The 57104-nt window shown below is 67.7% G+C and carries 50 protein-coding genes (1 of these 50 cut by a window edge); 20 read left to right on the top strand and 30 right to left on the bottom strand.

Annotated features, from left to right (window positions below; all coding sequences use genetic code 11):
* On the top strand, positions 1–901 hold the 3' portion of the coding sequence (gene glsA / locus EV137_RS34960; protein ID WP_134132384.1) for a glutaminase A. It extends 89 nt beyond the left edge of the window; only the last 901 of its 990 coding nucleotides appear in the window; the start codon falls outside the window, past its left edge; the stop codon is at positions 899–901.
* Between the two features lie 3 nt (positions 902–904).
* On the opposite strand, the gene EV137_RS34955 is transcribed toward glsA, so the two are convergent.
* Genes EV137_RS34955 through EV137_RS34945 form a run of 3 tightly spaced genes read right to left on the bottom strand, consistent with a single transcriptional unit; the run spans position 905 to position 5044 of the window.
* Positions 905–2014 (bottom strand): S1C family serine protease, encoded by a 1110-nt coding sequence (locus tag EV137_RS34955; protein WP_202871279.1) that lies wholly within the window; start codon positions 2012–2014, stop codon positions 905–907.
* Between the two features lie 24 nt (positions 2015–2038).
* Positions 2039–3982 carry a hypothetical protein gene (locus tag EV137_RS34950; RefSeq protein WP_134132382.1) on the bottom strand — a complete coding sequence of 648 codons (1944 nt, stop codon included), beginning with the start codon at positions 3980–3982 and terminating at the stop codon, positions 2039–2041.
* Positions 3983–3988: 6 nt separating this feature from the next.
* On the bottom strand, positions 3989–5044 hold the full coding sequence (locus EV137_RS34945) for a lysylphosphatidylglycerol synthase domain-containing protein (protein WP_166680099.1): 1056 nt from the start codon (positions 5042–5044) through the stop codon (positions 3989–3991).
* 111 nt (positions 5045–5155) lie between these two features.
* On the opposite strand from EV137_RS34945, the gene EV137_RS34940 reads away from it, so the two are divergent.
* A complete protein-coding gene (locus EV137_RS34940) occupies positions 5156–5383 on the top strand; it encodes a DUF8691 family protein (protein ID WP_134132378.1) in 228 nt (75 codons plus the stop codon).
* Between the two features lie 235 nt (positions 5384–5618).
* Here the strand turns inward: EV137_RS34940 and EV137_RS41880 are convergent, their stop codons facing one another.
* Both EV137_RS41880 and EV137_RS34930 read right to left on the bottom strand, forming a co-directional pair.
* Positions 5619–7076, bottom strand: a complete 1458-nt coding sequence (locus EV137_RS41880; protein WP_134132376.1) for an aminotransferase class I/II-fold pyridoxal phosphate-dependent enzyme — start codon at positions 7074–7076, stop codon at positions 5619–5621.
* Between the two features lie 65 nt (positions 7077–7141).
* Positions 7142–7342 carry a CDGSH iron-sulfur domain-containing protein gene (locus EV137_RS34930; RefSeq protein WP_134132374.1) on the bottom strand — a complete coding sequence of 67 codons (201 nt, stop codon included), beginning with the start codon at positions 7340–7342 and terminating at the stop codon, positions 7142–7144.
* Positions 7343–7401: 59 nt separating this feature from the next.
* Between EV137_RS34930 and EV137_RS34925 the strand changes: the two genes are divergently transcribed.
* The gene (locus EV137_RS34925; protein WP_134132372.1) at positions 7402–8382 is read left to right on the top strand and encodes an iron-containing redox enzyme family protein; all 981 of its coding nucleotides are present in this window, start codon (positions 7402–7404) and stop codon (positions 8380–8382) included.
* Between the two features lie 33 nt (positions 8383–8415).
* Positions 8416–9093 (top strand): lysoplasmalogenase, encoded by a 678-nt coding sequence (locus EV137_RS34920; RefSeq protein WP_134132370.1) that lies wholly within the window; start codon positions 8416–8418, stop codon positions 9091–9093.
* On the opposite strand, the gene EV137_RS34915 is transcribed toward EV137_RS34920, so the two are convergent.
* Positions 9036–9272, bottom strand: coding sequence for a hypothetical protein (locus EV137_RS34915; protein ID WP_134132369.1), 237 nt, complete (start codon positions 9270–9272; stop codon positions 9036–9038). The genes EV137_RS34920 and EV137_RS34915 overlap by 58 nt on opposite strands.
* 169 nt (positions 9273–9441) lie before the next feature.
* On the opposite strand from EV137_RS34915, the gene EV137_RS34910 reads away from it, so the two are divergent.
* Positions 9442–9666 (top strand): DUF2188 domain-containing protein, encoded by a 225-nt coding sequence (locus EV137_RS34910; RefSeq protein ID WP_134132367.1) that lies wholly within the window; start codon positions 9442–9444, stop codon positions 9664–9666.
* A gap of 9 nt (positions 9667–9675) precedes the next feature.
* Here EV137_RS34910 and EV137_RS34905 read toward each other — a convergent pair whose 3' ends face one another.
* The 3 genes from EV137_RS34905 to EV137_RS34895 all read right to left on the bottom strand — a co-directional run bounded on the left by EV137_RS34905 (position 9676) and on the right by EV137_RS34895 (position 11847).
* Positions 9676–10368: a GAF and ANTAR domain-containing protein gene (locus EV137_RS34905; protein WP_134132366.1), complete on the bottom strand. Its 693-nt coding sequence runs from the start codon at positions 10366–10368 to the stop codon at positions 9676–9678.
* A gap of 72 nt (positions 10369–10440) precedes the next feature.
* A complete protein-coding gene (locus tag EV137_RS34900) occupies positions 10441–10758 on the bottom strand; it encodes a MerR family transcriptional regulator (protein ID WP_134132365.1) in 318 nt (105 codons plus the stop codon).
* A 147-nt stretch (positions 10759–10905) separates the two neighbouring features.
* A complete protein-coding gene (locus tag EV137_RS34895; RefSeq protein WP_134013183.1) occupies positions 10906–11847 on the bottom strand; it encodes an acyl-CoA desaturase in 942 nt (313 codons plus the stop codon).
* Between the two features lie 166 nt (positions 11848–12013).
* Between EV137_RS34895 and EV137_RS34890 the strand changes: the two genes are divergently transcribed.
* Complete coding sequence (locus EV137_RS34890; RefSeq protein ID WP_202870566.1) at positions 12014–12451, top strand: SRPBCC family protein; 438 nt, start codon at positions 12014–12016, stop codon at positions 12449–12451.
* A 9-nt stretch (positions 12452–12460) separates the two neighbouring features.
* Here EV137_RS34890 and EV137_RS34885 read toward each other — a convergent pair whose 3' ends face one another.
* The 3 genes from EV137_RS34885 to EV137_RS34875 all read right to left on the bottom strand — a co-directional run bounded on the left by EV137_RS34885 (position 12461) and on the right by EV137_RS34875 (position 14931).
* The gene (locus EV137_RS34885) at positions 12461–12907 is read right to left on the bottom strand and encodes an SRPBCC family protein (protein WP_134132363.1); all 447 of its coding nucleotides are present in this window, start codon (positions 12905–12907) and stop codon (positions 12461–12463) included.
* Positions 12904–13875, bottom strand: coding sequence for a TIGR03557 family F420-dependent LLM class oxidoreductase (locus EV137_RS34880; RefSeq protein WP_134013187.1), 972 nt, complete (start codon positions 13873–13875; stop codon positions 12904–12906). Before EV137_RS34880 ends, EV137_RS34885 begins: the two co-directional genes overlap by 4 nt.
* 66 nt (positions 13876–13941) lie before the next feature.
* A complete protein-coding gene (locus EV137_RS34875; RefSeq protein WP_202871278.1) occupies positions 13942–14931 on the bottom strand; it encodes an SDR family oxidoreductase in 990 nt (329 codons plus the stop codon).
* A gap of 137 nt (positions 14932–15068) precedes the next feature.
* Between EV137_RS34875 and EV137_RS34870 the strand changes: the two genes are divergently transcribed.
* The gene (locus tag EV137_RS34870) at positions 15069–16856 is read left to right on the top strand and encodes a thiamine pyrophosphate-requiring protein (RefSeq protein ID WP_134013191.1); all 1788 of its coding nucleotides are present in this window, start codon (positions 15069–15071) and stop codon (positions 16854–16856) included.
* 15 nt (positions 16857–16871) lie between these two features.
* Here EV137_RS34870 and EV137_RS34865 read toward each other — a convergent pair whose 3' ends face one another.
* Positions 16872–18182: a cytochrome P450 gene (locus tag EV137_RS34865; RefSeq protein WP_134132361.1), complete on the bottom strand. Its 1311-nt coding sequence runs from the start codon at positions 18180–18182 to the stop codon at positions 16872–16874.
* Between the two features lie 87 nt (positions 18183–18269).
* On the opposite strand from EV137_RS34865, the gene EV137_RS34860 reads away from it, so the two are divergent.
* From EV137_RS34860 to EV137_RS34850, 3 genes are all read left to right on the top strand, one after another.
* Positions 18270–19862, top strand: a complete 1593-nt coding sequence (locus EV137_RS34860; protein ID WP_134132360.1) for an alpha-amylase family protein — start codon at positions 18270–18272, stop codon at positions 19860–19862.
* Positions 19863–19890: 28 nt separating this feature from the next.
* Positions 19891–20862 carry a DNA topoisomerase IB gene (locus EV137_RS34855; protein WP_238175763.1) on the top strand — a complete coding sequence of 324 codons (972 nt, stop codon included), beginning with the start codon at positions 19891–19893 and terminating at the stop codon, positions 20860–20862.
* A gap of 127 nt (positions 20863–20989) precedes the next feature.
* Positions 20990–21430 carry a PRC-barrel domain-containing protein gene (locus EV137_RS34850; protein ID WP_134132358.1) on the top strand — a complete coding sequence of 147 codons (441 nt, stop codon included), beginning with the start codon at positions 20990–20992 and terminating at the stop codon, positions 21428–21430.
* Between the two features lie 9 nt (positions 21431–21439).
* Here EV137_RS34850 and EV137_RS34845 read toward each other — a convergent pair whose 3' ends face one another.
* Positions 21440–21793, bottom strand: coding sequence for a hypothetical protein (locus tag EV137_RS34845; protein WP_134013200.1), 354 nt, complete (start codon positions 21791–21793; stop codon positions 21440–21442).
* A 114-nt stretch (positions 21794–21907) separates the two neighbouring features.
* On the opposite strand from EV137_RS34845, the gene EV137_RS34840 reads away from it, so the two are divergent.
* Positions 21908–22633: an endonuclease/exonuclease/phosphatase family protein gene (locus tag EV137_RS34840; protein WP_238175802.1), complete on the top strand. Its 726-nt coding sequence runs from the start codon at positions 21908–21910 to the stop codon at positions 22631–22633.
* A gap of 53 nt (positions 22634–22686) precedes the next feature.
* Here EV137_RS34840 and EV137_RS40875 read toward each other — a convergent pair whose 3' ends face one another.
* Positions 22687–24954, bottom strand: coding sequence for a N,N-dimethylformamidase beta subunit family domain-containing protein (locus EV137_RS40875; protein ID WP_166680098.1), 2268 nt, complete (start codon positions 24952–24954; stop codon positions 22687–22689).
* 650 nt (positions 24955–25604) lie between these two features.
* Here EV137_RS40875 and EV137_RS34830 point away from each other — a divergent pair.
* Positions 25605–27719 carry a TolB family protein gene (locus EV137_RS34830; RefSeq protein WP_166680097.1) on the top strand — a complete coding sequence of 705 codons (2115 nt, stop codon included), beginning with the start codon at positions 25605–25607 and terminating at the stop codon, positions 27717–27719.
* Positions 27720–27747: 28 nt separating this feature from the next.
* On the opposite strand, the gene EV137_RS34825 is transcribed toward EV137_RS34830, so the two are convergent.
* Genes EV137_RS34825 through EV137_RS34805 form a run of 5 tightly spaced genes read right to left on the bottom strand, consistent with a single transcriptional unit; the run spans position 27748 to position 34855 of the window.
* Complete coding sequence (locus EV137_RS34825) at positions 27748–29772, bottom strand: ricin-type beta-trefoil lectin domain protein (protein ID WP_134132353.1); 2025 nt, start codon at positions 29770–29772, stop codon at positions 27748–27750.
* Between the two features lie 39 nt (positions 29773–29811).
* On the bottom strand, positions 29812–31725 hold the full coding sequence (locus tag EV137_RS34820) for a glycoside hydrolase family 2 protein (RefSeq protein ID WP_134132351.1): 1914 nt from the start codon (positions 31723–31725) through the stop codon (positions 29812–29814).
* A gap of 26 nt (positions 31726–31751) precedes the next feature.
* A complete protein-coding gene (locus tag EV137_RS34815) occupies positions 31752–32588 on the bottom strand; it encodes a carbohydrate ABC transporter permease (protein ID WP_134132349.1) in 837 nt (278 codons plus the stop codon).
* Positions 32585–33496, bottom strand: coding sequence for a carbohydrate ABC transporter permease (locus EV137_RS34810; RefSeq protein WP_134132347.1), 912 nt, complete (start codon positions 33494–33496; stop codon positions 32585–32587). Before EV137_RS34810 ends, EV137_RS34815 begins: the two co-directional genes overlap by 4 nt.
* Positions 33497–34855, bottom strand: a complete 1359-nt coding sequence (locus EV137_RS34805; RefSeq protein WP_166680096.1) for an ABC transporter substrate-binding protein — start codon at positions 34853–34855, stop codon at positions 33497–33499.
* A 115-nt stretch (positions 34856–34970) separates the two neighbouring features.
* On the opposite strand from EV137_RS34805, the gene EV137_RS34800 reads away from it, so the two are divergent.
* Positions 34971–35993 carry a LacI family DNA-binding transcriptional regulator gene (locus EV137_RS34800; protein ID WP_134132346.1) on the top strand — a complete coding sequence of 341 codons (1023 nt, stop codon included), beginning with the start codon at positions 34971–34973 and terminating at the stop codon, positions 35991–35993.
* A 1-nt stretch (position 35994) separates the two neighbouring features.
* On the opposite strand, the gene EV137_RS34795 is transcribed toward EV137_RS34800, so the two are convergent.
* Positions 35995–36951 (bottom strand): ArsR/SmtB family transcription factor, encoded by a 957-nt coding sequence (locus EV137_RS34795; protein ID WP_134132344.1) that lies wholly within the window; start codon positions 36949–36951, stop codon positions 35995–35997.
* A gap of 56 nt (positions 36952–37007) precedes the next feature.
* On the opposite strand from EV137_RS34795, the gene EV137_RS34790 reads away from it, so the two are divergent.
* The gene (locus EV137_RS34790; RefSeq protein ID WP_134013221.1) at positions 37008–38285 is read left to right on the top strand and encodes an MFS transporter; all 1278 of its coding nucleotides are present in this window, start codon (positions 37008–37010) and stop codon (positions 38283–38285) included.
* Here EV137_RS34790 and EV137_RS34785 read toward each other — a convergent pair.
* The 7 genes from EV137_RS34785 to EV137_RS34755 all read right to left on the bottom strand — a co-directional run bounded on the left by EV137_RS34785 (position 38269) and on the right by EV137_RS34755 (position 48159).
* The gene (locus EV137_RS34785; protein WP_134013222.1) at positions 38269–39279 is read right to left on the bottom strand and encodes an L-idonate 5-dehydrogenase; all 1011 of its coding nucleotides are present in this window, start codon (positions 39277–39279) and stop codon (positions 38269–38271) included. The two genes, EV137_RS34790 and EV137_RS34785, sit on opposite strands and share 17 nt — an antisense overlap.
* 9 nt (positions 39280–39288) lie before the next feature.
* Positions 39289–40635, bottom strand: a complete 1347-nt coding sequence (locus EV137_RS34780) for an MFS transporter (RefSeq protein ID WP_134132343.1) — start codon at positions 40633–40635, stop codon at positions 39289–39291.
* A 19-nt stretch (positions 40636–40654) separates the two neighbouring features.
* Positions 40655–42127 (bottom strand): mannitol dehydrogenase family protein, encoded by a 1473-nt coding sequence (locus EV137_RS34775; RefSeq protein WP_134132341.1) that lies wholly within the window; start codon positions 42125–42127, stop codon positions 40655–40657.
* Between the two features lie 5 nt (positions 42128–42132).
* A complete protein-coding gene (gene manD, locus EV137_RS34770; RefSeq protein WP_134132340.1) occupies positions 42133–43350 on the bottom strand; it encodes a D-mannonate dehydratase ManD in 1218 nt (405 codons plus the stop codon).
* Between the two features lie 10 nt (positions 43351–43360).
* Positions 43361–44299 (bottom strand): 2-hydroxyacid dehydrogenase, encoded by a 939-nt coding sequence (locus EV137_RS34765; RefSeq protein ID WP_134132339.1) that lies wholly within the window; start codon positions 44297–44299, stop codon positions 43361–43363.
* A complete protein-coding gene (locus EV137_RS34760; RefSeq protein ID WP_134132337.1) occupies positions 44296–45330 on the bottom strand; it encodes a LacI family DNA-binding transcriptional regulator in 1035 nt (344 codons plus the stop codon). The genes EV137_RS34765 and EV137_RS34760 overlap by 4 nt, the downstream gene beginning before the upstream one ends.
* A gap of 105 nt (positions 45331–45435) precedes the next feature.
* Positions 45436–48159: an Ig domain-containing protein gene (locus tag EV137_RS34755; RefSeq protein WP_134132336.1), complete on the bottom strand. Its 2724-nt coding sequence runs from the start codon at positions 48157–48159 to the stop codon at positions 45436–45438.
* A 138-nt stretch (positions 48160–48297) separates the two neighbouring features.
* Between EV137_RS34755 and EV137_RS34750 the strand changes: the two genes are divergently transcribed.
* The 5 genes from EV137_RS34750 (at position 48298) to EV137_RS34730 (ending at position 53376) form a co-directional block, all read left to right on the top strand.
* Positions 48298–49299 carry a hydroxyacid dehydrogenase gene (locus EV137_RS34750; protein WP_134132335.1) on the top strand — a complete coding sequence of 334 codons (1002 nt, stop codon included), beginning with the start codon at positions 48298–48300 and terminating at the stop codon, positions 49297–49299.
* Positions 49300–49403: 104 nt separating this feature from the next.
* Positions 49404–50324, top strand: coding sequence for an ABC transporter permease (locus EV137_RS34745; RefSeq protein WP_134132333.1), 921 nt, complete (start codon positions 49404–49406; stop codon positions 50322–50324).
* Positions 50325–50329: 5 nt separating this feature from the next.
* Positions 50330–51241, top strand: a complete 912-nt coding sequence (locus EV137_RS34740) for a carbohydrate ABC transporter permease (RefSeq protein WP_238175801.1) — start codon at positions 50330–50332, stop codon at positions 51239–51241.
* 30 nt (positions 51242–51271) lie between these two features.
* Positions 51272–52831 (top strand): DUF3502 domain-containing protein, encoded by a 1560-nt coding sequence (locus EV137_RS34735; RefSeq protein WP_134013240.1) that lies wholly within the window; start codon positions 51272–51274, stop codon positions 52829–52831.
* An 11-nt stretch (positions 52832–52842) separates the two neighbouring features.
* A complete protein-coding gene (locus EV137_RS34730) occupies positions 52843–53376 on the top strand; it encodes a LacI family DNA-binding transcriptional regulator (RefSeq protein ID WP_134132330.1) in 534 nt (177 codons plus the stop codon).
* Between the two features lie 21 nt (positions 53377–53397).
* Here EV137_RS34730 and EV137_RS34725 read toward each other — a convergent pair whose 3' ends face one another.
* Both EV137_RS34725 and EV137_RS34720 read right to left on the bottom strand, forming a co-directional pair.
* Positions 53398–54468, bottom strand: a complete 1071-nt coding sequence (locus tag EV137_RS34725; RefSeq protein ID WP_134013244.1) for a LacI family DNA-binding transcriptional regulator — start codon at positions 54466–54468, stop codon at positions 53398–53400.
* Positions 54469–54475: 7 nt separating this feature from the next.
* On the bottom strand, positions 54476–55534 hold the full coding sequence (locus EV137_RS34720; RefSeq protein WP_202871277.1) for a LacI family DNA-binding transcriptional regulator: 1059 nt from the start codon (positions 55532–55534) through the stop codon (positions 54476–54478).
* 83 nt (positions 55535–55617) lie between these two features.
* Between EV137_RS34720 and EV137_RS34715 the strand changes: the two genes are divergently transcribed.
* A complete protein-coding gene (locus tag EV137_RS34715; RefSeq protein WP_134132329.1) occupies positions 55618–56580 on the top strand; it encodes an alpha/beta fold hydrolase in 963 nt (320 codons plus the stop codon).
* Positions 56581–57104: the final 524 nt, after the last annotated feature.

Raw genomic sequence — 57104 nt, 5'->3', positions numbered from 1 at the left:
CCGTACGGTCGGCGACGGCACGGTGAGTGATGTCTATCCCGCCTTGGCCCGGGTTGATCCGACCGCGTTCGGAGTCTGTGTCGCGGCCACCGACGGCCGGCTGTTCGAGGCGGGTGAGTCGCGCCGGCCGTTCACCGTCATGAGTGTCGCCAAGCCGTTCGTGTTCGCGCTGGTCTGCGACGCGGTCGGTGTCGACGCCGTACGCAAGCTCGTCGGTGTGAACGCGACCGGACTGCCGTTCAACTCGGTGAAGGCGGTCGAGCAGTCCGCGGCCGGCCGCACGAATCCCATGGTGAACGCCGGTGCGATCGCGACAACCAGCCTGACGCCGGGTGGCTCCGTGGAGGACCGCTGGCAGTTCCTCGTCGACGGTCTGTCGCGGTTCGCAGGGCGCGAGCTCGTGATGGACGAGGACGTACTGGCGTCGGCTCTGGCGACGAACCACCGGAACCGGGCGCTCGCCGCGCTGTTGCGCAGTGTCGACGGTCTGGCCGGGGATCCCGCCGAGGCGACCGAGCTGTACACCAGACAGAGCTGCCTGTCGGTCACCGCGGCGGACCTCGCGGCGATGGGCGCGACGCTGGCGGACGGCGGCGTGTGCCCGACGACCCGGCAACGCGTGGTCGACTCCGATGTCGCTCGGGTGACGCTGGCGGTGATGACGATCGCCGGACTGTACGAGACGTCGGGGGACTGGCTGCTCGACGTCGGGGTTCCCGGTAAGAGCGGCATCGGTGGCGGCATCGTGACGGTCTCACCCGGTAAGGGCGCGCTGGGAACCTTCGGGCCGCGGCTGGACCAGGCGGGCAACAGTGTCACAGGGCAACTCGCGGCGCAGTTCCTGGCCCGTCGACTCGGCCTGGACCTGCTCGCCTCGCAGCCGGTCCCACCCGCGGGCTGAGCGCTACGGAGCGGCGAGCGTGAGGGTGGTGGTGGCGGACTTGCCGGCCCGCTCGTAGGTGAGATCGAGGGCGTCTCCGGCCTGACGGGTCAACGTCGCGACGACGATCTGCTCAGCGCTGACGGCTGGGTCGCCGTCGATCCTGGTGATGATGTCCCCGGCCTTCAGCCCGGCCTTCGCGGCTGGGCCGCCGGTGTCGACCGCGAGCACGAAGAGCCCGGTCGGGGATCCCGCGGCCTTGGCCACCGCGGGTGGTATCTCCTGGACCTGGAGGCCGGTCGTCGGGTGGCCGGGTTGCCCGGTTCGGATCAGCTGGTCGGCGATCGGTTTCGCCAGGTCGACCGGGATCGCGAAGCCGAGGCCGACACTTCCGCCGCCACTGGTACCGGCCGCATCCGGGACCGTGGCGATGGCGGCGTTGACGCCGACCAGACGCCCGGCGCAGTCCACCAGGGCGCCTCCGCTGTTGCCGGGGTTGATGGCCGCATCCGTCTGGATCGCGCCGATGAGATGGTGAGTCACCCCGTCGCCCGGCACCGGCACGTAGCGGTCCAGCGCGCTGACGATGCCGGAGGTGACGGTGCTGGACAGCCCGAGCGGAGCGCCGAGCGCCACCACCGGCTGGCCGACCTGCAGCGGTCCTGACGACCCCATGGAGATCAGCGGGTAGTCCTTCGCGCCGTCGGCGGCCTTGAGCACGGCCAGGTCGGTGCTCGGATCACGACCCACGATCGCGGCGTCCGAGCTCTGACCGTCGCTGTACTGGACGGAGACGGTGCCACCGCCTGCGGCGACCGAGATGACGTGGTCGTTGGTCAGGATGTACCCGCCTGCTTTGAAGATCTGCCCGGAACCTGTCCCGGCTTGGGCGCCTCGGCGAGCCGAGATCGTGACGACCGACGGCAGGACCTGGTTCGCGACCGGGATCGCGGCGCACATCGCCGTACCGGGGTCCGCCGCGTCGACGGATGACGACGCGACCGCGGCACTGTCGCGGCGCCGGACGGTCACGACCACGAGCGCGATGACCAGCGCGGCCACGATCACGCCCTCCGCGATCACCATCCACAGCAGGCGGCTGTGACCGGGCGGGGCTTGAGATTCCGGTGGCATGTCGTGCTCGACACTCCCTTCATCCTATCGAGCGTAGGTTCGGGGTACGGGCGGCAGCTCACCCGATCCGGGTGAATGCGCGGCGACCGCCCGGTCGAAGTACAGGTACGCGACGGCCGCGGACGCGACAGGCATCGCCAGTGCGAACAGGATCGACGACACGACATTGATCAAGGTGGCCGGCCAGTCCGTGCCGAGCAGCATCGCGATCCCCGCGACGGGCCCGGCCGCCAGCGCGAGTCCGACGACGATCGCCAGTGGTACGGCGGTTCGCCACCACCGTCCCTTCACCAGCACGCGGCTGCGTCTGAGCGCCGTACGGCCGGAGCACTGCTCGGCCAGGACGGCTGGTATGGCAAAAGCCCGACTCACCGCGTAGTAGATGGCGACGGGGATCGTCGCGACGAAGATCGTGAGGACGGTGATCACCAGGACGTACTGCCCGGCGGCGCGGGTCAGCGGTCGCCGGTCGGCAACCACCCGGCGCAGCGCGGCGTCGGTCGTCGCCGGGACACCTCGATCCAGTTGGTCGAGCGTCGCCGTGACGGCCGCGAGCAGAGCGACGTACGTCGCCATGGTCAGGATCGTGACCCCCAACGCGACCAGCGAGGCCCAGAAACCGGTCGCATCGTCGGTCGGAGCGCCGAGATCGGCGGGCGCGTCGTGCCTGGCTGTTTGCAGTCTGGCCAACAGCACGGTCACCAGGCCGAGCACTGCGAAGGCCGTGGCGAAGCCGGCGAACAGGCCTGGTCGGCGCCGGAACAGGCGGAGCGCGGCAACGATCGCCTGGCCCCAGGCCCGCCGCTTCCGTGCCGGAAGGGGATCGGCGTCGCTCCAGCGTGTACGGCTCGCCGCGAACCAGATCAGCACCACCAGTGCGGCGAGCAGGAGGCCGAGCAACCAGGTCCGGTCGAGTGTCTGGCGGAGCAGGATCGATCCGGTGCCGATCGCCGTACAGAAGGCGCCGGTACCGCTCGGCCCCAGCACGGTGCCCGCCGGCACCGTGTTGCTGTCGTCGCGCCAGGTCGACTCGGCGTCCTGGATGGGCTCGGTCCAGGAGGTCTTCATGTTCGGTCCGGTCGGACCGTCGAAGAACGACCGCTGCCGTTCGCCCCAGCGTCCCTCGAAGGCCAGCCAGGGATACTGCTTCAGATAGTCGGTGCGGGCCATCGGTACGTAGGCGACGCGGGGCCGGATCGCGGCCTGTGGCCTGGTGGTGTCGTCGCACCCCAGGCCCTCCGAACCGCGGCCGAGATACAGGCGCCGGCCGTACTTGTTGGCGTGTGAGCCTGCCGCGGGATAGACGACCGGATGCGTCCCGTCGACGAGCTCGAGCTTCGCGTCGCCCCACCGGGCACGTTCCGCTCCGCCGTGCTGGCTGAAGCCCACCGCCGTCGGGTGTGTCGTCAGTGCGGCGGAAGGCGTCGCCGCGTCGAACACGAGCCGGATCGACTCCCAGTCGCCTTCGTGGGTGTTGTTGTAGTCGTTGAAGACGTAGAAGAACCAGTATTCGAGCGAGAGCTGCCCGGGGAACCCGGGATCTGCGGCGACATGTGCGTAGACGGTCGCCGGATGCGCGGCGTTGATACGCGCGGACCACTCGGCATAGTCGCAGCCCGGCCGAAGAGGATCGCCGGGAAAGTCCAGGAAGTGCCCCGGGAACACGAGGCCGAGGTCGCTGGCCTTCGGCTGGGCCTTCACCAGGTCCGGCGGTCGCCACGGGCCGCGAAATGCGACCTGCTGGTCGCCCAGGACAGCTTCGACATCGGTGGGCTGGAACTGCTCGCCGTTCGCGCAGTCGGCCGAGTCCTCCTGGAGCCTGACCACGGGCGAGTACCGTTCGGCCAACATCCGTGCGGCGGTGTCTTGCGGTTCCTCCGCGGCGACGGCGTGATCAGGGTGCCAGAGGATCGCCACGGTGATCATGGCGGACAGCGCCAGTGCCAGAGCCCGCTTCCGGTAGATCACCGCGTCTCACCCGATCCGGGTGATGCCGCTGCTGGAGCGTCGCCACCAGAGGATCGCGAGCAGGCCCACGGCGACCGGCACGAACTGGACGGCGACTCGCCAGACCAGCAGCCCCGCCACGAGATCCGTCGCCTCGACCGCACTGTGGTTCGAGACGAAGGCGGCGTACGTCGCATCCAGAATTCCCGCGCCCATCAGTGGCAGACCGGTCAGCGGATAGATGACCAGGAAGCTGCAGAACAGGATCAGGAGGACCGGGCCGTCGACCTGGACGCCGACGAAAGCCAGACAGAGCACGAGAACGCCTGCCTCGACGACGATCAGGATCAGTTGACTGAGTACGGCGAGCCAGCCACGCTGCTGCATCCGATGCGCACTGTGCGACTGGAACGAGACCAGCCGCTGCTCCCACACCTCGGGTCCTGGACGCGCTGGGCGTACTCGGCGGATCAACCGGCCCAGCAGGCGTCCGAGCATCGCGGCGGTCCGCTCGGCACGCAAGGCATAGAGCGTGCCGGCGAGGAGTACGGCGGCGCCTGCGCCGAACACCAAGGCGGACCAGGCGAAGGGCGCGTAGAACTCGCGGCCCGCCCAGAAGACGGCAAAACCCATCACGGGTGCGCCCAGCCGGGCGACGTAGAACAGGATGGTCCCGAGGGTCAGTCCGGACGCGGCGTCCGTACTGTCGATGCCCCACGATCGCAACATGGCGAGCCGGATCACGACGTCGCCGGGAGAGGGGGCGATCGTGGCGACGGCCGCCGCGGCGACATCGCTGACCATCGCCCGCAGGTAGCTCAGACCGGCGACGAAGAGCGCGATCGGAGCGGCAAGTACCGAGCGACGGATCAGCATCGCGACCAGGAGTACGGCGATCTGCCAGAGGCTCAGGTGGGTGAGGGCATGCCCGACCTCATGCCAGTCGACGCCGCGGAGCAGCCGGAGCAGCAACCAGGCCACGACCGCGACGAGAACCACCCGGCCAAGGCGTACCAGCGGCTTCGGGATCCTTCGCGGTGCCGGGGGGACGGTCGGCAGCACCGGTTGAGGGGACTCGGCCACGTCACCCAGCCTGCGGTCCGGAACCACGGCGACCATCCCCCGATCCGGGGGAGTCGGCGACGCGCCAGGCGCAGCAGAGTCGTGGCGCCGGGCCGTGAAAGGGGCGTTCCCATGGGCCACTACGTCATCCGGGTCAATGGCAACCTGTCGCGCGAACTGACCGACGCGTTCCCTTCACTGGCTGCGGATGCGGAGCCGGCGCAGACAGTTCTGCACGGCTTCCTGGCCGACCAGGCGGCGCTGGCCGGCATCCTCAACCACTTGGACATGCTCGGCGTCGACATCATCGAGGTCATGCAGGTCCCACCGGCCCGTCGGCCGGACGGCAGGGTGGAGTAGCCAGGTGTGGCCCGTCGTCGGTGCGGTCCTGCCCCAGGCGACGGCGATCGCCCTGAGTCCCTGGTACCGCTGCTGTCCCTTTGCTGGTGGTGGGTTGGGTCGGAGATGATTGGAGATGATTGGAGATGATTGGAGCGGTCGCGCGCGCTGCTACCTTCAACGCGCGCGACCTCGGCAGCTGATAAACCCGCGGGTGTTTCAGTACCTGTTCATCCGGTGCCCCGCAAGCCCCCGATCATGTATCGGCGACCACGCGAATGCTCTTCAGGGACGGGTCAGCTGCGTCAGGGATGACCATGGTGGCTGTCTTCCCGGAGCGGAGATAGTCGATGACGCCGGCCGAGATGCGTTCGCCGGGGAGGATCACGGGGATGCCCGGCGGGTACGGCGTGACCTGCTCGGCGGCGATCCGGTCGGCAGCCTCCTCGACCGGCACGGTCTCCTGGGCGGCGAAGAAGGCTTCCCGCGGGAGCATCACCTGTTCGAGCTCGAGGTCCCGCGGCTCCGGGAGTACGACGCTGCTCGGCGCGGGCAGCGAGGTCCGGGTCAGGTCACCGAGGGCAGACACCAACCGGTCGGTCCGTTCCGGGGTGTCGGCGAACGTGAGCTGGGCGAGGATGCGGCGATGGTCGGAGAGGCCGACGTTCACGGCCCGTTCTTCGCGGAGCCAGTCGGCGGCCTGGTAGCCGGAGATACCGGCGTCGAGGGTGTCGATCATGATCTGCAGCCGGTCGAGGTCGTGTGACGCTTCCTTGGCCACGAGTTGTTTCTCGATGACGCGTAGCCCAGGCAGCTCGTCGATCGACGCACGTACGGCGTGAGCCAGGCGGAGCGCGGAGCCGAGCAGTTCCCGACCGTCGCGGACCATCTGCCGGCGCCATCCGTCCATCGCGGCGTACAGCAGGACGTTCGGGCTCGTCGTGGACAGCAGGTCCGCGCTCTGCTTCAGCCGGACCGGGTCGATCAGGTCACCTTGCAGATGGAAGACCGAGCCCTGCTCGAACCCGGCGCCCATCTTGTGCACGGACACGACGCAGACATCGGCGTCGGCATCCATCGCCCACGTCGGCAGGTCGTCGTGGAACGGCAGGTGGGCGCCCCAGGCTTCGTCCACGATCAGAGGTTTGCCATGGTCATGGCAGACCCGCGCGATGGACTTCAGGTCGCTGCAGGTCCCGTACGGCGACGGGCTGGTGACCAGTGCGCCGACCGCCTCCGGGTGCTCGGCGAATGCCTCGTCGTACGCCTCCGGACTGGGCGGATGCGCCAGGTGCAGCTCTCGATCCCATCGCGGCCGGACCCATACAGGCTGGATGCCTGTCAGCGTCAGGCCGGCGATCACGGACTTGTGGGCGTCGCGGCCGACGAGCATGGTTTCGCCGGGCGCGGCGACGGCCATCATGGCGCTCTTCACCGAAAGAGAGCTGCCACAGGTCGAGAAGAACGCCTGCTGTGCACCGACTGCGTCGGCCATGAGTTCCTGCGCGCGCTCCAGGACCCGGTTGCTCGATCGGCGATCGTCGAGAGCGCCAGTGGCGAGCACGTCGGAGTGGAAAACCTCCGGTCCGAGCACCCGGCGTACGGCGTCGTCCGCGCCGAGGCCCTGTTTGTGTCCAGGCGGAGCGAAGTCGAGGTATCCGCGGTCGTGGTACTCCGCGAGCGCGTCCAGAACGGGGCTCTCGTCGTGATCCATACCTGCCAGGTGCCCGGACCGTTTCGGAGATATTCCGGGACCGCGAACGGACAGTGCGCGACCGGTCACGTGGGCGGTTGCTTCGGCGGGCGGGTGATTGGCAGGGTGTGGGTGCCGTCGCAGAACGGGGGGATGCCGCTGCGCCCGCAGCGGCACAGCGCGATCGTACGGCGGCCGGCTGGTATCGGATCGCCGTTCTCGTCCAGGAGGTCGAACTCGCCGCGGACGAGCAGCGGACCGTCGGGGTACGCACGGATCTCGGTCATGCGGTCGCGGTACCCACCGATGAGCGGTTCTACGAAGAACCCGCGGGTACCGAACCAGCATGCAGCTACCACCACCACGGGGGCCGCTCAGCACCTGGCTGACGACGAGTCTCAGACAATCCGATGCGCCGCCCCGATCCGTCGAGGTCGGCGCGACCACGTGTCCGTACGCCGATGACGACCTCCAGGTCGCGCTCTGGATCGCCTACGAGTTGTATTACCGCGGCTTCGACGACGTAGAGCCCGAACGCCAATGGGATCCGCACATCGTCGCCTTCCGATCCAGCCTGGAGCGGCCGTGGAGCGAGTGGCTGGAAGCCAACTGCCGCGTCACTGCGAGCAAGCAACCTGTCGCGACGCAGCTACGGACGCTGATCGACGCCGCCGACGGTCCGCGACTGGCGCCGTACCTGCGTCGGCATGCGACACGCGAGCAGTTCCGGGAGTTCGTGCTGAACCGGTCCGTGTACCAACTCAAGGAGGCCGACCCGCACAGCTTCGGTATCCCGCGCCTGGACGGTGCCGCCAAGGCCGCGCTGGTCGAGATCGAGGCCGACGAGTACGGCGGTGGCCGGCGCGAGCGGATGCATTCGGAGCTGTTTCGTACGACGATGCGCTGGCTGGGCCTCGACGACGCGTACGGTCGCTACGTTCCCGACGTACCCGCCGTCACGCTGGCGGTGTCGAACGTGATGTCGCTGTTCGCACTGCATTCTCGGTGGACTGCCGCACTCCTCGGTCACTTGGCGGCGCTCGAGATGACCTCCACACTTCCCAACCGGCAGTACGCGACCGGAGCCGTGCGTCTCGGTGCCTCGGAGGACCAGGCCCGCTACTTCACCGAGCACGTCGAGGCCGACGCCGTCCACGAGCAGATCGCCGCGCACGACCTGTGCGGCAGCTACGTGCAGGAACATCCCGACGCGATCGGCGACGTACTGTTCGGCGCCCGTTGCGCTCTGACACTGGACGATCTCTCGGCCGACCACCTGCTGACCAAGTGGAACGCGGCCACATCTTCAGTACGCCGCTGCGGCTGACAACCATCGTTTCTCACCGGGTACCGGGCCGGTGTGAGCATCGCCTATCTCGATCGGGGCCGGTGCTGGACGAACGGGTACTGGGCCAGCGCGGTGATTCATCTTGCGGCCGTGGCCTTCGATTCCGCCGTACTGCGACTGTTGTCAAAGGCAACTCTCATGCCGGCGCTCGCATGGTGGGTGCGCTCGTGCGACGGTCCACCGCTGCTCGTTGCCGCGCTGTTCGCGTCCGCAGCCGGTGATCTCCTGATGGAGCTCAACTTCGTGCTGCCCGGGATGGCGATGTACGCGGCCGCCCATGCCTGCTACGTGGCGCTGTTCAGCCACGGAGCGCGGCGGAGATCATGGCAGGTGCTCGCGGCCTACGGAGTCGTGTATCTGGCGTCGATGGTTGCGTTGTGGCCCGGGCTCGGCGTTTACCGCGGTCCGGTGACGGCCTACGCGATCATGCTCACGGCGACCGCGGTGACGTCGTGGTGGTACGGCGGCCGGGCGGGCCTGGGCGGAGCTTTGTTCCTGGCCTCGGACGCGATGATCGGCGCTGGACTCGCGGGTCATGACTTCCCGCTCCGCAACCTGCTTCTCAAGACTGCGTACGGCGCCGGCCAGTACCAGATCGCACTGGGAGTCCTGAGCGCGGGAAGCGTTGGGGATCAGTCCGGGGGCTCGACGGGGCGGCCCTCTGTGCCGGTTGTTACGTCCTCGTCCTGAGGAGCACGGCGTCCGTCATCGGTCGGCTCCGGGCCGCGGGACCGTTGCCCTTCGTCGTGCTCGACCTTGTCGAAATCCAGGCCGCCTTTCTCGAGCTCGTCGTTCTCCAACGCCTCGTTGAGCTCGGTGTCGCTGACGGTCTTGTGCTTGTCATCAGGATTGGGCCGGTCGAAACTCATCGTCGCCTCCTGGGTCGGATGCCGACCCGGTATCCCGGCCGAAGCCCGCTCAACCCTCGGCGCTGTCAGCGATTCGATGACGAACAGTCTTGTCATCGAATCGATGACATGATATCTCAGAAAGAGCGTGTTGAGGCGACGGCTGCGCGTCGAAAGAGAGGTGAGGGCGATGGCCGTTGGCGACGTCGAAACCTACTGCGAGAACGGCATCTGGAAGACCCGGTGGTACGGCAGCACAAAGCCGTTTTCCACCGGCGGTGGAAAACAACGACAGGTCAGCCGAGGCGCGACGGTGGCCCAGTGGTACGGCGTCGACCACATCGTCACGAACCCCGACGGCACCATCGCCGAACACAACTCGTACCACTACCGCAGACAGGACCTCGCGAGCTGACGGATCGACTCAGCGGGGGAGTTTGCGGGTCTCGATCAGCTGCTGGGCGACGTCGCGCAGTTTGGTGTTGGTGTCCTGGGAGTAGCGCCGCAGGACAGCGAAGGCCTGATCGCCGTCCAGGTCGAAGCGTTCCATCAGGATGCCCATCGCCTGTCCGACCAGCTTGCGGGCATCCACGGCCTGGGCCAGGTCTACTTCATGGCGGGCGGTGGCCACCGCGACCGAGGCGTGCCGGGCCAGGATGTGGGCGATTGCCTCGTCGTCGACGGTGAATGCGTTCGGCTCTGCGTGGTACAGCGACAGGACCCCGGTGGTCTGGCCGTTGACCTTCATTGGGACATGGAGTGCGCTTCCGATTCCGGCGTTCACGGCGGCGGGTTGCCAGCACGGCCAGCGGTCATCGGCCGCGACATCGTGAACAGTGACCGTCCGGCCGGACAACGCGGTCAGCAGTGGACCCTCGCCGGCGTCGATCTGGAACCGGTACAACGTCTCGACGACCGGGTCGGTGACAGCCCCGACCTCCGCGCGGCCACCGCGGGCGATGAGCGCGACACCCGCATGAGTGCAGTCGGCGGCATGTAACGCGAACTGCACCACGGCCTCCAGGGTCTCGTCCACCCCGGCAGCGTCGTGCAACTCCAGCGCGAACTGCGCGAACCTGCCCGCGTCGAACACTTCGGCGGGCTCTGTCAGGGACATCTCGGTCTCCAAGCGGGATGCGCGGTTGTGGTGGTGCACCCCGGTCGCCGAGCCCAGCCGATGCCGTGGTGCCTAACCCTGGTCTCGCATTTGTTCATTGATCCGCAGGGCGTCTGCGAGCTGATCTTCCAAGATGATGATTCGACAGGCCGCCTCGAGCGTGGTGCCCTGGTCGACGAGTTCGCGCGCCCTGGCCGCGAGGCGCAGCTGGTAACGCGAGTAGCGGCGATGACCACCGTCGGAGCGCTGCGGGTCGATCAGTTTTGCCTCGCCCAGGCTCCGGAGGAAACCCGGCGTGGTTCCGAGCATCTCGGCGGCCCGGCCCATGGTGAAGGCCGGACAGTCGTCATCGTCGAAGCTGGCCGGCCCGTCGGCCGGTTCTGAGCTCATCGGAGTCTCCGTGTGTCTGGGGTCATCGAGCCTCCACGCCCCGGCGCGTTCTTCTCTGTCAACACCAGGAAGATTACATCGACCGATTCCGAATGTCTATGCTCGCCACGATAGATATTGCGACGAGTCCATGACAGCTTCGGCGGGTCAGCTGACTACGGCGCGCTTCTTCTCGAGGCGTGCGGGATCCGGCCATCTCACGTCGTACGCCCACCCGAACCGTTCGAACTGTTTGATGAGCCAGGCGTTGATGTCGATCTGTCCCTTGAGTACGCCGTGGCGTGCGCACGTGGGGTCGGCGTGATGGAGGTTGTGCCATGACTCGCCCTGGCTGAGGATGGCCAGCCACCAGACGTTGCCTGACCTGTCTCGGGCCGTGAAGGGTTTCTTGCCGGAGACGTGACAGATCGAGTTGATCGAGAAGGTGACATGGTGCATGAGGGCGACACGGACCAGAGTGCCCCAGAAGAAGCCGGTAGCGGCACCGTGCCACGACCTGTCCCACAGCCCGCCGATGAGCGCGGGCGCCAGCAGCGAGATCGCGGCCAGCCAGCGGAAGTGCCGCGAGATCGCTGCCAGGTCGCGGTCGTGCAGGAGGTCCGGCGCGTAGTGCTTGGGGTCGGCACGATCTTGGCCCCACAGCACCCATCCGGCATGGGCGAAGACGAATCCCTTGGTGACCGCCCACGCGCTGGTGCCGTAGCGCCAGGGGGAGTGCGGATCTCCCTCGCGATCGGAGAACTTGTGGTGTTTGCGGTGGTCGGCCACCCAGCGGATCACCGGCCCTTCGAGCGCCATGCTCCCGGCGATCGCGAGTGCGATCTTCAGGCCGCGCCTGCTCTTGAACGAGCCGTGGGTGAAGCATCGGTGATACCCGGCACCGATGCCGGTGGTCGTGATCACGTAGAACACGATCAGGACGACGACGTCGTGCCACCCGATCCAGCCGCCCCAGGCGAAGACGATCGCCGGCAGCAGCGCGATGGTGGGTACGACGATGAACACCCAGATGAGCGCCCGCTCGAGGGGTCCGCCGACGGCTTGGAACTCGATCGGAGCCGAGGCGTCCGCACTTGCTGATGTACTCATGGCCCACTCCTGCACCCGCGCATGGCGGACGACCACAGCAGCCTCGGCTCACTACGCATACCAGTACAGGTGCCCGCATCCGTCAGCTGCCATGCGTTGTGCGCACCGCAGAGCACCCCGGCAAAGCAGGGCGTGGACGTGCGGTGGATGGGGTACCGCGTGCGGGGTGAGTGAAAACGAGTGCCTGATCGAGGCGAGTGTCGAGGACGTGTTCGCGATTCTCACGAACGGCTGGTCGTACGCCGCGTGGGTGGTGGGCGCGTCGAGGATCCGGGACGTCGACCCGCCGTGGCCGGAGCCCGGTGGCCGGATCCATCACTCGGTGGGTGCGTGGCCTTTCCTGCTGGACGACACCACGAAGGTCCTCGAATACGAGCCGCTGCAGCGGCTGCGACTGCAGCTCCGGGTCTGGCCCGCGGGGTACGGCGAGGTGGAGTTCCGGGCGACGAAGACCTCGGACGGGTGCTGCCGCTTGGTGATGACCGAGCGGGCCACCAGCGGCCCGATCGCGCTGTTGCCGGAGCGACTGGCCGACCTGATGCTGCACCCCCGCAACGCCGAGGCGCTTCGCCGCCTCAAACTCCTGGCGGAGAAGCGCTCCTGACGTGCGCTGTCAGGAATCGGACTCGGTGGGGAGATGCTGCTCCACGGCGGTCTTGATGCCGGACAGGGCTTGTTGGAGTTCGTCGTCGACCGGAGTGGGGTCGGTGGTGTGCAGGCGGACCGTCAGTTTCGACGTTCCGTCGGCGACGAAGTCGACGATGAGCTCGCCGTGGTAGTCGTGGGCGCCCTCGGTGCTCCACCGGAGGATGCGGTCCTCGGCGAGGACGTCGACCCAGCCCTCCCGGCGCCCGCCGGCGGCGGTGACGTCGATCTCTTCGTGCACGGCTTGGTGCGGCCGCCGGGCCTCGGGACCCTGCGCTTCCACGGGGGTCGCCTTGGTGCGGTGCAGTGCGGTCAGCTGCGGCAGGTACTCAGGCAGATGGTCGAGGTCCGACAGTCGGTCGAACAGGATGTTCGGCGCGACGTCGACGGTGGTCCAGGCTTCGTGGCTGGTCATGAGTGCTCCTTGTGCAGGCGGAGCTCGGGGAGGATTTCGGTGCGGTAGAGGTTCATCATGTCGACGGTGTGCGGGCCGATGTTGGCGACGTACACCTCGTCGAACCCGGCCTCGACGTACGGCGTGAACGCGTCGACGTGGACGTCCGCCTTCGGGCCGCAGGCAACGGACTGCGCCGTGGACTCCTTGGTCACCAGCTGGCTGGCCTGCTCGAAGTGCCGCGGTGACGGGAGCACCTGGGCGAGCTCGCCGGGGACGCCGGCGTTGGCCCAGATCCGGTGGGCCTGTTCGATGCCTTCGTCTTCGGTCGGCGCGTAGCTGACCTTGAACCCGGCCTGCGCCGGCTTCGACCCGCCGCCGTTGTCGCGGAAACGCTGCAGCAGGTCGCGGTCGGGTGCGGTGGTGATGTAGCCGTCGGCGATCCGCGCCGCGACATCGGTTGCCTCAGGCCCGAATCCGGACATGTAGATCGGCAACGGCTCCTGCGGCCGGGTGTAGATCCGCGCGGTGTCGACCGTGTAGTGCTTGCCGTGATGGTTGACGAATCCGTCCTCGGTCCACAGCCGGCGCATGATCTCGACCGCTTCCTCGAGCATTTCCAGCCGTACGTCGAGCGTGGGCCAGACCGTGCCGAGGATGTGCTCGTTCAACGCCTCACCGGTCCCGACCCCGAGCGTGAACCGTCCGTTCAGCAGTACGGCGCTGGTCGCGGCCGCCTGCGCGATCACGGCCGGATGGATCCGTACCGTCGGACAGGTGACCGCGGTCGTCACCGGCAGCTCGCACACCTGGGAGATCGCGCCGATCGTCGACCAGACGAACGCGCTCTCGCCCTGCTCGTCGTTCCAGGGATGGAAGTGATCGCTGATCCACAAGCCGTCGAACCCGGCCTCTTCGGCCATCCGGGCCTGCTCGATCAGTTCAGCGGGCGAGTATTCCTCGCTGGACAAGAAGTATCCGATCTTCACGCGCACCTCCGCGTTGCTCGTCACCCATCGGGTGCCCGATGTCGTGTTCTCCAATCGCCGGGCCTGTTACCGGCGGTTGCGGCCCCAGGAGACCGCTGCCGCAGTAGCGCCTGCGGCGAATGCTCCGACCAGTCCGCGATGCCTGGAGGCCCAGGTCTGGAGACTGCGCGGCGTCGACCGTTCGTCGAACGCCCCGTGAGCGCCGTAGTCGCGCTCCTCGTCGGCGGGTTCCCACAGATTCGCGGCCTTCTCGGGGGGCTGGTCGCTCTGTTGTCCCTTGTAGCCGGTGCGCGCCAGGTAGCGGTCCAGGAGCCCGGCGGCGAACTTGTTCGCGATCAGCGTGCCCACGGTCGGAGCCCCGACCCAGTACTCGCGCCGGCGCGGGTGATCGGCCGCGTAGACGACGGCGTCCGCGGCGACTTCCGGCTGAAAGATCGGCGGCACGGGCTGCGGGTGCTTCGGCAACCGGGACAACACCCACGAGAACTGCGGTGTGTTGACGGCCGGCATCTGGACCATGGTCACGTGCACGTCGGACTTGTCGTGCAGCAGTTCGCACCGCAACGAGTCATGGAAACCCTGGATCGCGTGCTTCGCCCCGCAGTACGCCGACTGCAGCGGGATCCCGCGGTACGCGAGCGCCGACCCCACCTGCACGATCGCGCCGTGGTCGCGCGGCTTCATCCGGCGGAGCGCGGCCCGGGTTCCGTGGACGTACCCGAGATAGGTCACCTCGGTGGTTCGTTTGAACTCGCTGGGCTCGATCTCCAGGAACGGCGCGAACACCGACGAGAAGGCGACGTTCACCCAGACGTCGATCGGCCCGAGTTCCTTCTCCACCTGATCCGCGGCGGCCTCGACCTTTTCGTAGTCGGCGACGTCGACCTCGATCGGAAGCGCGGTTCCGCCGGCCGCGGTGACGTCACGGACAGCGCCTTCGAGTCCCGCCTCGCCGCGGGCAAGCAACGCGACCTTGTCGCCGCGCCGGGCGAAGGCGACCGCGCTCGCCCGGCCGATGCCGCCGCTGGCGCCGGTCACTACCACAACCTGTCCCACGCGATCCTCCTCAGGAGCTGGTCCGACCATCGAGCGGACGCCTCTCCGGTGACCACGACGGGCCGCTCGAAACCCGTTTGCTGCCGAACACCCCGGGTACCGGCCAGGACCGGCCGGGTCTCGTCGGGAGGATGGACATGAGCACGACAGTTGGCGACTACGTACTCCAGCGGCTGCGTGACTGGGGTGTCGAGCACGTCTTCGGGTACGCCGGGGACGGCATCAACGGACTGCTCTCCGCGTGGCAGAAGGCGGACAACCAGCCGCGGTTCGTCCAGGCCCGGCACGAGGAGATGGCGGCCTTCGAAGCGGTCGGGTACGCCAAGTTCACCGGCCGCGTCGGTGTCTGTACGGCGACCAGCGGGCCGGGCGCGATCCACCTGCTGAACGGGCTGTACGACGCGAAGCTCGATCACGTTCCTGTGGTGGCGATCGTGGGGCAGACGGCGCGGAGCGCGATGGGCGGCAGCTATCAGCAGGAGGTCGACCTGCACACGCTCTTCAAGGACGTCGCGTCCGACTACTGCGAGACGGTGATGGTCGCGGAGCAGCTGCCGAACGTCCTCGACCGGGCGATCCGGATCGCGGCGGCCCGGCGTACCGTGACAGCGCTGATCATCCCCTCGGACGTCCAAGAGTTGGAGTACACGGCGCCGTCGCACGCGTTCAAGATGGTGCCGTCGAGCCTGGACCTGACCTGGTCGGCGCCGGTCCCGGCGGCCGAGCAGCTCGAGCGGGCCGCGGAGATCCTGAACGCGGGTTCGCGGGTCGCGTTCCTGGTCGGTCAAGGTGCCCGTGGGGCGGCGAGCGAGGTCACGGAGCTCGCGGAGCTCACCGGAGCCGGTGTCGCGAAAGCCCTGCTGGGCAAGGACGTTCTGTCCGACGAGCTGCCGTGGGTGACAGGCTCGATCGGGCTGCTCGGGACGCGGCCGTCGTACGAGCTGATGACGGATTGCGACACCTTGCTGGTCGTGGGATCGAACTTCCCCTATTCGCAGTTCCTGCCCGAGTTCGGCAAGGCGCGGGCGATCCAGGTCGATCTCGATCCCACGATGGTCGGGATGCGGTACCCGTTCGAGGTGAACCTGGTCGGGGACGCGTCACGGACTCTGCGCGCGCTCATTCCGCTCGTGCAGCGCAAGGACGACCGGTCGTGGCGGTCGGGCGTCGAGAGCAACGTCAGGCGCTGGTGGGAGGTCATGGAGCGTCGCGCGCACACCTCGGCGGATCCGATCAACCCGGAGCTGGTGTTCCACGAGTTGTCGCAGCGGCTGCCGCGCGACGCGATCCTCGCGGCGGACTCCGGATCGGCGGCGAACTGGTACGCGCGGCACATCCGGATGCGCGCAGACATGCGGGGATCGCTGTCCGGGACGCTGGCCACGATGGGTCCTGGTGTGCCGTACGTGATCGGCGCGAAGTTCGGGCTCCCGGACCGGCCCGGCTACGCGCTGGTGGGTGACGGCGCGATGCAGATGAACGGGATCAACGAGCTGATCACGATCGCGAAGTACTGGCAGGAGTGGGCGGATCCGCGCCTGGTGGTCGCCGTACTGCACAACAACGATCTGAACCAGGTGACGTGGGAACTGCGGGCGATGGGAGGCTCGCCCCAGTTCCTGCCTTCGCAGGAGCTGCCGGAGTTCCCGTACGCCGGGTACGCGAGGCTGCTCGGGCTGCACGGAGTGACGGCCGAGAAGCCCGAGGAGGTCGTGCCGGCCTGGGAGGAGGCGCTGCGGGCGGATCGCCCGTGCGTGGTCGAGTTCCGCACCGATCCCGCGGTGCCGCCGATTCCGCCGCATGCGACCTGGGACCAGATCGAGAAGGCGGCGGAGTCGATCGTGCGCGGTGACAGCGACCGTTCCTCGATGATCAAGCAGGGGTTCAAGTCCAAGGTTCAGGAGTTCCTGCCCGGCCGGTCCTGACGTTCTCAGGGTTTCTCAGCTGTCGCGACGTCTCCAGAAGCCGATGCGTACGTCGGCGTGGTTGAACGTGCCGGGCATCGGCCCGGCCAGCTTCGCGCGGGTCGTTGGATCGACATCGAGGTCGTAGCGGTCGGCGAGGTGGCTGACCGCGGCGCTGGTGGTGAGCAGTACGACGTTCCGTCCGGGGCACCCTGCGGGACCTTCGCTGAACGGGACGATCGGCCAGGAACCGTCGGCGCGGCCGTCCAGCCAGACAGCCGGTTCGAATCGGTTCGCGAAGTCGAGTGCGTCGTCGTCGCGATGGAACACCGAGCTCACGATCACGAACTCGGTTCCGGCCGGCGCGATCCTGCCACGCCATTCGGTGTCCTCGTGCGACTGGCGCAGGATGACCAGAGTGGTGGGCCACAACCGGACGGACTCCTGCATCGCGGCGCCGGCGTGGGCCAGCAAGGGGGAAGCCTCCGGGTGACGCGCCTCGGCGACGATGGGCTCGAGGCGCGACTGGTCGGTGCCGAGGACGGCGAGGAGTCGCCAGAGCGCGATGCCGGCGGCGTCGAAGGCGAACAGCCAGTGCGGCACCTGACCGGCCGGGTCGAGTGTCTCGGACCGTCGGTCGAGGGCTTCGACGAGGCTTCCGGTTTCGGCCTTGTCGACGTACTGGGAAACCGTCGCGAGGAAACGGGCGCGCGTATCGTCGTGCCCCGGGCCCAGCTGTGCCCAGTTCGCGTCGGCGCGGAGCTGGTCGAGCTGCTCGGTGAGTTCCACGTCGCTGCGGGCGGCGTCCCCGAGCACGATCCGGCGTACGACGCGGGACCAGACGCTGCGGAAGTCGTCCCAGCCGAGAGTGCGGGCGTCCAGGCCGTCCAGCTCCTCGTGGACCACGTCGACGAACCGGTGGCCGTGACGATGGACAGGGAGGTGACTGTCGAGGGCATCCTCGTTCAGCTCACGACGTCCGGCCCGCAGCGACGAGTTGGTCGTCAGGACCGCGTGCGGCTGGAAGTGCGTCAGCGCCCCGATCTTCAGACCGGTTGCGGCGGCGAACGGTTCGGGCGTTTCCTTCAGCAGTCGATGGACGTCGTCGGCAGCGAGAACGAGTGCGATCGTGCGCCCGGCGATCCGCAGCAGGACGGGCCCCTCGCCGTACCGGCCACGGAGTCGCCGGACGCGACGAAGCGCGCGGTCGTCCACGCGCAGCTTCTCGGCGAGCGTGCCCAGCCTGGGTCTGCGAAGGATCGGTCCCTGGGCAACGACCGGTCCGAGGACGTCTCGCAGGATCCGCGCGCTGTCCGGCGCGGAAGCGATTGGCAGCAGTGTCGACATGACCGTCAGGTGTCCGCCGCTCCGCTGCCGAAACGGTCGGGTCTGCCACGAGGCGTGCACGGCCCGAGGGCGGGGTACCGGCAGGCCATGCGACTTGACGGGCGGGTGATCTATCAGCTGGACCCGGCGGTGTTCTTCGACTCCGACGACGACGGTGTCGGTGATCTGGCAGGCGTTCTCCGGAAGCTGGACCACGTGCGGGCGGTCGGGGCGGACACCATCTGGTTGCAACCGTTCTACGTGTCGCCGTACCTGGATGCCGGGTACGACGTCGTGGACCACTGCGGTGTCTCCTCCCGGTTCGGCACGATGGCCGACTTCGAGGAGCTCGTGGAGCGCTGCCATGAGCTGGATCTGCGGGTCATCGTCGAACTCGTCGTCCAGCACACATCGATCCATCATCCATGGTTCCGGGCGGCACGGGACGACCCTGGTTCGCCGTACCGCGACTACTACGTGTGGGCCGCGGAGCCGCGCGACGATCCCGCCGTGCGAGGTCCGGTCTTTCCGGGCGTCGAGGACTCGATCTGGGCATACGACGAGCATGCCGCGATGTACTACCGGCACGCGTTCTACCGGCACGAGGCCGATCTGGACGTCGGCCATCCGGCGGTTCGTGCGGAGATCGAGCGCATCGTCCGGCATTGGCTCGACCGGGGAGTCGACGGGTTCCGGGTCGACGCGGTGCCGTACATGGTCCGGCAGGCGGCCCTGAGCGATGACCGCGACGACGGTTTCTGGTTCCTCTCCGAGCTTGCGGAGATGGCCGACGGCGCGCCGTTGATGGGCGAGGTGGACGTGCCACCGGACCAGTACGACCTGTACTTCGGCAACGGCGGCCGCCTGCACGCGGTGCTGGACTTCTGGACGAACAACCTGCTGTTCCTCGCGCTGGCACGCGGGGACGCCGAGCCGCTGGTCCGGGCGCTGCGTGCGCAGCCCGATCCGCCGGACGGATGCACCTACGTCAACTGGCTGCGCAACCACGACGAGCTGGACCTGGACCGGTTGTCGGCGCCGGAGCGCGACGAGGTGATGGCGGCGTTCGCGCCGGCCGCGAACATGCGCGCGTTCGGCCGCGGGATCCGCCGTCGGCTGGCGCCGATGCTCGGTGACGTACGACGTACCGCGCTGGCGCATGCGATCGCCGAGTCGTTGCCAGGGGCACCGGTTGTCCGGTACGGCGAGGAGATCGGGATGGGTGAGGACCTGGCGCTGCCGGACCGGATGTCGGTGCGGACGCCGATGCAGTGGTCGTCCGAACCGAACGGCGGGTTCAGCAAGGCACCGGCTGGGGTGGTTGCTCCGGCCGTCCTCCAGGACGGCCGCTACGGGTTCTCGCAGGTCAACGTCGCGGACCAGGAGTTTCGTCCCGGGTCTCTGTTCAGCAGGGTGGCGCAGCTGGTCCGCAGCCGGCGAGAGCTCGGCGAGCTCCCGCCGCACCGCTGCGAGGCGTTGGCTCTTCGGCAGCGCTCGGTCTTCGCCGTCCTGCACCACCGCGGCAGCGGCGCCGTACTGATGCTGGCCAATCTGTCCGCCGACGAGCTCGAGGTCGACCTTCCGTACGACGTGCGGACCGACCTGCTCGCCGACGGTGAGTACGAACCGGCGTCGAAGAACTCGGTCCGACTCGCCGGCTACGGCTATCGCTGGCTGCACTGTCATGCGCCTACGGCGTAGTCACCCGGAGCAGGCGGGGTTCACCCGCGTGCGGCGAGGGCGTGGGTTCAGCTATCTCGATGCCGATGGCAAGGTCATCGACGACACGGACACGGTCGAGCGAATCCGGACCCTGGCGATTCCGCCGGCCTGGCAGGACGTGTGGATCTGTCCGTTCCCGAACGGGCACATCCAGGCCGTCGGGACCGATCAGGCCGGTCGCCGTCAGTATCTGTACCACGATGACTGGCGGTCGGCGCAGGATGCGGACAAGCATGATCGAGTGCGGCAGCTGGCGCGCAAACTACCCGCGTTCCGGGAGGCGGTGGACGAGGATCTGTGTGCGCGGGGCCTGCAGCGGCGGCGGGTGCTCGCGGTCGCGCTGCGGATGCTGGACTACGGCGTCTTCCGGACCGGCAACACGCAGTACGCCGAGGAGTACGGCAGCCGGGGTGCGGCCACCTTGCTGCGTGACGACGTACGGATCAGCCGCGGGAAGCTCGTGTTCGACTTTCGGGCGAAGGGCGGGCAGCGGCGGACGTTCGAGCTGGACGACGCCAACCTGGTGGCAGCCGTGCGTTCGCTGAAGCGAAGCCGGCACAAGAAGAAGCAGCTGCTGGTGTATCGCGACGGCGACGAGTATCACGAGATCGATGCCGGGATGATCAACGACCGGTTCCGCGAGCTGGTCGGTGACGACTTCACCGTGAAGGACCTGCGGACCTGGACCGCGACCGTGCACGCCGCGGTGGATCTGGCCGAGGCGGAGCCGCCGACCACGAAGCAGGCCCTGAACGCGGCGGTGAGGGAGATGCTCGAGGAGGTGTCCGAGCACCTCGGTAACACGCCGGCGGTGGCCAGGGCGTCGTACGTCGATCCGCGTGTCGTGGAGCAGTACGAGCACGGGCACACGATCGCGGACGCCGTCGACCGTGTCGGCGACGACCTCGCCGACGAGGAAACGAGAGCGCGGCTGGAACGCTCCGTGAACAAGGTCCTCGACCAGGGCGCCCGCGAGTAGCGCGCGGCCCCGGCGGATGTCCGGCTTGAAGGCCGTGGCGCCGGGGTACCGGGGTGGTGTCACCGACCGGTGGTTTCTCGCACGGTGCCGTCGGCCGGTGGCCGGGACGGCTTGAAGGGAGTGCGCGATGACTGACGCCACCGGCGATTCTGCCGATTCTGCCGATACTGCCGATACTGCCGATACTGCCCACGCGCTGGTCCGGTTGACGGATGTGGGGCTGGAGCTGGCCGACCCCGCCGATGACCTGCGCGGACTGAAAGTTCTGGATCGTAACGATGACGAGATCGGCACGGTCGACGGTCTGATCGTCGACGAGCAGGAGCGGCGAGTCCGCTTCCTCGAGGTCGGCTCGGGCGGCTTCCTCGGCCTGGGGCAACGGAAGGTCATGGTCCCGGTGGAGGCGGTGACGAGCGTCGACGCGGACGCCGTTCACATCTCGCAGAACCGCGACCACGTAGCCGGCGGCCCGGTGTACGACCCGGAGGTCGTCCTCGAGCGCCGCCACTACGAGGATGTCTACGGCTATTACCAATACCCGCCCTACTGGGGTCCCTTCCCGCGGTGACCGGGAATCTCAACTGTGTTCGCCGTCCAGGAGTTCGTGGATCTTCTCCAGTGCGTCCTGGATATCGCGGTGGTTGTACTGCGCCGCGCGGGACTCAGCGCTGATGACACCGCAGCGGTGCACCCGCTGGAAGTCGCCGTACGGGAACTCGTAGTGTCCCTTGGTCTCCTCGTCCATGTCGGTGTCGACACCTAGGAACCACAGGCCGTAGTCGCTCCAGCCGTGCTTGTCCAAATACGCGTTCTGCTCGGCCGCGGTGGGGGCGTGCTCGCTCCAGTCGTCCCGCTCGTCCTTGGTCGTCTGTCCCTTTTCCACAAGGCTTTTCGCGTGCTCGAACGCCTTCTTGTTCAGCTTCACAGTCATACCCGCCCGGTTCCCCGCTGGGCGTCGGGTAACCCATGACTCATCGGCGTGTCCTCGGTCGTTGCGGGTACCGGTACGGCGCCGTACGAGGAAGGTGAAGTCGCAGTGAGGTTCATGACGTGGAACGTGTGGGGGCGGTTCGGTGACCACTGGCTCCGGCGCCAGCGGGCGATCGCCGAAACGGTGCGGGCGCAACGACCCGATTTCCTTGCCCTGCAGGAAACCTGGCGAAGTGACGGACAGTCCCAGACCGACCAGCTCGGGTTCGAGTTGGGGATGTCGTCGGTGTTCGCGCCGTCGCGGATGCCGCGTGACCCGGATCCCGACGTACGGCTCGGGCTGGGCATTCTGAGCCGCTTCCCGTTGCGGGCGGTCGAGCAGCACACGTTGTCGACCGGCACGGTCGCGCTCCGGGCGGAGATCCGGCTGGGGGAGGACAGTCTGCACTTCATCACCAGCTGCCTGGACTGGGAAGAGGACCATCAGCGGGAACGCTTCGCGCAGGCGAGTTCGCTGGCGTCGCTCGTGTCCGAACTCAAGGACCGCGGTGACGACGTCGTCGTGGCCGGTGACTTGAATGCGCCACCCGACTGCCCCGAGCTCGACCCGCTGCTCGCCGTGCTCGACGACTGCTGGCAACAGGTGTACGACGGCGTCACCTACAGCTCCCACAATCCCTACCTCGGGCACGGCGAGTGGCTCGAGGACCAACGGATCGACTACATCCTGGCCAACGACGGCCTGGTCCCGACCGACTCCCGCCTCGTCGGATTCGACGAAGACCACGGCCGCCCACCCTCGGACCACTACGCCGTCGTCGCCGACGTACCCGTCAGCTGATCTCGACGGTCAGCTGACGGGTCTCGGCCGGTTGGGTGAGCGACCCGGTTCGCTCAGGGTTGGGTGTTGGTTTGCAGCGGGTGTTTCGGTACGGCGACGCGGATCTTGGCGGCTGTGGTTTCGGACGGTACGGCGATGGTGCCGCGGGAGACCCACTCAGCGATGTTGGCGACGATCGTGGCGACTGCCTTCTGCGAGGCCGCATCGGGGGAGGGGACTGTCCAGTTCGACGGGCAGCGGCCGACGAGGAAGCAGCCGTAGGCGAAGGTGGAGCCGTTCAGGACGCGGGCGCCCGACGGGGCGGTGTACGCCGTGACGTGCATGGGCGCGGCGCGGCCGTTCGAGCGGCACGCTCCGGTGCCGCTGGCGAGCGTTGTCTGGCCTGGCTGCTTGTAGAGATCGGGCCAGACATAGTCGACCTCGCCGGCGATGAAGCCGGGCAGCGTCGTGCCGCTGGGGACACCGTCGAAGATCCATCCGCTGCCGGTCGTCAGGGTGTTGCCCAGCACCGGGCAGATGTAGTCCGCGCCGAGCAGCGGCTGCGACGCGTACGCGTCACCCTGGTAGCGCCACGTCGTGGAGTTGTAGCCGTCGGTGTACCGATCGATGTCCCAGGCCCGCCGCGTCTCGTCGGTGAAGGTGATCACGCGGTACGCCGTGTTCGCGCCGAGGTTGGCGACGTTGACGCCGCGGGCGATCGCCTGGCTGAGCGCGGCCCGCATCCGCAGCGAGTAGTACTCGTCGTGTCCGGGCAGGAAGAGTGTCCGGGCTCGTGTCGGCAGTTGACCGCCGTACTGGTCGAGGTCGTTGTCGGTCCAGTAGGTGACGTCGAGTCCCTTCGACTCGGCCCAGAACACCAGTCCCTGTTCGAGTGTGAGGTACTGCCCGGAGCCCTGACCTTCGTTGTACGGCCGGTCGAACGTCAGCCGACCGGAGCCGCCGTCGACTCCGCCGGTGTAGAAGCCCGATCCGCCGTAGCTGTTGTATGCCTGCCAGGTCGCGGTCGCTTGCTGGATCATCAGGTCATGCTTGGTGCCGGTGTCGTCGCGGACCGTCAGCGGTGCGTAGGTCGCGGAGGTGCCGTCACTGACCTTGATCAGGTACGTTCCCGGCACCCAGTCCTTGTCCACAGGGATGCTGAGCGTCTTGGACCAGCTCGCCGCCGATGTCATCCGCAGCGGCTTGCCGTCGGCCGACGCTCCGCCGGTCGTCGGTGCTTCCTGAACCACAGTCGGTACGTCGTCCTGCCGCCAGATCTCGCGCCCGCCGAGCCCGGCGTAGTACCCCATCCGGTAGGCGACGACGCTGACCGGTTTGCCGGAGGTGACCTTGAGGTCGACGGAGTCACCGCAGCTGGCCGAGACCTGCGTCAGGTAGGCGGCGAGAGTGCCGTTCATGCTGGTCGGGACGACCCAGTCGCCGGTGCCCGCCTTGGCGTTCTCGACGGTCGTCGTCGGCCAGGTGTCCGGGCATCCGGCGGGCGGCGCGACGAAGCCCGCGGCGGCGACGGCGGGCATCTCGGCGGGCGGTGCGATGAACGTGATGCTTCCGGCGCCGGAGCTCAGCACGGTGGCGGTCGGCGTGGTCGCGGAGACGGTGAGGCTCATCGTTCCGCCGTACCGGGAGAGCTGGACGCCGTTCACCGGGATCGCCAGGCGTGCGCCGAGTGCGACGTTGAGCGGTGACTTCGGTTTCCAGGTGGCGTAGCCGCCGTCGACGGAGAGCGTGCCGTTGATGGTGCTGTACGTGCCGGTGGCGCCGGTCGGCAACTGCATGCGGACGGCGCCCAGGGTGCCCGCTTTGGTGATCGTGGCCTGGTACGTCAGATTCGTCGTCTGGGCGGGAATCGGGTTCGTCGCCTTGACCGCGACAGCGGCCGTGTAGGTCTTCAACGGCTGCAGTACGCCGGCGCCGGACGTGATGACCTGACCCGCAGTGCCGATCGACTTGAATCCCAGCGTCCACGGGCCGCCGGCGGGCAGCTTCAGTCCGTACAGCGGGATCGCGAGCCGTGCGCCGACGGCAACGTTCGTGACGCGGGCGGGTCGCCAGCGCAGCACGGTGCTCGTGACCGAGCTGACCGTGCCGTTGATCGACGTGACCCGGCCTGTGGTCCCGGCCGGGATCGCCATCGTGACCTCGCGGATCGCGCCCGCTTTGAGCACGGTCGCGCGATAGGTCAACGTCGTGGTGCCGTTCGATGCCTGCGTCGCGGTGATGCTGACAGCGGCCGCGGCCGCGTCGGCCGCCCGGTCGATGAACACGATCGCCGCGGCTGCGACAACCAATGCGGCAGCTGAGGCCAGAAGCCTCCGAAGCATGGGTTCCCCCCAGGTCGTTTCAAATGAATCCCCGAAGGGAGAGTACGAGATCAACCGCCGGCGCAGTGAAAATGTTGCCGATCAGTGATGAATTGGCCTAGATCACAACTTTGAGTGGTCGCCCGGTCGCTGTGCGCAGACAACAGGACCGGTTCACACGCCGGGACCATACACGCTACTCACCGGTCATGTAGGACCCACCAACGAGTCGCCGTTTCTCCTTGTTGCTAAGGGCTTCCTAACTCTGCAACAAGCTGCAACCGGGGTTGCGCCGGAGCGTGTTGGAAGGATAAAACTCTTCCTGACTCTCGCCGGTGCCACTCGGGGTGCGCCGGATCCGCCCCAACCTTGGAGTGTCGATGCGCCGCCCCCACAGGCTGCTGACGTATGCCCTCGTTCTGTCCTTGCCGTTGAGCGCGGCTGTCCCCGCTGCTGCTGTGCCACAGTCGTCCTCGCGTCTGCAGGTGGACGTGGCTCCCGCAGCGCCGAGCGCCGTACACACCTTTCCGGTCGTCGGTGGTATCGGCCTCGCTTGGGCCGCGCCTGTCGGTGGCGGAGGTGCTGTTCAGAGTTACGTCGTCCAGTCGCTGCGTTCCAATGGCGCATGGGGCGATGCCTCGAAGAACCTGCCAGCGGGTACGACGAGTTGGGTGGACGCACGTGTGAAGGCGGGTGGCAGTGGGACGTACCGCGTGATCGCGGTGAACGCCGACGGTGCGAGTCAACCGAGCGCGCCCGCAACCGGCACCAGGCCGGCGACGGATCCGGCGGTCGGGACTACTGACGTACTCACCGTTGACGCCGACCCGGGCGGAGCATCCACCTGGCTCGCGGATGAGGTTTCTGCCCAGGACACGGAGGCTTCCACCGAGACCACGCGAACGCTGTCGGCAGGCACTGTGGGGATCACCTTGCCGCGTTTCCTCTCCGGCGCGGGGAGTGTGGCTCTTGGGGCGAACGGCTCGAACTTCGTCCTTCGGCAGAAGGACGCCCAGTGCGCGCTCGAGGGCACGTTGAACGTCACGGAGCTCGCGTACACCGCCGACCTGCGGGTCGCGACGATGAGCGCGACATACTCCGGCTCCTGTGCTGGTGCAGCATCGGTCTACGGCGAGATTCGGGTGAAGAGCACACGGCCGTTCGCGGCCATCGCCGTCGACACTCCGCGGGTGGATTTCGGCAAGGTCTTCGCCGGTACGCAGCGGCCAGGCAGGCATGCAACCTTGACGAACGTGGGGACGACCGATCTGGTGCTTTCCGTGCAACCGCTGAAAGGTGGTTCCGCCTGGCTTCTGAGAAGCGGGTGCGGCATCGTCCGACCCGGGAACAGTTGTCTTGTGGACATGAGCCTCACTGCCACGTACGCCGCGGAGTATGCGCAGGACGTCGAGATCCTGGACGGCACCTCGCGAGGCACGCGTCATGTTCATTTCAGCGCCAGCGTTTATGACCGTCCCGACATGCCTGGCAAGATCACGGTGGACGCGACCTACAGTGGCGTGGATCTCTCGTGGACACCGGGATCGTGGGGCAACGCGACGCCGGTCGGCTTCGTCGTACGGCGGACCGTCGACGGTGTCGACACCACGTTCGAGGTCGCGCCGGACCAGACGCACTGGACTGAGCCATGGACGGCTGCCTCGCGCCCGGTGACGTACCAGATGTGGGCCGTCAACGAGTTCGAGCCGAGCCTGGAAAGCGCTCGAGTGTCGCCGATTCCGGCGAGCGAGCAGGTCACGGCGGTTATCCGACGGCCGAATGAGCCTGCGGTGCTCGGGAGTCTCGCCGTACCGAAGGCGGCGCAGGTTGTTCCGGTCGAGCATGCGCCGGCGGGCGCAACCGAGGTGACAAGCGGCCCGAATGGTGTCGACGTCGCGTATGTCGTCGCGAATGGTCTGTGGATCCGTCAGCAAGGCACGGACACGCTCGTTCGGTCCACACCAGGCATCGCACACCCCGCGTGGTCGCCGGACGGTACGCGAATCGCGTTCAGCACGACGAGTGACGACTCGACAACCTGCGTCGACATCCTGACACTGTCGGACTCGTCTGCGGTCAGAGTCGGTTGCAACCTCGATCATCCGATCTGGCACACCGACAACCACTCCCTGATCGTCCAGGACACCAGCCTCAGCGGGTCGCCGCTGGCCCGTGTCGACGCGGCGGAACAGGGTGCACGGCTGTCCGTCATCGAGGGTTCCGAGGGCGCGACGCACGCCGTACTTTCACCGCGCGGAGACTGGCTGGCCTACGTGCCCGAGGGGACACTCGGCCTGGTTGCCCTCTTGCCACGCGACGGTGGAACGGCCACAGTCGCCGACCTCGCCTACGTGCAGGGGACGACCATCGCTGATCTCGGGTGGGACCCTGTCGGCAACCGGGTCGCCGTTCTGACCAGGACCGCGGGCCGCGACATCCTCCAGTCGTTCAACGTCTGGGACGTTCTCGGTGGCGGCCAGCTCGACCTCGGAACTCCCTTGTACAACACGACGACCGAACAGGTCGACGACTTCAACTGGCAGGGCCACAACGTCGTCATCGGCGATACCCCGGCGACGACCGGACCGGACGTGTCGATCCCGTTCGACAGGTCCGGCCTGTCCGTCGAGTCGACAGAGTGCTACCTGGACGGCGAGAGCATCGGCACCTGCACGTCGCCGTTCACCGCCAGCGGACTGTCGAGTGGTCCACATACGCTGCAGGTCCTGACCAATTTCGGCACCGCGTACTTCGGATACGCCACCCGAACGTTCACCGTCCAGTAGCCACTTGAGACCGGCCGGTCAGGGATCGTTAGACGGGGACCTTCCACTTCTGAGGGTTTTGGCCGGTGCAGTCGTAGATTTGGAGCTTGGTGCCGTCTGTGGTGGTGCCGTTGGGGGTGTCCAGGCAGCGGCCGGATTGGGGGTTCAGGAGGGAGCCGTTGGGCTGGGGTTGCCAGATTTGGCCGCCGGCGGGGCCGCAGTCCCAGAGTTGAACCTTGGTGAGGTTTGCTGTGCCGTTGCCGACGATGTCGAGGCATTTCCCGAAGGCTCGGATCCTGCCGTCGGTCGACATCGTCCACTGCTGCCCGGGTACGCCGTTGCACGTCCAGAGTTGCACGGCGTTTCCGCTGGTCGGGGTGTTCGTGTCGACGTCGACGCATTTGCCGGCGGCCGCCGGTCCGGTGATCGGACCGGTCGGGAAGCCGGGCACGTTCCACTTCTGCGGATCGAGGCCGTTGCAGTCGTAGATCTGCAGGTCGGTGCCGTCCGCGGTCGCGCCGCCAGGGCTGTCCAGGCAACGACCTGATTGCGGGTTGAGCAACGAGCCGTTCGCTTGTGGACGCCACTGTTGCCCGCCGGCCGGACCGCAGTCCCAGAGCTGGACCTTGGTGAAGTTCGCCGTACCGTTGCCGACGATGTCCAAGCACTTGCCGAACGAGCGGATGGTGCCGTCGGCCATCATCGTCCACTGCTGACCTGGTACGCCGCCGCACGTCCACAGCTGTACGGCGTTTCCGTTGACCGCAGTGTTGTGATCGACGTCCAGGCAGTTGCCGGCCGCCGCCGGTCCGGTGATCGCACCGGTCGGTCCGCCGACGGTTCCCGTGCCGAAGCGCACCTGGCACTGGTTCCCGGTCCCGAGCCACGTCGCGGCCAGGTAGAGGAACGACGTACCGTTGGCCGAACCGACGACCGGCGAACTGTAGCCCGGGCAGCTGGGAACCCCGGAGGCGTAACCGCCGGTCGGGTTGACGTTGACCGGAGCCTCCAGCTCGGTCCAGCTACCGGAGCCGAGCGACGTGTTCGCCAGCAGCACCGATCCCGACTCGGCCATCACAGCCTTGTTGCCGGTCGGGCCGGTGACGACGCGTTGGCCGGACAGCAGCAGCGTGCCGTTCGGTCCGCCGCCGGGGACCCAGGCGACGTACGGCGTGTGCAGCAGATGCCGGCCGTCGCTTGTCTGGGCGAGCGTTCCGGGATTGTCGGTCGGTGCCCAGTTCAGGCCGTCCGGACTGGTCTTCAGGTACACCGCGCAGGCGTGGTCCGCGTTGGTGGCGTCGCGGCAGAGCTCGTACGACATCAGGAACTGGCCGTTCGGCAGCGGCGTGATGATCGACATGCCCGGGCGTGCCAGGTTGTCCGCGGGGAAGGCGACGTCCGGGGTGATGCTCCCGCTCCAGCTCGCGCCGCCGTTGGTCGAGGTGTAATGGCCGATGATCTGGTTGTTGGTCGGCGAACCGGCTGGGCGTTCGTCGGAGATGAAGCAGGCGAGGGTGTTGTTCGGCGCGAGCAGGAACCACGGCTCCCAGATGCCCTGACCGATGGTGTTCGGCTGGCCGCTGGTCTGGGTGCAGTTCGACAGGTACTGCCAGCTGGCGCCGTGATCGGTGCTCTTGAACACCTCGATCTTCTGCGCGGTGAAGTTGCCCTCGTCCCAGGCGGTACCGGCCGCGAGCAGGTCGCCGGCGTTGAGCCCGTTGGCGGTGCGCGGTACTTCGTAGATCACGGGCGCACCGAGATCCCACCCGGCTGTGTTCGAGGTGATCGTGCTGATCGGGTTGCCGCCGAACGTCGCGCCGCCGTCGGTACTGCGGAACACCGGGAAGCTGCTCGGTCCGGATTCGTTGCGGCGGGCGAAGGTCGCGAGGACGGTCCGGCCGGCGTTGCCGTCGTGGTCGAGCCGAATCACCCGCGGATAGCTGGCGTCGGCGTTCGGGAAGGTGGACAGGTTCGGGCTGTACAACACGTTGCCCGGTGGTGCGGCACTCGCCGGCAATGCGACGAGCGCCGCGGCAACGAGGCCAAGGGCAACCAGCAGCCTACGGATCGGCATGGATCCTCCTCTGACAAAGGGCGGTGGGTCGAGGAAAGGTCAGTCGGTGGCGACGTCGATGAAGGCGCGGGCTACGACGGTGCCGGCGGTGTCCGTGAGCCACAGGCGAACGCGTCCGGGCTCGGAGACCGTGATGTCGATGGGATCGGTGACGGTGAAGGGCTTGGCGTCGACCGGTGCTGTACCAGTTGCCCAGTGCAACGTGCCCAGGAGAGGCTCAGGTCCGTGGTGGGAGATGCGGACCGGCACGGTCGCGGCATCCCCTGAGAGCACGAGGTCACGACCCGGTGCCTCAGGTGTCAGGTCGACGATCAGCACGGTTTGCGCGTGGACGTCGGACGGGATGACGCCGCCGAGGTCCTTGGAACGGCGGTCGTAGGTGTAGACACCGACCGTCTCGTGCTCGATGTCGTACAACTCGGTGTAGATGTAGCCCGCGTTGCGCGGGTGGCGGCGAAGCTCCTGGGTCTGCCAACGGAGATGCCACCCACGTTCCACACTGGTCGAACCGCCGCCGTACTCTCCATTGAGCTGGATCTTGTCGCTTCCGTCGAAACCGGGTGCCGCGATCGCCTTGTTGACCACAAGATCAGGCCCGAGCTTGACCGGAAAGGCTCCGTCGGCGGTGTTGACCAGCCGATCAACGGTCGCCGCCCACGACGCGACGTTCTCGTCGTAGTAGTGCCAGTCGACGAGATCGGTCTCGACATGCGCCCAGCCCGAGTTGTCGACGACCGGACGGGTCGGGTCCGCGTCCCGGAGGATCCGGTACACACGACGTACGGCGGCCTGCTTCGCCGGGTCACCGGGCACGTCCCAGTCCAGCCCCCACTCCTCGTTGTACCCGCCCCAGATCACGATGCTCGGGTGGTTGCCGTCCCGCGCGACCATCCCGGCCGTCACGTCCTCGAAGGCCGCAACTGCCTCGGGTGTGAAGCGCCCGGTCGACGGCGGCTCGGCCCACACCAGCATCCCGAGCCGGTCGGCCCAGTACAGCCACCGCGGATCCTCGAGCTTGATGTGCTTGCGAACCAGGTTGAACCCGGCCGCGCGCGCCAGCTCAAGGTCCTGCCGGAGTGCCTCGTCACTCGGCGCCGCGTGCCCACCTGTCGGCCAGAATCCTTGGTCGAGCACGCCTCGCACGTACGTCGGTACGCCGTTCACCATGAGATTGCCGCTGTGCCACTCCACCTTCCGCAGCCCGGTATATCCGCGCACCGTGTCCGCGCCGGCGGTCACGATCACGTCGTACAGATGCGGATCGTCCGGACTCCACAAGCGGGGCCGATCGATCGGGAGCGTTGCCGTCCCGGGCCATTCGTCGTACTCGCGGACCACGACCCCCGGGATCTCGATCCGGACCGGCGACGGACCGGAGAGCGTGACCTCGATGCCGTCGAGCGCCTCGGTCGGGCGGAGATCGAGGTGGGAGATGTACGACGCCGGTCGGGGCTCGAGCCACACGGTCTGCCAGATCCCGCTGGAGGGTGTGAACGCGCAGCCGTCGTAGTCATCGGCGGGGATACTGCGCTGTTTTCCGTGCGGGATGAACCGCTTGTCGGTCGGCGCTTCCACCTGGACGACGAGCTCCGCACGACCCGACGGGTCGAGCAGATCGGTGATGTCGGCCTCGAACGGAAGGTAACCGCCGCTGTGTTCGACGGCGAGTTCACCGTTGACCCACACGGTCGCGTGGTGGTGGACGGCGCCGAAGTGCAGGACGGTCCGCTCCGCTGCCCAGTCGGCCGGGCGCTCGATCTGCCGCCGGTACCAGGCCGTGGGCAGCCAGTGGGCGACGACGCCGGAGTCGGGGTGCTCCCACGGAAACGGGACGACAACGGTTTCCGCGAACTCGCCAGGACTCCGGGCGAAGTCCCACTCGCCGTTGAGATTGAGCCAGCGGCCTGACCGGTCGAAATGCGGTCGTGGGTATTCAGTGCGTGGTGTGTTCACAGTTGTTCTCCGATGGGTCGACCGTCTCAGCCTTTGAGGCTGCCGGCCATGACGCCTTTGATCAGGTGACGTTGCAGGAAGACGAAAACGACAAGGACGGGGATCGCGGCCACGGTGCTTGCCGCGAGCAACTGACCCCAGACGCTGGTCCAGTCCGCGCCGAGCTGGCCCGAGCGGATGTTCTGTGCGAGTGCCGAGAGCATCACCTGGAGGGTCTGGTGCTGCTCGTCGTTCACCGCGACCACCGGCCAGACGAAGTCGTTGTAGATGTTGATGAAGGTCAGTACGCCGAGTGCCGCCAGCCCGGGCCGGATCACCGGGAGCACGATGCTCGCGAAGATGCGCAGCTCGCCCGCGCCGTCGACCCGGGCCGCGTCGAGCAGCTCGTCGGGGATCGCCAGGATCACCTGCCGCATCCAGAACACGCCGAACGCGTCGATCGCGCCGGGCAGGATCAGCGCCTGGAACGTGCTCACCCAGCCAAGCTGGCTCATCTCCAGCAGCAACGGGATCAGCAGCACCAGCGTCGGCAGCATCAACGTGGTCAGCACGGTCGCGAACAGCACCCGCTTGCCTGGAAAAGCGTACTTCGCGAACGCGAACCCGGCCATCGGGCAGAAGACCATCGTCAGCGCACCTTTGACCACGACCACGATCGCGGTGTTCCGGAAACCGGTGCCGATCGGGATCGTGTCCAGCATCGACCGGAAGTTCGTCAGCGTCAGCTGGCCGGGGTCGAAGCTGAACGGCCGGGCGATGATGTCGCCGCCGGTCTTGAGCGACGAGGCCATCATCCACAGCAGCGGCGCGAGACTGATGACACCGGCGACCGTCAGCAGGCCGTACCGTCCGACAGACTTCATGAGTCCTCCCTCGACCGCAGCAGCCGGATCGACGCGAGCGACAACGCCAGCACCATCACGACGAGCAGCATCGAGTTCGCCGCCCCGAGGCCGAGGTCGGAGTTGGTGATGTGCTTGTAGAGGTAGAGCCCGGCGGTCCTGGTCGCGTTGAACGGTCCGCCGCCGGTCACGACGTACGGCTCGGCGAACAACTGGAAGACGGTCAGCGTGCCGATCACGACGACGAAGCTGAGCGTCCGGGTCACCAAGGGGACGGTGATCGACCAGAACTGCTGCCAGGCGCCGGCCCCGTCGATCCGGGCTGCCTCGTACACATCCGCGGGGATCGTCGACAATCCGGCCATCAACAGGATCACGGCGTACCCGGTCGTTCGCCAGAGGACGAGGAGGGCGACCGTCACCTTCGCCCACGCGGAGGTTGTCAACCAGCCGATTGTCGGCAATCCGATCGACGACAAGCCGTGGTTGACAGCGCCGAAGTCCTGGTCGAAGAGAATGATCCACACTTGTGCCATCGCCACGAGTGGCGTCACGAACGGCGCGATCAGCGCGGCACTGAACAGCCCGCGGAACCGGGCCTTGCGCAACGCAACCGCGATGGTCAGCGCGAGCATCACCTGCGCCGGTACGACGAGCAGCCAGAGCGCGCCGGACGTCGCCATCGACTGCCAGAAGTCCGGGCTGGTCAGCAGGTACCGGTAGTTCGCGAGCCCGGTGATCTTCAACGCACCCGCGCCGTGCCAGTCGGTGAAACTCAACTGCAGGGCGAAGAAGATCGGATAGGCGCTGAACGCGGCGAAGACCAGGACGAACGGTGCGACGAACAGGTAGGGCGCGGCTTTGACCCGGCGTCGCCGTACTCGGTGCGCCGAGCGCCGGGTGGCCGTCGCCTCGGTCAGGGTCGCCATTCAGCTGGGCCCCATCAGGTTCTTCTGGATCTGGGTCGCCGACGTCGTGAGGACCTGATCGGGCGTCATCTGCCCGGCGAGCAGCTTCTGCACGTTGACGCCGAAGTAGTCGACCGCCTTCCCCCACCAGGTGGGAATCGTGTAACCGCTCGGCACCTGCTTGCCCGCCTCGACCGCGACCTTCCACAGGTCCTGACCGCCGAGCGCCTCGATCGGCTTGAACAGCGGGGTGTTCGGGTCGAGCGCCGGGAGGTACGACGGGATCGACGTGTTGAGGCCGCCCGGGTACACGTCGTTCTGTCCGTACACCGTGGTGTAGCCCTCCTTGCTGAACACGAGGTGCTCGTACAGCCGCCAGGCCAGCTCCGGGTTCTTGGCCTTGGCCGGGATGACGAACGACGAACCGCCCATCACGCCCGCCCGCGCACCGCCGGCCTGCCAGGCGGGCAGTGCGGTGGCCCGCCACTTGCCCTTGCTTGCCTTCAGCAACTGTTGTGGCGCGAACACGAACCACTGCGCCCAGGGCACGAACACCTGGGTGCCGTTGTCCTGCGTCTGCAGGTCGGTCGGCTGGGTGTACTTCGCCAGCGTCCCCAGCCCTTCGGACCGGACCTTGTCCAACCAGGTCAGCACGTTGCGGTACGGATCGGAGTCGATCGTGAGCTTGCCGTCAGCACCTACCATCCCGGCGCCCTGCTGGTTGGCGAACATGTCGATCCACAGCTGAGCGAGGAACTGGTCGTTCTCGAGATGGATCGGCTTCGCGTTCGGAGACTTCTCCCGAACCGTCCGCGCGGCGTCCAGCAGAGCGTCGTACGTCGTCAGGCTCGCCGGGTCGACACCCGCCCGCGTGACGATGTCCTCGCGGTAGAACAGGAGCCCGGGATCGAGGTCCCACGGCACCGCGACGACCTTGCCGTCGACGGTCACCACACCGAGCTTGTACGGCGCGATGTCCGGTTTGTACTGCTCGATCAGCTGGCTGAGATCGTGCAGGTGCGGCGCGACACCGGTGAGCAGTGCGTCGTCGTAGAACGCACCGTCGGGCACGCCCGCGCCGCTGATCAGCGTGGCCGGCAGTTTGGCGTTGATGTCGACGGCCACATGGTTGACCTTCACCTGCGGGTACTTCGCGGTGAACGACGCGATCGCCTTGTCGAACACCTTGTACAGGTCGCCGGTGCGGTCCCAGATGGTGATCTCGCCGGACGGCGGCTTCGTCGTGCTCGCGCTCGGCAGCGGACTGCTGCCAGTGGTGCTGCCGGGCGCGCAGGCGCCGAGGCCGCCGGCCACCAGTGCGGCACCGGCGCCGCGGAACAAGGTGCGGCGGGAAAGTGAGGTTGCAGAGGGAGTGGTCATGTCGCGGTCCTTCATGACTTTGCTGGGCTTGCAACGTTGCAAGTAGTGCTGGAGACGCTAAGGTTGCAACGTTGCAAGTGTCAAGACTTCAGTTGCTCACGAAACGAGGTGCACAGTGGCCGCCACACTGCGCGAAGTCGCCGAGCGGGCCGGTGTCTCGGTCCGGACGGTGTCGAACGTCGTCAACGACTTCCCGCAGGTCGCCACGGAGACCCGGGCCCGGGTGCAACGTGCGCTCGACGAGCTCGGATACCAGCCGAACGCGGTCGCCCGGACGCTGCGCAACGGCCGCTCCGGACTGATCGCGCTGGTGCTGCCCGAGCTCGACGTACCGTACTTCGCCGAGCTGACCCGGGCGGTGATCGAGCAGGCGGCGGTGGCCGGCTACACGGTCGTGGTCGACCAGACCGACGGCGATCCGGTCCGCGAGCGCGAACTGGTGATGCGCGGTAGCCGGGCCGCGATGTTCGACGGACTGATCTTCAACCCGCTGGCGCTCGGCGGCGCCGACCTGCGCAACCGGGCGTCGTCGACGCCGGTGGTGCTGCTCGGTGAGCGCGTCGTCCAGGGCGGGCTCGACCACATCATGATCGACAACGTCGGCGCCGCCGAGCTCGCGACGCGGCATCTCATCGAGCTCGGCCGGCAACGGATCGCTGCGATCGGCGACCAGTTCGACGAGACCCGCCAGACCGGTCAGCTCCGGACGCAGGGCTACCGGGCCGCCCTCCGCGCGGCCGGCCGGCAGGTGATCCCCGAGCTCGTTCGTCCGACGGAGTACTTCCACCGGGCCGACGGCGCGGCCGCGATGGCCGACCTGCTCGCGCTCCCCGAACTGCCCGATGCGGTGTTCTGCTACAACGACCTGCTCGCCCTCGGTGCACTGCGCACCATCCTCAGTCGCGGCCTCCGCGTCCCCGACGACATCGCCCTGGTCGGCTTCGACGACATCGAGGACGGCCGCTACAGCACCCCGAGCCTCACCACGATCAGCCCCGACAAGACCCAGATCGCCAAGAACGCCGTACAACTCCTGCTGAACCGTCTCGACGGCGACAGCTCCGCCCCTGCCGAACTACCGGCCGACTACACCCTCCAGATCCGCGAGAGCACCACAGGCCAGGACGCGAGTCGTTGAGCTAGGCGCCGCGGATCAGGCGGTCGCCGAGGTCTGAGCGGCGGTAGAGGACGGAGCGTCCGTGGCGGGCCGAGATGAGGAGGCCGGCTGCGCGTAGTGCGCGCAGGTGCTGGTTGACGGCGGTCGGTGTGACATCGAGGCGCACGGCGAGCTCGGTCGACGAGGTCGGTGTCTCGAGGAGTCCCATCAGCCGGGCGCGGACACGGCCGATGAGACCCACCAGTGCAAGGGCCGGCGTGGTCGTCTCGGTTTCCCAGAGCGTTCCGAGGCCGCGCGCCGGGTACATGATGTGCGGTGGTTCGTCTGGGGAGATCGGCGCTGTCGCTCGCCGGCTGAAGAGCGACGGGGCGAGCGTCAATCCGCGGCCTGCGGTCGAGGTGCGGTAGGAGAGATCGCTGCGCAGGCGTACGCACACCACGCTGTTCTCGAGGCGAGCATGCTGGTCGAGGTCGGCGAACATCACCGCGAGCCCGGATCGTGCTGTGACCCGGCCGCGGTACACGACGTCGGCCTCGAGCACGGTCCGCATGCGTTGCCAGTACGGCTCGAAACAGGCCTCCCAGTACTCCCGCAGTGCCGCCAGGAGACGGGTGAGGACCCGGTCAGGTCGGCCCCGAAGTGCCGGCGGCAAGGAGGTGGGGTGGATCTCCGCGAGGTCCGCGCGTACCACGCTGTTCGGTGTGTCCGTCAAGGCCGCGAGCTCGTCGTCGATCCTGCCGAGCGGGGTGTACGGCCGCGGGGTGAGGAAGTCCGGCGTCCACAGCAATTCGTTCGTCAAGGCGCGGAGCAGGTCCAGCGGGAGCCCGGCGCGCGCCTCGGTGGCGCGCAGCCAGGGCAGCTGCAGCGGGAACCGGCCCGGATCGCGCATCGTTCGCAGCGACAGGACCAGTTCGTTCAGCGGCGAGATCGCGAAGCGCACCTCACCGAGATCGTTGCCGACCAGCTCGTACTCGATCATGAAGCAATACGCTACATCGATGGTGGCGCCGAACACCCGGATGCGACAACTGACGGGTGCCCGAACTCCTCCGCGATCCTGTCGAGCGCGCGCTCGCCTCCGCTGTCGCCGCACTGTCCCTGTCCCGTGGGATGTTCTTCGCGGTCAGCGCGCTGTACTTCACCCGCGGCGTAGGCCTGTCCCCGGCCGCTGTCGGCATCGGCCTCACCATCGCCGGAGCGGTCGGAGTGCTTGCGTCGTACGCCGGTGGTTGGCTGAGTGACCGCTGCGGCGCCGATCGGCTTCAGCAGTGGGCCCTCGCCGCGAACGGCGTCGCGCTGCTGGGATACGCCCTGGCCCGCGACGTCGCCACCTTCGTCCTGGTCGCGGCCTGTGTCTCCGCCTCCCGCGGCCTGCAGAGCACCGCCCAGATGACACTGCTCGCCCGGTGGTACGTCGGCCCGGAGCGGGTTGCCGTCCGGGCCCGGTTGCGCGTGGTGATGAACGTCGGGATCGGGATCGGCACTCTGCTTGCGGGTTTGGCTCTCGTGGTGGACACGGCAACGGCGTACCGCCTGACTGTGGTGCTCGTCGGCGCCATCACGATTCTCGGCACGATCCCACTGGCGGGTCTGCGCCGAAGAGTGTCCGGGCTGGCGGAGCGAATGGATGCCTCCGCAAGCACCGAGGCGCCACGGGGACCTTCGCCTCTGAAAGATCGCACGTACGTCACATCGACGGTTCTCAACGCTCTGCTGGCGATCCACTTCGCGCTGACGTCGGTCGGTATCCCGCTGTGGGTGGCGGATCACACCGAGGCGCCGACTGTCGTCGTATCGGCGCTCCTCGTGGTCAACACGGCGTACGTCGCGCTGTTCCAGGTCCGCGCATCCCGTGGCACGCAGGATCTGCGCACGGCCGGACGATCGGTACGCCGAGCCGGCCTGCTGCTTCTCGCGGCCTGCTTGCTCTTCGCTCTCGCAGGTCACCTCGGCGCCGCTGCAGCGACCGGAGTCCTGCTGCTCGGTGCGCTCGCCTCCTCTGCGGGCGAGACACGCGGCGAAGCGGGGAGTTGGGGTATGGCGTTCGAACTCGCCGACCCCGCTCGCGCCGGCGCCTATCAGGGCCTCAGCCAGACCGGCCTCGCACTGGCCCTGATGCTCGGCCCCGCAGTCGTGACCACAACCGCCATCGACCATGGCACCCTCGGCTGGATCGCACTCGGAGCCCTCTTCGCAGCCACCGGCACCGCAACCGCCCTCGTCGCAAACCGAGCCGCTCGGTCAAGCGGTGCAGAAGCGCAAGCTGCGGCACGTGCAGATGGGACGAACGGCACGGTCAGGGCCAGAGGCTGAGGAGGACTTTGCCTGACAGGTTGGAGTTGGCGGCGGTGGTGAAGGCGTCGACTGCTTGGTCTGCCGGGTACTCGTGGGTGATGACTCGGTCGAGGGCTGGGTTTGTGGCGAGCAGTTGGATTGCCTCGTCGATCTCGTCGTTGAAGCGCAAGGTGCCGCGGAGCTGCAGTTCGCGGGAGACCAGGGGAGCGAGGTTCACGCCGCGCGGCTCGTCGGCGGGGATGCCAACAAGTACGACGGTTCCCGCCCGGCGGGTCGCGGTGAGGGCGGTGCTGATCGCGGCCGGCACGGCGGTGCACTCGAGGACGACGTCGAAGTACCCCGCTGGGATCTCGTCCGTGCCGACCTGGAGCGTGCCGTGTACTCCGAGGTCTCGGGCCCGCTGCAAGGGGCCCGGGAGCACGTCGGTCGTCACCACCTCGGCCGCGCCTGCGGACAGCGCGGCCGACGCCGTGAGCAGGCCGATCGCGCCCGAGCCGGAGACAAGCACCCGCTTGTCCTTGACGCCGTCTGCGATGGCGATGGCATGGAGAGCGACGGCCAGTGGTTCGGCCAGGGCGGCACGGCGAAGGGGCAGCGACGCAGGTAGGGTCCGCACCATGTGCTTGCCCACAACAACGAATTCGCTCATGCCGCCCTGGGTGTGCGGCCAGGTGGAGGCGCTGCCGAGGTAGGCGCCGTTCGGCCAGAGGTGCGGGCGGTCCTCGATCCCCGGCTCGGAGGTCCCGAAGGTGGCCGGATGAATGGTGACCGGCGTTCCGGGTGCCAGTTCGCCGGTCGGGTCGAGGTCGACGATGCCCGAGAGTTCGTGCCCGGGCACCAGCGGCTCGCGGACGACGTACGAGCCGTTCGCGCCCTCGTGGTAGTAGTGCAGGTCGGATCCGCAGATCCCGCCGTACGCCATCCGGAGGCGGACCTGGCCGGCCTGCGGCTGCGGGGTCGGCAGCTCGGTCTCGACGAGGTCGAGCTTGCTCCGGATGACGATCGCCTTCATGGTTCTCCTTCAGGCCGTGGCGGTAGCGGGCGAGACCGCGGGCTGCACATCCTGTGCGCGGTCGGTGGCGTTCTCCGGGGCGAGCAGGTCGCGGTCCCGGGTCTCGGGCGCGAACAGTGCGGCGCCGAAGGTGATCGCCATCGCGACGGTCATGTAGATCGCGACCGGCACCCAGGAGCCGAACGTGTTCATCAGCGCGACCGCGATGAGGGGCGCGAAGCCACCACCGAGTACGGCGGCGAACTCGCGGCCGAGCGTGACACCGGCGTACCGGTAGCGGCTGCCGAACAGCTCCGGGAAGTAGCTCATCGTCACCGCAACGCCACCCTGGCAGGCGAACACGAAGCCGACGATCATGGCCAGGTAGATGACCGTGAGGTTTCCGGTGCTCAGGGCAACGAAAGTCGGGAACGGCAGAAGCAGCAGCAGCCCGGCGATACCGAGGAACACGGACCGCCGCCCGAACAGGTCGGACAGGTAGCCGAGCACGATCGCTCCGAGTCCTCCGAAGATCGCTCCCACCAGCAGGATCTCCGGCACGGTCTGCGCGTCGATCTTCACGGTTCCCTTGAGATAGGAAGCCATGAACACCTGATAGGTGTACGACTGCACGCTCAGTCCGACGGTCATCAAGGTGACGAGGGCAACGGCCTTCTTGCCGTTCCGGAACACCTCGCGAACCGGCGCGGCAGCCGCCGTGCGTTCGGCCTTGATCTCCGCGAACACCGGCGTCTCCTTGAGCTTGCGCCGCAGGATGTACGCCGCGATCGTGACGAACGCACTGCTCAGGAACACCAGCCGCCAGCCCCACGACATCAACTGGTCGTCCGGGAGCAGCTGAACCAACGCCCACGCCCCGGCGCCGAGCGCCGTACCGGCCGCAGCCCCGGTCATGATCAAGGCCGCCAACCTTCCGCGCTTGCCGCGCACAGCCGTCTCGGTGAGCAATGTCGCGCCACCCGACTGCTCCGCACCGGCGCCGAAGCCCTGCAGGAATCGGCTCAGCACGAGCAGGATCGGGGCCCAGACGCCCACCGACTCGTACGTCGGCAGCACGCCGATCGCCATCGTCGCGACGCCCATCAGGGTCAACGTGGCCACCAGGATCCACTTGCGCCCGAGGCGATCGCCGTACCGCGAGAAGAAGAACCCGCCGAGCGGACGGGCGCAGAAGCCGACCGCGTAGGCGCTGAAGCTGGCGAGCAGGCCGGCTGTCGCGGAGATGTTGGGGAAGAACAGATGGCTGAAGACCAGCACCGACGCGGTCCCGTAGATGACGAAGTCGTACTGCTCGAGGGCGGTGCCGATCAGGCCCGCGAGCGCGGCCCGGCGGGTGTCTTGAGGTTTCGGTTCCATGGCGGATTCCTTCGGGGTCTCAGGCCGCGGGGGAGGCGTGCGGCCGGGACGTTCGGGAGCGCGCGGCCTCACGGGCCGCGGCGCGGACGCCGTCACGGGTGATGACGGCGACGTAGTCACTGACGCGCCGGGCAAAGTCGTTGCTCTCGGCAAGTTCCGTGGCGAACACCTGGGCGATCGCCGACCTGACCAGGTCCTCGGTACTGCGGGAGTGCGCCGCGAGCGCCCCGAGCCGCGCGCGGGCGGGGTCGACCATGGCCCGCGCGTGCGGACCGGGGTCGAACCCGGACAGGGGTACGACGCAACACAGCCACGCGGCGCACGTCAACGCGAGATGCTCGGGCATCACGCCCTGACGCAGGAGTTCAAGGGCCGGGGAAGGGATGCGCTGCGGTAGCTTGACGGATCCGTCGCTGCCGACCTGCTGGGTCCGGTGACCGAGCGCGTCGTTGGACCACCGCTCGAACAGCGAGGCGATGTACGCGTCGATGTCGAAGTCACGCGGCAGCGCGATCGTCGGCAGGTACTCGTCCTCGAGGACGGCTCGGGCGGCGGACTCGATGAAGCCGGTGGCACGCGCCTCGGGGATGGTCGCGTTCCCGTCGAGCGCACCGAGGTACGCGATCAGCGAGTGCGTGCCGTTGAGCAGCCGGAGTTTCAGCAGTTCGTAGGCCTCGACCTCGTCGGAGAAGACCGCGCCGCCCCGTTCCCAGGCCGGTCGCCCGGCGGCGAAGCGGTCCTCAATCACCCACATCGTGAACGGCTCGGCCGGCACCGGGCTGAGGTCGTGCACGCCCAGCAGTTCGTACGCCGCCGCGCGGTAGGCGTCCGTCGTCGCCGGAACGATGCGATCGACCATCGAGTTCGGGAAGCTGACGTTCTCCGCGACCCAGCTCTCGGCCTTGCTGCCCTGTTTGGTGGCTTGCAGGAACTCGAGCACCAGACGACGGGTCTGTGTCCCGTTCGACTGCATGTTGTCGCAGTTTAGGACGGTGATCGGAGCGCCGTGCGTCTCGGCCCGGCGCTCCAGGGCGCGCGCGATCTGCCCGATGACGGTGCTTGGCGTCGCACCGGAGAGGTCCGCCACGATGCCGGGGTGATCCAGTGCGAGCCGGTGCGTGCTCGGGTCCATGCAGTAGCCGTGCTCGGTCACCGTCATCGACACGATCCGGGTGTCCTCGGCCGCGATGGCGTCGACCACCGCGGCGGGGTTGCTGGCGGCAACGATTGCGCCGGTGTGAACACCAGGCACGCTGATCGACGAACCTCCGGGCGACAGTTCGAGCACCGAGTACAGACCGTCCTGGCGGTTCATGGCGTCGGCGACAGCAGCCGAGCGGCTCGCGACGCCGAGGATGCCCCAGCCGTCGCCCGCGTGCGCGGTGTAGACGGCTTGATGCGCTCGATGGAAGTTGCCGAGGCCGAGATGCACGATGCCGGTGCCGGTCGGCCGGGCGGTCAGCAGGTGCCTGGAAATCGAGGCGCGGTTCATAGCGTTCACCAGTCGGTCACTGAGCCGTCGAGGCGGCGCGCAACGGGCAGATAGGCGGGTTCGTACGGGAACTTCGCCGCCAGCGCCTCGTCGACCTCGACGCCGAGGCCGGGTGCTTCGCCCGGGTGCAGGTAGCCGTCTCTGAACGACCAGGAGTGCGGGAACACCTCGTGCGCAAGAGCGTCGTACCCCATGTACTCCTGGATGCCGAAGTTGTGCGTCGACAGCCCGAGGTGGACGCTCGCGCCGAACGAGACCGGCGAGACGTCGGACGGCCCGTGCGGCGCTGCCTTCACCTGGTACACGGCGGCGAGCGCGAAGATCGAGCGCAGGTGGCTGATCCCGCCGGCATGCGCGACCGCGACCCGGATGTAGTCGATCAGCTGCCCGGTGATCAGGTCCTTGCAGTCGTAGATCGAGTTGAAGACCTCGCCGATCGCGAGCGGAGTCGTCGTGTGCTGCCGCACGAGACGCAGGGCCTCCTGGTTCTCGGCCGGGGTGACGTCCTCGAGCCAGAACAGGTCCGCGGGTTCGAGCGCCTTGCCGAGCCGTGCGGCCTGCTGCGGCGTGAGCCGGTGATGGGCGTCGTGCAGCAACGCCAGCTCCGGGCCGACGTGCTCCCGCACCTTTGCCAGAACGGTGGGAACGTGACGCAGATAGGCATCCGTGTCCCATGACTCGACCACGGGCGCCGCACCGCGCTTCGCCGGCTCGTAGCCGGTGGCCTCGCGATGAACGCCGTACACGGTCTCCAGACCCGGTACGCCGGACTGTGCGCGGACCGCCCGGAATCCGTCCTCGCGGCGCGCATCGACCTCGTCGAGCAGTGCGGGCAGATCCCAGGCTGATGCGTGCGTGTAGGCGAGGACGCGGTCGCGGACGGCGCCGCCGAGCAGCTGGTAGACCGGCATCCCGGCAGCCTTGCCCTTGATGTCCCAGAGGGCGAGGTCGACCGCACTGACCGCGGCCATCGTGATCGGCCCACGACGCCAGTACGCCCCGCGGTACAGGTACTGCCAGGTGTCCTCGATCCGCGCCGGGTCGATTCCGGCGAGCAACGGTACGACGTGGTCGCGCAGGTAGCTCGCGACGGCGAGCTCACGGCCGTTGACGGTGGCGTCGCCGTACCCGACGAGGCCGTCGGCGGTCTGCAGTTTGAGGGTGACGTAGTTGCGGCCGGGGCTGGTGAGGATGACCTCGGCGGCGATGATGCGATCGGTCATATCGGTGCCTTCAGAGTCGGACGAGGTTGCGCAGTTCGTTGCCCTCGGCAAGGGCGGTCAGGTTGGCGGCGATGTCGTGGATGCGGCCGCGAAACGTCTGCCGGGTGATCCCGGACAGGTGCGGTGTGAGCAGGACGTTGTCCAGGTCCCCGAACGGGGCTTCGGCTGGTTGCGCCTGGTCGCCGTCGGTCGGGTACGAGTACCAGACGTCGAGGGCGGCGCCGCGGATCGAGTGGTTGCGCAGAGCGTCGTACAACGCCTGTTCCTGGACGAGCGGGCCGCGGGCAACGTTGACGAGTACGCCGTCTGCGCCGAGTTTGCTCAGCTCGGCGGCGCCGATGATGCCGCGGGTGGCCTCGGTCAGCGGCGCGGAGACGACGAGGACGTTCGACTCTTCGAGCAGGCGTGGGAGTTGGGAGGTGTCACCGGCCCAACTCACTCCATCGGCTTTTCCACTGGCGGTCACGGCTTGGGCCTGGGCGCCGAAGGCTTGCAGCACTCGCCAGGTGGCTCGACCGATGTGGCCGAATCCGAGGAAGCCGACCCTCGCGCTCGACAGCGTCTGGGGTTGGGGGAGGGCCGCGTCGTACACGGGCGAGCGCCAGCGGTTCTGCCGGAGGGCGGCGTCGGCCTGGGGGAGCTCGCGGCGCAGGGCGATCAGGGCCCAGACGATGTACTCGGCGATCGAGTCCTCGTGGTGATAAGTGTTCGCGACCGGTACGCCGGTTGCCTGGACGCGGTCGGTGCCGGCGCCGGCAACCTGCACGAGCCGCAGGCCCGGCGCGGCGTCCGCCATTTCCTGGGTGAACGACGGACCTACTAGAACGTCGGCGGTCTTCAGCGCGTCGAGGAGATCATCCGGAAGCCAGACCAGCTCGTCCTGAGGCACCAGGGCCTCGAGCTCGTCGCGCAAAGGCAGCAGGTTGAGGTCGGTGATGACGACTCTCATGCGTCGCTCCGGTCGCGGCGCGCGGGGATCCAGCCGGCCACCGGGCCGGTGCTCTGGCGGACGACCAGCTGGGTCGGCAGTGTGACGGCGCGCGGCTCGGCCGGCGCCTGGCCGGGCTCCGCGGTCAGTTGTTGGTGGAGCATGTCGATGCTCATCACGCCGGCTCGCGACATCGGAACCTGGATGCTGGTCAGCGTCGGGCGCCCGACCTCCGCGAGTGGGGTGTCGTCGATGCCGATGACGCTCAGCTCGGCCGGCACCTCGACACCGAGCGCGGCCGCTCCGGCGATGATGCCCAGCGCCATCAGGTCGTTGTGGGCGATCACCGCTGTGGCGCCGGATGCGACGACGCTGGCCGCCGCGGCCTGGCCGCCGGCCACCGTCTCCGCCTGCCAGCCGAGCACTTCCAGCTCGATGTCGGCCTGGTCGGCGAGCTGCCGGATCGCTTCCACCCGGGTCTGGTTCGACCAGGACAGCGGAGAACCTTGGGCGTAGGCGACATGCTCGTGACCGAGGACGCGCAGGTACTCCAGCGCCTGCCGCAGACCGTCGGCGGCGTCCGGTACGACGCTGCTCGTCTCGTCGCTCGTCCGGTTGACCAGGACGAGCGGGGTGTCACCGCACAGCTCGACGATGTCGTGCGCGGGCAGCCGGGGTGAGCAGACGACGAACCCGTCGACCCGCTCGTGCAGTTCGCCGATGATCTCCCGCTCGCGGTCGGGGCTGCCGTCGGTGTCGGTCAGGACGACGGTCTGGCGGCGGTTCCAGCCGTGCGCCTGGGCGGCCTTCACGAAGCTCGCCCACACCGGGTTGCCGATGTCCGGGACGATCATCGCGACCGTGGCCGAGCGGGTCGGCAGCCCCGACCTGGAACGGCGGCCGGCCGAGGCGACGTACCCGATCTCCTCCGCGGCGTCGATGATCCGGCGCAGGGTGTCGCGGCCGATCCGGTCCGGGTCGCTGAACGCCCGGGACGCAGTCGACAACGACACACCCGCGCGCTGCGCGACGTCGGTCAGGGTGGGATTCACAGCTCGCTCCAGAGGTTGCGGCAAGGTTTCGCCAAGATTGCGGCAAGTTGCGCAACTCTGTCAAGAGCTGGTTCAACTGGTGTTGCCGTTGGAGGCGATCGACACCTAGTTGATCGCCGTATTCATTTCCAGCCGCTGTCCGTAGATGCGGAACTCGCTGAAGCTCGACAGGCCCGGGTACGCCGGATCCGTGGGTACGCCGGGATGGTCGACCTGGATCTTGAGGAACCGGAAGCTCTCGCCGAGAACGTCGTCGCGGACCGGGATCCGCTCGAGCGCGAAGCCTTGATCGGAGGTGTCCGTGGTCTCGCGCGAGGTGAGCAGGGTCCACGCCCCGCCGTCGTTCGACCCGTACACGTTCGCGCCCTGGCTGCGGTTGCCGAAGTTGTACCGCGCCTGCAGCCCGAAGGCGTCGGCGGTGACCCGGAAGCCGGCGCCGACGTCGATGACCGCCGGAGCTTTCAGGTCGCCGGAGAAAGTGTTGAAGTCCCCGTCGAGCATGTTGCCTAGGGCAACCTGTGACAAGGATGCCGAGGTTGCGTGACCCCAGTAGTCGAACGAGCCGTCGTCAGGCATCGTCGGTGTCAGCTTCTCGAGCCGGGCCACCGCGGCCTGTAACGCGGCGAGATCCGCGGCGAAGGTCGCCGGATCGGCGGTTGCGATGTCCGCCTCCGCAGCCGCTTTCGCCGCGTCGACAGCGGAGCGGGTGGCTCGAACGTACGTCGTACCGGCGTCGTAGCCCGCGAGCGCCGCAGTCACGGCGTCCTGACGGGTCGCGCTGACGCTCAAGCGCACCCGGAGTACGGCGTCTGTGGCCGAATCGGATGCGACGACGAAGGTGTTGTGGTCGCCGACCTGGCCAGCGGTCGGCTGCCAGGTCAGCACGCCCGTTGCCTGGTCGAGCGATGCGCCCGCGGGAAGGTTGGTTCCCGACGTATAGGAGAGCTGGTCCGAGTCGACCGCCGACAGTGTGGCGGACAAGGGTTCGCCGGCGATCGCCAGCACTCTCACGTCCGAACCTTGTGCGAACCGTGGAGGCGTGAGCTGGGCCTTCGCCTGGACGTTGATCGCGTCGATGTCGACGCTGACCTCAGGCGATCCGACGACCGTGTAGTAGGCGAGCGACTCGCCGCCGGTGCTGCCGCGGAGCTTGCTCGTGTCCATGTCGTAGGTGACGTATCGCCAGGCACCACGCGTGTTCGGAAGCGTCAGCGTGTGGTACGGGGCGAGTCCTTGTTCCTTTCTGATCTGCAGAGTCGCCGTTCCGTTCGTGCGGATCAGTACGCCGACCGGGCTGTAGCCGTTCCGGTTGTCGTACAGCAACGTCCGTACGGCGATCGTCGTACCGGCAGACCGAGCTCGCATCCGGACGAACCCACCGCCGACCGACGTACCGGGAGTGAGGGGAGTGGTTCTCGTCTCCGCCTGCACCAGGGCGTCACGCTGGACCGGAGGTGCCGATCCGGCGACGGAGGCGGGGAAGGACAGCCAGGAATCCGGATTGAAGTCCGGGTTGCTGTTCCAGAAGTTGTACGGCGACGTTCCCCAGTAGAACCGGGCGCCGGCGTCCTGCGTCGTGGCCAGTTCGGTGATGCTCGGTGCGATCGTGGCGATGGCGGCCCCGAGCCTCTGCTTGTAGACGGTGTAGAGCTCGTTGGTCGGGTCGAAGATCCGGCCGCGGTACGCCTGGGACAGTACGCCGCCGCGCTGGGTGGTGTCGATCCACGGGATCGTCTTGCCCGTCATGAACGCGAAGAACTGTTCGGAGCCGCGCAGCAGCCGGTCGCCGCCGAAGGCGTAGACCGAGACCGCGTCCCGCCGCGTCGACACGGTGCCGCGGACCGGGTCCAGTTTGGTTCCCTGGATGTCGATGACGCGGGCGAGCTGGGTCAGCATCGTGACGTCGTCCCAGGCATGGGCCTGGTCGCGCCCCATCTCCTGCAACTGGACGAACGTCTTGCCGTACGGGTTCCGCGGATCGTTCTTCGCGATCACCGGCATCACCTTGCTGAGCGCGCCGTTGGTGTCGTCGTCAGGGTTGGTCGAGTTCACCGAGAACCACTCGACCGCCTCGCGGTAGCGCGGGAGGTTGTCGGTGAAGATGTAGCGCGCAATCGCGCCGATGAGCGAGTAGCTGTGCTGATTCATGAAGTTGCGGTTGCGGTACAGGAACGTCTGCGTGAGCGGCACGATCAGGTTGCTGGTGAGATCGGCGGTGTCGCTGTCGTTCCAGCCGAGGTCGTAGCCGTCCTCGGCCGGTGCCGTGACGGTCGAGTAGCGGACGATCTCGGCGGCAGCGAGCATCCGCATCAGCGGCGCACCGCTGTGGATGTGTGCGTCGGGGTAGTAGACATAGCCGGCGGGATCCATGTGGGCCCAGATCCGGATCAGCTTGAGGCTGTTCTCGCGGTGGACCGGATCACCGGTGACGAAGTACAGGATCGACTGGGTGTAGGCCCGGAACGCGTCGTCGATGAACCTCGCCTGGATGCCCTGGGAATTGAAGGCGCTGCTCGCCGGCCTGTCGACGACAGTGCCCTGGTTCTTGGAGCTGAAGGTCCGGGAGGCGTACGTCGTGGCGCTCATCGCGGCGTAGTACGACGCCCACGGCTCCACGCCGGCCCGGACCTGATTGCGAGCGAGCTTCAGGGATGAGGCGCTCACGGCCAGCCCTGGATGGACGAAGCCGGCGCTCGACCTGACTGGGGTGAGCTGTGGCAACGGGTCCGCAGTGGTCGAGGCGGGCGTAGCGGCGACCGGTACGACTCCGACGACTGCGAGGAGCGCAGCCAGACCAGTGGCCAGTGCGGACAGTTTCAAAACAGCCATCGGGACTCTCCAGCGTTGTGACGGCCCGGAAGGGAGCGGTCGGAGCCTCGCATCGCACCCCGGCGGCCGCCAGCATCCGGCAGGCTCCGAAAATTTTGATCTCCTGATAGTTAACGTTTTCTATGCCAGCCTGACGGCATGTCTCCCGCACCCGAAAAACTGCCGGCGCTCGTCGTCATGTCCCCCGAGTTCTGGCCGCAACTGTTCCCGGCGGACGTCCGTCGGCGACTGGAGCAGTTCGCCCTCGTCGATCCGGCGGAACCCGTCGACCGGTTCGACGATCCGCGCGTCATGGATCGCCTGGCCGAGGTGGAAGTTCTCATCACCGGGTGGGGATGCCCCGCCGTCGACCGCCAGATCCTGGAGGCGGCCCCGAAGCTGCGCGCGGTGCTGCACGCCGCGGGGAGCGTGAAGGGTCACCTGAGCCGCGAGGTCTGGGAGCGCGGCATCGTCGTCTCGTCGGCGGCAGCAGCGAACGGCGTACCGGTCGCGGAATTCACGCTCGGGGCGATCCTGCTGGCCGGCAAAGGTGCCTTCGACCTGCGGGAACGCTATCGCCGCGAGCGGTCCTTCGAGCTCGGCTACATCCACCCGGACATCGGGAACAACGGGCGTACCGTCGGGCTGATCGGCGCCTCGCGGATCGGCCGGCAGGTGCTGGAACTGCTGCGCCCGTTCGGATTCCGGGTCCAGGTGTATGACCCGTACGCCGGGAATCTCGGCGTACCGACCGTCGATCTCGGGACGCTGCTGAGTACGAGCGACATCGTCAGTGTGCACGCCCCGTTGACCGCGGAAACCCACCACTTGCTGGGGCGATCGGAGCTCGCCTTGCTGCGGGACGGTGCGACGCTGATCAACACGGCGCGCGGGCAACTGATCGACACCGGCGCGTTGACCGCCGAGCTGGTCTCCGGGCGGATCGCGGCGGTGCTCGACGTCACGGAGCCCGAACCGCTGCCCTCCGGGTCGCCCCTGTTCCAGCTTCCGAACGCGTTCCTGACGCCCCACATCGCCGGCTCGCACGGCAACGAACTCGCACGTCTCGGCCTGTGCGTCGCGGACGAATTGGGGCGCCTTGTCGCCGGTGAGCCGCTCCGCTTCGGGATCGGTGCCGCCGACCTGGATCGCGCGGCCTGATCGCAAAAGGCAACGATTGCCACGCCTTGACACGTCTGAAAGCCAGCGCTACCTTCTCGGCAGATGGAAAGCGCTTTCTAGATCCTGGTGAAGGAGTCGCTCCCATGAGTACCCGAACCTCCGTGCGCTCCAGCCTGTGGCTGGGACTGCTGGCAGTCCCCGCGGTCGCGTTCTTCCTGGTGTTCAGCTACGCGCCGATGGCCGGCCTGGTGGTGGCGTTCAAGGAGTTCGACATCAGCAAGGGCCTGTTCGGCAGCCCGTGGAACGGCCTGGACAACTTCCGCTACTTCTTCGCCTCCGGTGACGCGCAGCGGATCCTGGTCAACACCATCGTGCTGAACGTGTTGTTCCTCGCCGCGACGCTGGCCGCCGGCGTGACGCTGGCGATCATGCTGAACGAGCTTCGCGGCCGCTTCTTCAAACGGGCGGCGCAGTCGACGATCTTCTTCCCGTACTTCGTCTCGCCGGTCGTCGTCGCGATCATGCTGCAGGTCCTGCTGTCCGGGCCGGCCGGAGACGGTGGCGTCGTCAACGACGCGCTGGCCGGCTTCGGGCTGCCGACGGTCAGCTGGTACACGGAGCCGGGTCCGTGGCCGTGGATCCTGACCTTCGTCAAGATCTGGCAGCTGGGCGGCTACATGAGCGTCATCTTCCTGGCCGCGATCACCTCGATCCCCGAGGACGTCTACGAGGCGGGCCAGATCGACGGTGCGAGCCGGGCGCAGATGGCGCTGCGGATCACCCTGCCGCTGCTGAAGCCGACGGCCGCCGTCCTGCTGGTGCTCGGTGTCGGCCGGATCTTCTACGGAGACTTCGGCACGATCTACGCGATCGTCGGCGACAACGGCACGCTCTTCCCGACGACCGATGTGATCGACACCTACGTGTTCCGCTCCCTGCGCCAGATCGGTGACTTCGGCACCACCGCGGCGATCGGCCTGTTCCAGTCGGTGGTCGGTTTCGTTCTGGTGTCGACCGCGGTGCTGATCCAGCGCCGGTACTCGAAGGAGACGAGTCTGCTGTGACTACCATGACCTCGAGCCTGGCCAAGGCCGCCGGCCGGACCGCGGCCAAACGGCGCTCCGGTAGCTGGGAGCCGTTCACCGTCGTCAGCGTCATCGGCGTCGCGCTGTTCATGCTGGTCTGCCTGATTCCGTTCTGGGTGATCGTGTCCGGCTCGTTCACCGACGAGCAGACCCTGGCAGGCAAGGGATACAGCCTCATCCCGCAACCGTTCTCGACCGCGGCGTACAAATTGATCTTCACCGGGCCGACGCTGGTCAGCGCATACGTCGCCAGCATCGTCATCACCGTTGCCGGTACGGTGCTGGCGCTCAGCATCACGTCCGGCCTGAGCTGGGTGATCGCGCGGCGACTGCCCTACGTCAGCCGGCCGTTGGCGATCTTCGCCTACATCCCGATGCTGTTCAGCGGCGGTCTCGTCCCGCTGTACCTGCTGGTCACGCAGTACCTCAAGCTGCAGAACAGCTACTTCGCGGTGATCCTGCCGTTGCTGGTGGCGCCTTTCCTGGTCTTCATCCAGGTCTCGGCGTTCCGCCAGCTGCCGGAGGAGATCCTCGACTCGGCCCGGGTCGACGGCGCGGGGGAGCTGCAGATCTTCTTCCGGATCGGACTGCCGTTGTCCAAGCCGATCCTGGCCGTCGTCGGCCTGTTCTACGCGGTCCACTACTGGAACGAGTGGTTCACCGCGCTGCTGTTCATGTCGGACATCCACAAGTACCCGCTACCGCTGCTGTTGCAGAACCTGATCTCGAACGTCTCGTTCTCGCAGATGCTGCCGACCGCAGCAGCCCAGTCGACGCCGGTCTACCAGCTCCGGCTCGCCCTCACGGTCGTCACCATCGGCCCGATCCTGCTCGCGTACCCGTTCGCGCAGCGCTACTTCGTCAAAGGCATCACCTTGGGAGCCACCAAAGGCTGACGGTCTCCCACCACAACTTCTGGAGGCATTGTGCCCGCCACATCTCCCGCCGGCCTCAGCAGGCGCGGCTTCCTGGCCGCCGGCGGCGGCCTGTCACTCGCAGCCATGCTCGGACTGAGCGGCTGTGGAGACTCGTCGTCACCGAGCTCCGGCAAGGCCGCAGACACCCTCGCCCTGCTGCTGCCCGGTGACACACCGACCGGCTGGGACGCGATCCTTGCCAAGGTCAACGAGAAGCTCAAGAAGGACCTGGGCTTCACCATCGCTCCCCAGTTCGTCGCCTGGTCCAACTACCAGCAGCAGTCACTGCTCAAGTTCACCGCGGGTGAGAACTTCGACACCGCGCTGCAGGCCCGCTGGCTGAACATGATCCAGCTCGTCGCGAGCAAGTCCCTGGTTCCCGTCGACGGACTGATCAGCAAGTACCCGAACCTGAGCAAGACCCTTGACCCGCAGTTGCTCGAGCAGAACAAGTGGTCCGGCAAGCTGTACGGGATCCCGCAGGTGAACTCCGCCGCACGGTTCCACCACTTCACTGTCCGCCAGGACCTGGCCGACAAGCTCGGTGTGGGGGAGATCTCGACGTTCGACCAGTTGGAGAAGTTCTGGTACGACGTCAAGCAGAAGGAGAAGCTCACTCCGATCGGTATCTCGTCCAACATGCCGAAGCTCCTGGCGGCCTTCGCGCCGGTCGGCTGGCTGAATCAGCACGACTGGGAGAATCCACACGTCAGCGTGCAGTTCTTCAGCGGCGGCTCGCTCCCGTTCTACCTGGCGCAGGACGGGAAGAGCACCGGGTCCGCGAAGCCGATCCCGTTCTGGGAGGTTCCCGGCGTCGTCGATGCGCTGCGCAAGATCCGCAAGTACTACCTCGACGGCATCATCAACAAGGACGCGCTGAACGTGGACTCGAGCACGATCAAGTCCCAGTTCGAGTCGGGCCGCATCGCGACCCGGTGGGCGATGACGGACGGGCTGTCGTCGCAGTCGCTCACACCGCTGCGCAAAGCCGTACCGACAGCGCAGATCGCGAACGTCGTACCGCTGCGGGGCGGCAAGGACGCCAAGCCGAACCAGACGTTCCAGGCCGACAACTTCGTCGTACTCAACGTCAAGGGCCGCAGCAACGAGCGGGCGATGCAGCTGGAGGACTGGGTCTCGATCAAGGAGAACCACGACCTGCTCAGCTACGGGGTCGAGGGCACGGACTGGAAGCCGGTGGGCGCGGACAAGTTCCAGCAGCTGTCGCAGTACAGCTTTCCCGGGTTCGCGTTGTGCTGGCGGCAGAAGCTCGAGCTGAAGATCAAGGACATCACGCCGACCGAGGAGGCGTGGTTCGACTGGGCGCAGAAGTACGACAACTTCACCTTGGACCCGTACGCGTCGTTCGTGCCGGACGTGACGCCGGTGAAACGTCAGGACAGCCAGGTCAACGCCGCGATGACGCAGTACGGCAACCCGTTGTGGATCGGGGCGGTCGACGTCGACAAGGGTCTCGACAACCTGAAGAAGGCGGTGGACAAGGCCGGACTCTCCGAGCTGCAGGCGGAGATGGAGAAGCAGGCGAACGCGTATCTCAAGGGCCAGTGAGGCCGTCCTCGATGTCCGCCCCACGGAGGAAGCTCGCGGTGGTCGCGCGCGAGGCCGGAGTGTCGATCTCGACCGTCTCCAAGGTCCTGCGCGCCTACCCGGACGTCGCACCGGCCACCAGGACCCGGGTGCGCGAGGTACTGCGTCGCGCCGGGTATCCACTGGATTCCGATGCCGCCGGCAACCGTCGCGAGGAGTCCGAGCTGGTCGACGTAGTGGTCGCCAGTCGGAGCAACGGCTGGACCGGTGACGTACTGGCCGACCTTGCCGACGCTGCCCGGGAACCGGGACTGGCTCTCGTCGTCACGACAGTGAACGGGGGAGAGCCGGTGCCCCGGCTCTGGCTGGAACGCCTCTTCGCCCGCGGCACCCGCGGTGTGATCGGCCTCAACGTCGAGTTCACCGACACCCAGGTGGCGTACCTTGCCGCCTACAACATCCCGTCCGTTCTACTCCCTGCCGACTCCAGTACGCCGGTCTCGGAAGTGTTGACGACGATCCTCGACGGCACGCCGCCGTACCCCCACTCCATGGCCGCCGGCTGACCCTTCATGGAAATGTGGGGTTCAGTCGCGGCGGGTCACGGAGTTGCGGACGACTACGTGGGTGGTGAAAAGCCGGTGGGCTCCGGTCCAGTCGGGTTGTTGGTGTTGGGAGTCGAGTGCGATCTTCGCTGCCGCTCGGCCTAGTTCCTCGTAGGGGACATGAACCGACGTGAGTCTGGGACGGAGGTCCTGGGCCAGTTCGACATCGTCGTAGCCGACCACCGAGAGGTCCTCGGGGACTCTCAGATCGAACTCGGCCGCAGCGGCGTACACGCCTGCGGCCACAACGTCGGTGGCCGCGAAGACCGCAGTGAAGTCCTGCCCGGCGGCCAGCCGGTTCTTCGTCAGCTGATAGCCGGAGGCTCGGGTGAAGACACCGTGCTCGACCAGCTCCGGCGCATCTGGTACGCCGAAGTCGTGCAGGGCCCGTCGATGTCCGGCCAACCGCTGCATGCTGGTGCTCTGACGCTCCGGACCGGCAAGGAAGAGGGTCCGGCGATGCCCCTGCGACAACAAGTGGCTGGTCATCGCGTAGGCGCCTTGCTCGTTGTCGTACTCGATCACGGCCGTGGGCACGTCGTCGCCCAGCGGAGGCCGACCACACAGCACCAACAGGGAACCAGCGGAGTGAAGTGAGCGGGCCAGGTCGGTCATCTTCGCGCGGTAGTCGGCTGCTTCGTTGGTGACGCCACCGATCAGGATCACGGCGCCGGCGCGCTGCTCGCGCATCAGCTGCACCAGGGCGAGCTCGCGTTCCGAGTCGCCTTGGGTGGTGCCGATCAGACTCAGCCAGCCACGGCGCGACGCCTCCTGCTCGACGCCGTGCGCCGCGTCCGCGAACGACTGGCCGCGTACGTCGGCCAGGATGAAGGCGATCGTCTTCGTCTGCACTCCGGCCAAGGCCCTGGCGTGAGTGTTGGCGGAGTAGTTGAGCTCACGGATCGATCGCAGGACGCGCTGGTTCGCCGATCGGGAGACCGGGTAGTTGCCGGCCAGGACGCGGGAGACCGTCGCGGGCGACACCCCGGCGTGCGCGGCGACGTCGGCGAGGGTGGGCGAGCTCGACGACTTGCGTCTACTGCTGTTTGCCATCGTTCTCCTAGCGCTCCCTGGGAGGAGCGGTCGACTTCCTGATCACCACGTGCGTCCCGAGCATCAGGTGCTGATCCTGCGCGTAGTCGTCGCGATGCAGCGCAAGCCGTACGGCGGAACGCCCGAGCTCCTCGTGCGGGATGTGGACCGTGGTCAGCGGCGGATTGAGATCGGCGCTCATCGGAATGTCGTCGTACCCGGCGACGGAGATGTCCTCAGGCACTCGGAGCCCTGCCTCGTGGAGAGCGGCGAGGACACCGCTTGCGACGATGTCCGTGATGCCGACGACGGCCGTCATACCGGTGTCGCGGGTCAGCAAGGCCTTGGTCTGGCGGTAGCCGGACTCGCGATCGAAGGTGCCGCCGGCAACAAGGCTTGGATCGACGGTCAGGCCGTGCGCCGCGTGGGCGCGGGTGAAGCCGTCGAAGCGCGCGCTGGTCGTCGTGTGCTCCGGCTCGGCGGCGCCGATGAACGCGATCCGGCGATGGCCGAGCGAGAGCAGATAGTTCGTCACCGCGAACGCGCCGCCCTCGTTGTCGTACTCGACGACTGTCGCCGGCACGTCCGGGCCGATCGGCGGGCGGCCGCACAGCACCAGGCGCGAGCCGACCCGCTCCAGGGATCTGGCGATCTGTGCCATCCGCTCGAGGTGTTCCGGCGTACGCAGGCCGCCACCGACCAGCACGACCGCCTCGGCCTGTTGCTCGCGCATCAGTTCGATGAGTTCGAGTTCGCGATCGGCGTCGCCGTGATGGGTGCAGACCAGACACACCCGGCCCTCGGCGGTGGCCTGCTGCTCGACGCCTTGCCCGATGTAGGCGAACAGCGGACCGACCAGGTCGCGGATGATGAACGCGACGGTCCGTGTCGTGCCGCCGACCAGGGCGCGGGCCTGTGCGTTGATCACGTAGTCGAGGTCCTGCACCGCCCGGAGCACCCGTTTCCGGGTCGAGGCGCTGACCGGGTAGTTCCCGGCGAGCACCCGTGACACCGTCGTGGCGCTCACGCCCGCGGCCGCCGCGACGTCCTTCACCGTCGGACGGCTCCCGAGGCTCACTCCCGCCACGCGCCAACTCCTTTGTCCGTCGAAATTTTCTGTCCGGGTCTTGCCCTGACTCCGTGTAGAAAACGTTAACTATGCTGCCATCCATGGCGGCGAATGTCGAAGCCCGCGGGGTGCCGATCTGGCTGAGTGACACCGGTACGGGTGATCCGCTGCTGCTCGTCCACGGCTGGGGTGGCGACAGCCGCGCGTGGAGCGGTCTGAACTTCGCGGGTCGCCGGGTCATCACGGTCGACCTGCGCGGTCACGGGCGTTCGCCGGTACTTCGGCACGGGTATCGGCCGGCTGACTACGCGGCAGATCTCACGGCGCTCGTCGAACGGCTGGGGCTCGGGCCTGTGGTGGCGGTCGGGCATTCGATGGGCGGCCAGATCGTCGCGGAGCTCGCACTGGAACGTCCCGACCTGGTCACGGCGGTCGTCGTCATCGATCCGGCGTACGGCGCGGACGAGGCAGAGGCAGCCACCTTCGAGCAGCGTCTGGCCGCGCTCCGCAGTGATGGCGCGGAGGCGGCAATTCGCCAACTCGGACTACCCGCCGGCGCCGTCCGTGACCAGTTGCTCGCGACTCCGGGGCACGTGCTCGCCGAAAGCTATGCGGGGATGTACACGGACCCAGATGCCTTCGGCGCCCGCCCGGCCGCTACTGCCCGACTGGCCGCCTTGACCCAACCACTCCTTTGCATCCGCCCAACCCCCGCGATGGCCGCGTGGGACATAGGCCTGTCCCTGCCCTACGGATCACGAGTAGTCCTCTGGAACGGCTGCGGCCACTTCCTCCATCACGAACGCCCGGCGCAGTTCGTCGACCTGGTCGAGAGTTGGCTGGCCTCATTGCCCGACGCCTTTGCGTGCTCGGCCGAAGAAGATCCGCGCGCCCGAACGGCGACCGAGTCCGGGTCATCGACACCCCTACCGTCGGCCAGAGCCTCGGCAGGGTCCTCTAACTCTTCCGTTCCGGCAACACCGAGCCGGTCTTCTTCGGCGACCAGCCCCGGCCGGAGGGTGCCGTCCTCTCCTTCGAGCAATGGGCGGAGTACGAAACTTTGAGGGAGGATGCGGAAAACGACCAGCGCCGGGAGGACCTGGTCCGGGAGCGCCTCGCCAACGACGATCCGTCGAAGTGGGAGACGTACGAGGAAATGATGGACAGGCATGGCCTGGACCCCGACAGCGACGAGTCGAATCCGACGGGCGGTGGCAAACCGACGGTGACGGGATGCCGTGAATTACCACCTGATCCACCATCCTGATTTCAGCCGGGACATGGACCGGCTGCACGAGGCCTGGAAGCGCGACCGGGACAGTCCCGCCGGCTGCGAGTTCCAATCAGCGATGGCTGCCCTGCGGGCATTGCGTGAGGGGCGCGAGGGGAGTACTAGGGCAAGCGGCTCGGTTACTGGCCGCAATCGTATGGCCCGCGGGACTGCGCGTAGCTGAAGGTTCCCGTAGATCGTGAGTTCACGCTGGATGGGTTCGAGCGGGGGCAATCGCATGGTTGGTCTAGGCGAATTCGATCCGATGCCGGTGATTCGAGGGCAATCGAGTTGTGCAGGATCCGATCGCTCAGGCCT

The sequence above is a fragment of the Kribbella pratensis genome, from assembly GCF_004366075.1.
Taxonomy (GTDB): domain Bacteria; phylum Actinomycetota; class Actinomycetes; order Propionibacteriales; family Kribbellaceae; genus Kribbella; species Kribbella pratensis.
Note: the sequence above shows the minus strand (reverse complement) of the source record. Positions and strands in the feature narration are given on the sequence as shown.

What these genes read in the sequence shown, in the direction of transcription:
- EV137_RS34955 (WP_202871279.1), bottom strand. Translation starts at nt 2,014, where the DNA reads ATGCCACCGGAATCTCAAGCCCCGCCCGGTCACAGCCGCCTGCTGTGG.
- EV137_RS34940 (WP_134132378.1), top strand. Translation starts at nt 5,156, where the DNA reads ATGGGCCACTACGTCATCCGGGTCAATGGCAACCTGTCGCGCGAACTG.
- EV137_RS41880 (WP_134132376.1), bottom strand. Translation starts at nt 7,076, where the DNA reads ATGGATCACGACGAGAGCCCCGTTCTGGACGCGCTCGCGGAGTACCAC.
- EV137_RS34930 (WP_134132374.1), bottom strand. Translation starts at nt 7,342, where the DNA reads ATGACCGAGATCCGTGCGTACCCCGACGGTCCGCTGCTCGTCCGCGGC.
- EV137_RS34925 (WP_134132372.1), top strand. Translation starts at nt 7,402, where the DNA reads ATGCAGCTACCACCACCACGGGGGCCGCTCAGCACCTGGCTGACGACG.
- EV137_RS34915 (WP_134132369.1), bottom strand. Translation starts at nt 9,272, where the DNA reads ATGAGTTTCGACCGGCCCAATCCTGATGACAAGCACAAGACCGTCAGC.
- EV137_RS34910 (WP_134132367.1), top strand. Translation starts at nt 9,442, where the DNA reads ATGGCCGTTGGCGACGTCGAAACCTACTGCGAGAACGGCATCTGGAAG.
- EV137_RS34905 (WP_134132366.1), bottom strand. Translation starts at nt 10,368, where the DNA reads ATGTCCCTGACAGAGCCCGCCGAAGTGTTCGACGCGGGCAGGTTCGCG.
- EV137_RS34900 (WP_134132365.1), bottom strand. Translation starts at nt 10,758, where the DNA reads ATGAGCTCAGAACCGGCCGACGGGCCGGCCAGCTTCGACGATGACGAC.
- EV137_RS34895 (WP_134013183.1), bottom strand. Translation starts at nt 11,847, where the DNA reads ATGAGTACATCAGCAAGTGCGGACGCCTCGGCTCCGATCGAGTTCCAA.
- EV137_RS34885 (WP_134132363.1), bottom strand. Translation starts at nt 12,907, where the DNA reads ATGACCAGCCACGAAGCCTGGACCACCGTCGACGTCGCGCCGAACATC.
- EV137_RS34870 (WP_134013191.1), top strand. Translation starts at nt 15,069, where the DNA reads ATGAGCACGACAGTTGGCGACTACGTACTCCAGCGGCTGCGTGACTGG.
- EV137_RS34865 (WP_134132361.1), bottom strand. Translation starts at nt 18,182, where the DNA reads ATGTCGACACTGCTGCCAATCGCTTCCGCGCCGGACAGCGCGCGGATC.
- EV137_RS34860 (WP_134132360.1), top strand. Translation starts at nt 18,270, where the DNA reads ATGCGACTTGACGGGCGGGTGATCTATCAGCTGGACCCGGCGGTGTTC.
- EV137_RS34850 (WP_134132358.1), top strand. Translation starts at nt 20,990, where the DNA reads ATGACTGACGCCACCGGCGATTCTGCCGATTCTGCCGATACTGCCGAT.
- EV137_RS34845 (WP_134013200.1), bottom strand. Translation starts at nt 21,793, where the DNA reads ATGACTGTGAAGCTGAACAAGAAGGCGTTCGAGCACGCGAAAAGCCTT.
- EV137_RS34840 (WP_238175802.1), top strand. Translation starts at nt 21,908, where the DNA reads ATGACGTGGAACGTGTGGGGGCGGTTCGGTGACCACTGGCTCCGGCGC.
- EV137_RS40875 (WP_166680098.1), bottom strand. Translation starts at nt 24,954, where the DNA reads ATGCTTCGGAGGCTTCTGGCCTCAGCTGCCGCATTGGTTGTCGCAGCC.
- EV137_RS34825 (WP_134132353.1), bottom strand. Translation starts at nt 29,772, where the DNA reads ATGCCGATCCGTAGGCTGCTGGTTGCCCTTGGCCTCGTTGCCGCGGCG.
- EV137_RS34815 (WP_134132349.1), bottom strand. Translation starts at nt 32,588, where the DNA reads ATGAAGTCTGTCGGACGGTACGGCCTGCTGACGGTCGCCGGTGTCATC.
- EV137_RS34810 (WP_134132347.1), bottom strand. Translation starts at nt 33,496, where the DNA reads ATGGCGACCCTGACCGAGGCGACGGCCACCCGGCGCTCGGCGCACCGA.
- EV137_RS34805 (WP_166680096.1), bottom strand. Translation starts at nt 34,855, where the DNA reads ATGACCACTCCCTCTGCAACCTCACTTTCCCGCCGCACCTTGTTCCGC.
- EV137_RS34795 (WP_134132344.1), bottom strand. Translation starts at nt 36,951, where the DNA reads ATGATCGAGTACGAGCTGGTCGGCAACGATCTCGGTGAGGTGCGCTTC.
- EV137_RS34785 (WP_134013222.1), bottom strand. Translation starts at nt 39,279, where the DNA reads ATGAAGGCGATCGTCATCCGGAGCAAGCTCGACCTCGTCGAGACCGAG.
- EV137_RS34780 (WP_134132343.1), bottom strand. Translation starts at nt 40,635, where the DNA reads ATGGAACCGAAACCTCAAGACACCCGCCGGGCCGCGCTCGCGGGCCTG.
- EV137_RS34775 (WP_134132341.1), bottom strand. Translation starts at nt 42,127, where the DNA reads ATGAACCGCGCCTCGATTTCCAGGCACCTGCTGACCGCCCGGCCGACC.
- manD (WP_134132340.1), bottom strand. Translation starts at nt 43,350, where the DNA reads ATGACCGATCGCATCATCGCCGCCGAGGTCATCCTCACCAGCCCCGGC.
- EV137_RS34765 (WP_134132339.1), bottom strand. Translation starts at nt 44,299, where the DNA reads ATGAGAGTCGTCATCACCGACCTCAACCTGCTGCCTTTGCGCGACGAG.
- EV137_RS34755 (WP_134132336.1), bottom strand. Translation starts at nt 48,159, where the DNA reads ATGGCTGTTTTGAAACTGTCCGCACTGGCCACTGGTCTGGCTGCGCTC.
- EV137_RS34750 (WP_134132335.1), top strand. Translation starts at nt 48,298, where the DNA reads ATGTCTCCCGCACCCGAAAAACTGCCGGCGCTCGTCGTCATGTCCCCC.
- EV137_RS34745 (WP_134132333.1), top strand. Translation starts at nt 49,404, where the DNA reads ATGAGTACCCGAACCTCCGTGCGCTCCAGCCTGTGGCTGGGACTGCTG.
- EV137_RS34740 (WP_238175801.1), top strand. Translation starts at nt 50,330, where the DNA reads ATGACCTCGAGCCTGGCCAAGGCCGCCGGCCGGACCGCGGCCAAACGG.
- EV137_RS34730 (WP_134132330.1), top strand. Translation starts at nt 52,843, where the DNA reads ATGTCCGCCCCACGGAGGAAGCTCGCGGTGGTCGCGCGCGAGGCCGGA.
- EV137_RS34725 (WP_134013244.1), bottom strand. Translation starts at nt 54,468, where the DNA reads ATGGCAAACAGCAGTAGACGCAAGTCGTCGAGCTCGCCCACCCTCGCC.
- EV137_RS34715 (WP_134132329.1), top strand. Translation starts at nt 55,618, where the DNA reads ATGGCGGCGAATGTCGAAGCCCGCGGGGTGCCGATCTGGCTGAGTGAC.